This window comes from Mycobacterium sp. IEC1808 (assembly GCF_002101935.1).
Classification (GTDB): Bacteria; Actinomycetota; Actinomycetes; order Mycobacteriales; family Mycobacteriaceae; genus Mycobacterium.
Window position 1 is genome coordinate 114,361 of record NZ_LQPV01000016.1, and the last position, 46,488, is coordinate 160,848.

Here is a 46,488-nt window from a genome sequence, read left to right on the forward strand (position 1 = left end):
GCCGTATAATCAAGCTAGTTTGATCAATCTGATCTGTCAATATCGCGCATGAGTCGCGCTAGACCGTAGTAGAACGGGTTTGAATCGCGGCTTAGTTCTGCGGATCGGTCGCGGCGGCGGTGGTCACCCGATCCAATACGGCCATCGCGTCGATGATGGTTTGTCGCTCGCGTTGGGTGCAGTGGCGAGAAAGCGCGTTGGTCAACCATTCATCCGCGATCCGGTTTCGCCCGGAGACCACGTTCTCTCCGGCGGCGCTGAGCGACACCACTATTCTCCTGCGGTCGGTCGGGTCCGGCCGTCGTTTGATGAGTCGCTTGGCGGAAAGCGCACCCAGGGTGGGTGTGATGGCTTGCGGTCGTACCTTTTCGGCGTGCGCCAGGTCGGCGGCCGACATTGGCCCCTCTTTGCCGAGCCGGCTGAGTATGGCCAGCTGTGGGGGAGTCAGTCCCGAATTGTCTGCGCTCGCCAAGAGTTGGCGGCGCAGCCTGCTGAACACCACGCGCAAATCGTGCGCGGCGCGCGCGGCTGATCGGTGGGTATCGTCCGCAGTCACATGTCGCAGGATATCCGCGGCTGACGCGTTTCCCAAGCTGTCTTGATCAAAACCGCTTGAGCTAGTTCCCTCGCTGCTACCGGGTAGTCAGTAGCCCCGAGTCCCGGATCGCATGGGCCAGCGCCTCGAGTTCGGCCGGTTCATACGGGGTCGGCAGATAGATGATCGCCAAGTCCAGGCCGCGCTCGCCTAGGGCTGCGCATTCGTCGATCACCTGCGCGACATCGGTTTCTGCGTTCAGTGCGAGTTGTGCTGAGATCCTGATTTCCCGGGGGTCACGGCCGATGTCGGCGCAATGGGAGAACAGCACATCGCGTTTGTGGGCGAAGACATCCGGTGTGCCGTTTGAAAAGTTCCAATGCTGCGCATACTTGGCGGTGATCCGCAGCGTGCGCTTTTCGCCGCCGCCGCCGATGCAGATCGGCGGGTGCGGACGCTGGGGACCCTTGGGCTCGTTGCGGGCCGCTTTGAGTCGATAGAAGCTGCCGTTGAAGTCGGTGGTCTCTTGGGTCAGTAAGGCGATGAGCACCTGACATGCTTCCTCAAATCGATCCAGTCGTTCGGTGACCGACCCCAGTTCGATGCCGTAGGCGTCGGATTCCTGCTGATTCCAGCCGGCGCCGATGCCCAGTTCTAGTCGGCCGCCGGAGATGATGTCCAGTGCGGCGGCCATATTGGCAAGGACCGCCGGGTGGCGGTAGTGGATGCCGGTGACGAGCGCCCCCAACCGCAGTCGCGTGGTCGCCTGTGCCAACGCCGTCAGAGTGGTCCACCCTTCGAGGCACGGTCCGTTGGGGTCGGGGAACAGTGGGTAGAAATGGTCGAAAACCCAACCCGACTCGAAAATCTCCATTTCGTCCGCGGCCCGCCACAACCGGAGCAGGTCGGGCCACGTCGTGTTCTGCGGGGGAGTCTTGAACGCGAATTGCATGCCTGCCAACACCTTTGCGACTTTTAGGCCTGCGATGACCGCTGCAACTGACTGACCGCGGGGATGTTGCGGGTCGCCAGCAGTCCTCCGTTGACCGGCAACTCGATGCCTGTGATGAAACCAGCGGCGTCGGAGGCCAAAAACAAAGCCGCCTCGGCGATGTCAACGGGCCGTCCGGGCCGCGTCAGCAGCATCGATGCGAAAGCCGCTGCGGCTTCGGGGTTTGCATCCAGCAGGGCCTTTGCGTTGTCGGTGAGAATCGGCCCGGTGATGATGGTGTTGGACCGCACCCCCGCCGAGGCGAAATCGACCGCCATCTGACGGCTCAGGGCGTTCATTGCTCCCTTTATGGCGGAATATCCGGCTGATTTGGGCACGCCGATCAGGGAACTCGACGCGGAGACGTTGACGATCGCGCCCGCGCCCGTCTTGGTCAGATGTGGCAGAGCGTACTTGCAGGCCCAGAATTGCCCGAAAAGTCCCGGGGTGATGATCGCGCTCAGCTTGTCGGTGCTCAACGTTGCGACGTCACTGTCACCGCCGACGACCACATCGGTCGGGGCGGCGTTGTTGACCAAAATGTCAAGTCGTCCGTAGGTGCTGACCGCGCCCTCGACCGCGCGGGCAACGTCCTCTTCGATCCCGACATCCATAGCGACAAAGGTCGCGTCACCGCCGGACGCGCGGATCCGTTCTTGGGTTGCCACGCCTGCCGATTCGGTGCGACCTGTGATCACCACTTGCGCGCCGGCATCGGCGAAGCGCTGCGCGATCGTCTCCCCGATGCCGCGGGTTGACCCGGTAATTAGTGCACTTTTGCCCTGCAGGCCAGCGATGGGATGTGTCATGAAAGTTGCCTCTTTCATCTTCAACAATCAGCATAGATTGATCAAGGGTGATTGAGTAACTACGACCATAACGCCGGCGTGGCGGGCGCGCAACGGTACGTCGGCGTTGCCCACCCTTGTCGTGCTCGGTCAGAAGTAGTGCCTGAGGGGCGAGGTCGCTAGGGCGCGTTATTCGACGGCGTCGGCATCTGCGGTTTCAAGGTTCTCGGCGCACCGCATCAAGAGTTCGGCGAGTCGGTTGCGGGTCGCGACCGACATTCCCTGCACCATCACCGACTCGACCTGGCTTACCGCCGAGTCCCCGCCTGCGAGGAGTCGTGCGCCCCGTGCGGTCAGATGAAGTGAGCGTGCCCGACCGCGCACCGGTGCGTTGGATGGCTCGACGTGTCCGTCGGCCCGCAGTGTGTTCAGCACGTCCTGTAGGGACTGCCGCGTGACGAAGCAGAGACGCGCCAGTTCCGCTGCCGACGCCTCGGGATGGGCGGCGAGTGCGCGCAGTACCGAGTACTGAGCCATCGACAGTCCCGTCGGCTTCAGCGCCGAATCGCAATGGCGCCGCAGGGACTGTTGTACTCGTTTGATCAGGTATCCCGGACCCTGCTCTGCTTCCGTCATGTTAGGAACCTTACATGTGTGCTATCGTCGTGTATGTAAGGAACCTGACATCTGGAAGGAGTCTCGTGCGGATGAGCCCTGGACCTCCGGAGCAGTCGCGGGTCTTCGTCGACGCGGCCCACGGCGAACTCCGATGATCATCGAGGCCGCCACGCCGATGGCCCAGGGCGTGCTGACAACGTTCGACGTGGCGCCCAAGGCGCACGCTTCGGTGTTGGCGTCGTTGTGTGCTGCTGTGGAGGAATTTGCCGCGGGCAGAGCCGATTTCGCCGGTGGGGCCTGGTTGACCAGGGTGGCCGCGCCGGGGTCGTCGGCCACACCCGGCACCGAGCGTCTCGTGCAATACCTGCAATGGGACAACGGAGTCGACGCCGGGGGCCTGCTCGCCGAGCCGGTTGCCGGGCAATGTGCGGAACTCGCCCTCGTCAGCAGCGAGCTGTACCGAGTCGGTGCCGTGGTGAGCGGCGACGGCCTAGGCCGCGCGGTCATCGAGACGCCGCGACCGGACACACAGATGGTCACCGGCATCATCACCATCGAACCCGAACCGGGCAAGCAGGACTGGATCAACGAATACAACCAGAGCGAAACGCGAGATCACATCCAGCACCTACCCGGCTTCGTCTCGGCTACCTTCCTGCTCGCCGAACACAGTCAGCTCCTCGCCGAATTGGTGCAGTGGGCATCGATCGATCACTTCACCGCGGCGTTCGACGACGACCGGTTCCGCGAGCACATTGATGTGGCCAATCACTATTCGACGTCGGATCTCGCTGTGTATCAGGTCGATCGAACCCTCGAGCGAATCAGGGTGCGACGGTGAGCACCGTGGCCGTATTCGGCGCCACCGGTCGAACCGGGGCGCGCATCGTCGATCAAGCACTGACGCGTGGACACCACATCATCGCCGTCGCTCGGAATGCAGAGGCGCTCGGCGCCATCGCGGCGAAGTGGTCGGCTACGGGGCGATTCGGCACCGCCATCGCTGACGTGCGCGACCCGGCCGCGGTGGACGCCGCCGTCCACGAGTCAGAGGCCGTCATCTCGGCCATCGCCAGCGCAGGGCGCCATGCCAATCAGTTGTTTTCGGCCGGCACGCGCAACATCGTCAATTCCCTGGGGCGGCAGCAGATTAGCCGATTCATCTGCGTCTCCTCGCGCGGCGTCAATTTTCACGACCCAGCGCTGCCTGTCATCTACCGGGCAGTGATTCGTCCGATGTTCCTGCGCGAGGTGTACGCCGACATGCAAGCCATGGAGGCCATCGTGCGAGAGAGCGACCTGCATTGGACCCTGGTCCGCGCGGCCCGCTTGACCGACGGCCCTGCGCGCGGGGATTACCGCGTCGAAGACGGACGCAATCCGCGGGGAGGCTGGACGCTGTCCCGCGCCGACCTCGCCGCTTTCGTGCTCGACCAATTGGAGACACCGGAGTGGATCCGCCGCACTCCGACACTGGCGTACTGACGCCTCACGTCTGGTCTAGCAACCGGATGGGGTGTAGGCCGTCGACCGCGCCGACGAACGGCGGGTGGATGCTGTAGCCGATCATGCGTTGCAGGTCTGGCGAGAGCGTTCGCGCCATGTCGCGCGGGATCGACAGCGTGAAGGCCTCCATCGGTCGCAGCCACGGTTGGCAGTATTGGGCGGTGACGGCGAGCCGCGCGTGGTCGGTCGTGTTGGCGCCACCGCCGTGCCACAGGGTTCCCACGAAAAAGACGCAGGAGCCGGCGGGCATGACGACGGGTACCGCGGGATCGTCCGGCCCGGGCGGGCGCCTGCCCCAGCGATGGCTGCCGGGCAGCAGCACCGTGGCGCCGTTGTCGGTGGTGAAGTCGTCGATCGCCCAGATCGTCGCGGCGGCCAAGGGATCCCGCGGACGAGGGATCGGGTAGAACCCGTCGTCGTGATGAGGCAGCTGGGGCGACTCACCCGGCTGAATGTTGATGGCCTGCAACGCCGAAAGCAGGTAGTTGGGCATCAGCAGCCGATCGAGGACCGCCAGCACGCGCGGATGGTCGACGAGCCGGTCGCAGACACGGGTCCTGCTCAGCACGCTGTAGATGCGCTGGGTGCGCCGTCCTTCGAAGGAGTTGCGCCCGGTGTGGCCGAGCCAGGGCGTGACGGTGTCGCGGATCTGCTGCAACTCGTCGGCGCCGAGCAGGTTCTCCCAGATGACGTAGCCGTCGCGGTCGAGGGCGGCCATGTCGGCGTCGACGATCGCGGGGTCGACGGACGCGCCGCCGCTCGCTGTCCACTTGTGCCGGCCCGCTAAATCGCTTTTGAGGTCGTCCAGCGTCCTGACGGGTTCGTCATCGATGCTCATACCCCGACCATGAACCCAACTCGACCACTGGTCAAGTAATCGACGGCGGGCGTTCGCGTCGAAGTAACGGGTGGTTACTCCTTCGTGCGGGATGCTGGCCGTGTACCGAAAAGGGGAGGACGGCCGTGAGCATCGCGACCGGGCAGCGCGAGGGCCAGGCGATCCATCTATCTTTTTCGGGTCGCTTCGGGTTTGGGATCGACCAGTGGGCCTACTTGCCGTTCGAGGTGCCGTTGGGGGTCCAGCGGATTCGGGTCAGCACGTCGCACGACCGTTTCGCGGTGGGCGGTCCGATCCGAAACGTGTTGGATCTGGGCATGTTTGGGCCGGCTGGCCACGAGCTGGGCAATGCGGCCGGATTCCGGGGATGGTCTGGAGGGGCCCGCGACGGCTTCGTGATCTCCGCCAGCCATGCGACGCCGGGCTACCTGGCGGGCCGCATCGAGCCGGGCCTGTGGGCGGTCGCCCTCGGTCCGGTGGTCCTGAGCCCGTGGGGAATGGCCTGGGAGGCGCGCGTCACGCTGGAACGCGGGCAGTCCGGCCCGGAAAGCGGCCCGTTGATCGCGTATCCGGCGCCGGCCGTCGGCCGGGCGGGCTGGTTCCGCGGGGACCTGCATCTGCACACCGTCCATTCCGACGGCGAGCGCAATCCGGGGGAGCTGGTGGCGGCCGCGCACGAAAGCGGGCTGGACTTCATCGTGTCCACCGATCACAACACGAACTCGGCCAACCGGGTGTGGCCGGCATGCCGGACGAGCGGGTTGTTGGTGATTCCGGGCGAGGAGGTCACCACGAGGCACGGGCACTGGCTCGCCGTCGGCCTGCCGCCGAGTGGCTGGGTCGACTGGCGATACGCGCCGCGCGACGGGGTATTCCCGCGCTTCGCTTCCGAAGTCCGCTCGACCGACGGGCTCGTGATCGCGGCCCATCCCGCCGCGCCGGTGCCGGGGTCGCTTTGGGAGTTCGGCTTTGACCACGTCGACGGACTCGAGGTGTGGAACGGCCGGTGGAACCTGGACGACGAAGTGTCGCTTCGCATTTGGCAGCGGCTGCTGTGCGAGGGCCGGCGCGTCGTGGCGGTCGGCGGCAGCGACTCCCACGCCCATCAGCAACCGGTGGGTTCGCCGCAGACCGTCGTGCACGCGCGGGAGCTGTCGACGCCGGCGCTTTTGGATGGGTTGCGCCGCGGACGGTCGTATATCGCCCGATCACGCGCTGTCACAGTGGAACTCACGGCGTCGTGCTCGAGCCGGGGCGCCGGTCTTGGCGAGACGCTGCCGGTGCCGCCTGGGGCGCCGGTCACCGTCACCGCCATGATCACCGGGGCCGCCGGGACGACCGCTTCGCTGATCACCGCGGAGGGTTGCGTCGGCAGGGCCGCGGTGCCCGGGCCGGCGCGGACGATGCTGCGTTGGGAACTCGATGCCGCGTCGGCGCGGTTCGCGCGGCTGGAGGTCCGGGAGGCGCAGCGGCGCCCGCTCGGGGCGATGGTCGCGCTGACGAATCCGCTGTGGCTGGCTAGTTCGTCGCGCTGAGATAGTTCATGGCGCCTCGCAGGGTGGCGTCGACGCGATGCCCGTGGCGGTGCGCGACGCAGGCGTCGACGAGCATCCAGAGCGCCTGGTACAGCGGAAGTCGCCATTCTTCGGCGGTGGCGCCGTAGCTTTCGAGCAGGAGGTCGAGCGACCGCTCGGGGGAGCGGTGCGCGAACCGGGCGATGTCGAACCATCGGTCGGCGACCAGTGCGTCGCCCCAATCGATCACGCCGGCGAGCCGCCCGTCGTCGACCAAGATGTGCGCGGCTTTCAGGTCGCCGTGACACAGCACGCCGTTCTCGATGGCTCCGAGCGTGTCGGTGTGCTCGTCGATCGCGGTTTCGGCGGCGTCGGCCACGTCGGGGGCCAGTTTCCTTGTGTCGTCGCAGATGGCGCTTAGGAAGCCGAGCCATGACGGGTGCTTCGATCCTTCTGCCAGCCAGCCGAACCCGGGCATGGTCACGCTGTGCAAGCGGCGCAGGTCGGCGGCGACCTCGTCGAACGCGGGATGTTCGCCGGTGATGGGCCGGCCTGGGACGCGACTCATGATCACCGCGCTCATTCCGGTGTCGAGTCGGCCAAACCCGATGATCGCCGGCGCGGCGCAGCCCGCCGTCGCGGCCCGCGCGCACGCCCACGCCTCTGCGCGCAGCGCCGCGTGGTTTGTCGACGTCTTCACAATGAGGGCCTCTTCGACTTCGTACACTGCGTTGCCCGGGAAGGCGTCGATTTTGACCACGCGGCTGGGCGGGCAGCCCAGTTCGTTGGTTACGAAATCGACGATGTCTTGCATTTGGCCTCGAGGTCATCATGACGACAACGCGCAAGTCATGTCTCAGGGGTCTTCGCGCTGCCTTCTGCGCATACGATCCGTGGCTGATCGAGGCGGCTGAATCGCAGCGGCTGCCCATCGTCTCTCCGCGAGACGACGCGGGCGCCGGCTAGCACGGGTATCGCGAGGCGTCCGTCAATATCGTTGTGGTGGGCGAGATTTCGTCCAAGTTTGCATTGTCGGGCACCCGTGCGGGACACAGTCATCCCGGGCGTTACATCGCCCGGCCTTCCCCACGTCATGCTTCAGGCGTCGATGCCCAGCAGCACCGCGAGTGCATGTTCGATCTTGTGCATCGTGTCAGGCGCCACGGCGCCCAGTCGTTCGAGCAAGCGGGTCCGGGCGACCGCGCGGACGCCGCGGCAGACGGCCACGCTTTCGGTATCTACGCCCTCGCCGGGCGAGACCTCAGGCCGCAACGGCGAGCTGGCGCGCGAACTCGATACCGGCACTACGACAACGAGTTCGTCCTCGATGCCGGTGAGTATCTCATCAACAGAGACGATGACTGCGGGGCGATGTTTACCTGGCTCGCCGGTGCGCGCGGCGCCGAGAGCGACTAGCCAAAGTTCGCCGCGCCGCGGCTCATGCAAGGCCGTCGCCGCTGGCGTCGTCCCAGTCGCGGTCCTCGTCGCGCGTGGCGTCTCTGTTGGCATCGATCCGAGTCGCCTCACGTTCGGCACGGAAGATCGCCTCGCGCTCGGTACGGGTGGCAAGCTCCGAAAGCAGCGCGGCGAGAGAGATCCCTCGTTGGCGCGCCTGAGCGGCTAGACGGTCGCGGGTCTGGACGGGAACCCTGATGGTCGTCGTGGAAGTAGCCATGTCGGTAGTCTACTACGTAGACATATTTAGGCTACCATTCGCGTGATACACCTCTTGAAGTAGCGGCTTGGCGAGGTGACTCGGCGATTACCATGGACGCGGCGTTCTCCTGCTGCCTCCCGGGGTAAACGTGATCGGCAGCTTGCCCAGGCCGGTCATGCTCGGGTTGCCGAGGTATTGGTGGACGTTTTGCACGTCGACTTCGTAGTCGGGGATGCGGTCGAGGACCGCCCTGACCATCACCTCGGACATCAGGCGCGCCAGGTGCGAGCCGATGCAGCGGTGCGGTCCGAGCCCAAAGGCGAGGTGGCGGTTGGGTGTTCGGTCGAGGATGATCTCGTCGGGCCTTTGGAATTCTTTTTCGTCGTGGTTGGCGGAGAGCCAGCTGATGACGACGCGGTCGTTCTTGCGGAGGTGTTGGCCGTTGAGCTCGACGTCTTTCGTGACCGTGCGGCTCAGGGTTTGGTTGACCGAGAAGTAGCGCAGGAATTCGTCGGTGGCGGTGCGGTAGAGCTCCGGGTGGTCGAGGAGTTGTCGGCGCAGCTGCGGGTGGGTGCCGAGGTGCAGCAGGGTCAGCGCGGTCTGCGAGGTGGTGGTGTCGACGCCGCCGGCGATGAGGTTCCAGAGGATGTTGAGCAGCTGTTCGTCGGTGAGGCGCTGCCCGTCGAATTCGAACTGGATGAGGAAGCTGGTCAGGTCGTCTTCGGGTTTGGATCTTCTGGTGGCGGCGTAGTCGAGGACTTCTTGCATCATGGCGGGGACTTGGGAGATGGCGTCGAGGTATTCGGGGCGGTCCTGGGGGATGGCCATGACGGAGTGGAAGAGGTTGGCGTAGAGGTGCCAGTTGTCGTAGGGCAGGCCCATCAGCTTCATGGTGAGGATGGCCGGGACGGGGCTGGCGTAGTCGAGGACGAGGTCCATGTGTCCGTCGCCGATTTTTTGGTCGAGGAACCAGTGCGCCGATTGCTCCATGAACGGCTTGAGTTTCTGGACGGCGCCCGGCGAGAGGAACGGGGCGAGGGCGTGGCGTAGGGCGAGATGGTAGGGGCCGTCGATCTCGCCGATGCCCAGGGCCGGTTGGCCTTCGGGCCGCGGGACGCCCATCTCGCCCTGGTAGTCGACGCCGTCTTCCGCGTTTGGTTCGTATTTGTGGGAGAAGGTGTCGCCGTCTCTTGCCGCTTGGCTGACCGCGGCGTAGCTGCTGAGGAACCAGAATCCGTCGTAGTGCTGGTTCCAGGCGACCGGGCACTTGCGCCGCAGGTCGGCGTTGATGGCGAGTTCGTTGAGGTTGTATTCGTCGGAGTGGTGGTCGAAGTCGACGACGGCGTCGGTGCTGACGTCGGGACGGGTTGTCATCTGGAAGTCCTCCACCGCGACGTGAGCTCGGCTATCTGCACTATCTTTGCATTATTACCCTCGTCGGTTCCGTGAGAAAGGCCGCGATGAGTAGTCACCGGACGACCTTCAACCATGTCGGATTGTGTGTCTCCGATCGCGAGCGGTCGCGGCGGTTCTACGAGAATGTGCTCGGCTTTCAGTTCTGGTGGGAGCTTGACCCGCCCGACGGCCCCACCGCACAGCTCGTGCAGCTTCCCGAGCCGCTCGGGGTGCATGCGACCTACCTGGTGCGCGACGGCTTTGTGCTCGAACTCATGGACTACTCGAAGCGTCAGGTCCACGCCGGGTCTGAACGCGTCATGGATCAGATTGGGCTGACACACATCTCGTTCTCGGTGTCCGATCTTCCCGGCGCGTTGGAGAAGGTCGAGGAGTTCGGGGGAGCGGTGGTCGACGGGACAGTGACGGAGGCGATGGCGATGATTCGCGATCCTGATGGTCAGTTTCTGGAACTGCTTTCGGATGGCTGGCTGTCGGCGTTGCCGTCGAAGCCGAAACGGGGTTAATGGTGCTCGGTCGCCATTGGACAGAGGGCCACGTTGGCACGACCACGTGACGCATTGACGCTCGCGGTCGCCGGTTGTGGGTGCGATAAGCGGTGCGGCCCGTCTATGTTCCCGAGATATCTGACAGCGCCCTCGTGGCCGCTGTGCTGAGATCTTCAACAAACCGCCGCCAGGAGACGAGTTGGTTGACGGGACCGTCCACGTCGAGGCGTTCGAGGAGTGTGGCCCGATGCCTGGGAAATTGATGGGCCACTTTCTGCAGCCGAGCGCCACTCTTCTCGGAGGCGATCTTGCAAGCTTCCTTTAGGATCTCTTTCGGGTTCGCGGTCGCCTCAATTTGTCGAATGGGCGGAAGGCCGAGAGCGGCTCGTCCGCCCGGTCGCCCAACGACGGTCCTTATCGCGGATTCGTCGGTGAGAAGCCATCCTTCAGTCTCTTGAACGGGCACGACGGCGACTATCTTGTCCGTGCAATCCAATTCGTCTGCGGCCCCTTGGATTTCGGTGTAACGCACGGCAGGGTTCCGTGCGTCAGAATCGCGGTGCACGAAGATTAGATCGGGGACGACGTCCTCGGCGAGGACTTGCTCCAGTTTTTCCTTTGTTGTGCCCTTGTAGGTGCGTCGTCCTCCGATAACTCCCGGCACACTCGTTCGAGCGAGCAGCACCCGGATCAGGGCAACAAGCCCATCGTCCGAGTTGCCCTCGCGGACGAGGGCGAACTGGAGATCGCGCATCTACGCGATGCCCTCCATCTTGCGGCCGGGGAAGTCGAGCTGGAGCGGTGCATCGGGTGGTTCGGTCAGATAGTCGCCGATGAAGCCCTTGGACACGGCGTCACCGCCACTTGCGCCCCGCCAGGTGTTCCAAAGTGGCACAAATGCAACTGTCTCCCGCATCTGGCCGTTCAACTTGGCCACCCGGGGAACAGCGAGCAACATATCCCCATCTTGCTGGAACTTCACGAAGCGCGGCGAATGAGTGTTGGTGATTACTTGCCGCAGCGGATTGTCCGGGCCGGGAACCTGATGCGGGTCGACAGCGAGGTCGTGCGTAAGGCTCACCATCGCTTCGATCTTCGCGGGGTGGATACCGTTCTCTGGTTCCTCCATGCAGATGACGCCGCCGAATGACTCGTCGGCTTCGATTATTGAGAGCGCTACGAAACGCAGGGTGCCCTCCGACAGCGCCCGGGCAGGAAGGAGAGGCGCATCGCCGACACGAGCTTCGAGGGTCAGCAGGTCTCGTTTCGCGTCAAAGTCAACGTTGATTTCCCGCACATCGACCAATGCGGACGCGGTCGACGCGACTGAGGCGTATATGTCGGCGTCCTCACCCTGCCGTGCCATGCGAAAGAGCGCGGCGGCTAAATGTGATCCATTCGAGCCAATTGTCGACGGCCCGGTCACGGTGTCGGGCGCCCGCATTGCGGAGGGTTCGAGGGAGAGTTTTCGCCACTGCTGCATCTCGCGGCGGGCCGCGAGCGCGGTCGGGTCGCTAGTGGTGTTGATGGTTGAAAGAACGGTTCGCGGCGCGGCGGCGGAACGCCGGGGCTGGCCGCGACTCCCGCCGTCCTGGTGTACCTGGAATGTGCCAGCGGGGCCCGTCGAGATGTAGCCAGTGCCTTTTCGTTCGTTCCTCACTACCTTCTGGCGGAACCTGTCCGCACGCATTGGCCAACGAAGACGGCTTAACGCTTTCGACTGAGTGATGTAGTTTAAGTCTTCACGAACGAGGCGAATGCTGCCGATCTGCACAGGTCCGTTGGTATTAGGTGGCACATATTCGAGAACCAGTTCGTAGCGAAGGAAGGTGCTGGTCGCCTCAGCTTCCTCGCCGAAGTCGTCATGTACGGTCTTTGGGACGATCATTTCTGCTGCGAGAGTTATCGGAGGCGGCGTCCTTGCGTCATCGACCAGGAATAGCGTTCGGGGGTCGCCGACACGATCCCCTGCTGACCTAATTTGCTGCGCCGCTTCCATAAATGGGCGGTCGGCAATTAGAGAGAGGAACTCGATCACATCGAACAGATTTGACTTGCCGACCGCATTCGGCCCCGCGATGCAGGTGTAGGGGCCGAATTCGACGGTCACATCGAATAGGTTCTTGAATCCGTTCACCTCAAGCCGCGTCAGCATGATTTAACGCTACCCCGCATCCTGATGCGGGCAGAGCTTTTCCTGGAGGCACGTCGTGGCGAGCGCTTGCAGGCCATGAACCTGACAAGCACGGCGGAGCCTTATGAAGCTCACGTTTCCTCAAACCCCGACTGATCAAACTTCAGCGTTTGAGCGTTCTCGGACACGGTGCGGATTTTGCTTTCGTCGAAGCCAGCCGCATCAGTCGCCTCGATTTCGATCTTCACGACAAGGTTGGTTCCTGTGTCGCGAAGATGGGCGATGATCTCCTCGGCGACGTTCTTGAAGTCCAGAGCGACTTTGTCCGCGCTGAGAGTCTTGACGCCGTAGAAGCGAGTCATCCGCGGCGGGAACGCGACGTCGATGGGCGGTTTCGGAGTGTCCGCGCCAGCCGATTTTCCGGTATCACCGGGGGTGGGCACCGGTTGGGGAGGGACCTCGGTTTCGCGTTGCTTGACGGCGATGTCTGGCCGCACCAGGAGGAGGGAGTCGGTTGCGGCCGGCGCGGCCCCGTTGTCGTCTGGCGTCCACAACCCGATGTACCGACCAGCCGCATCATCGAAACTCGTTGCCAGCGCGAAGGCGTCCGTCTGCCAGATCAACGGCATGTCGACGATGCCGTCGTCGAGCACCCGCCGATCACGCAGCCGCGGCATATACGGGTACTGGCTGTACAGACGCCACAGCGCCCCGAGAGAGACGTGGCCGTCCTTCCAGATCTGGGGCACCTTGCCGATCGCGAGCTTGATGGTTGCCGCAGCCTGACGGATCGACAGATCGCCGTCGTTGCCCAGCCGACGGGACACCCGCTCAGCCAGCGCAGGAGACTGGCCCTCTACCTTCGTCTCGCGCAGCACGAAGGGGGCGCCCGGGTCGGGTTGCGTGGGTACCAGTGCCCACGTAAACGTCTGCAGCAGACGGGAATTTACAGTGCCATCGGCCTGGGTTTGACGCTGGGTTGCCTGGTTCTTCTGGTTCTGGGTCAGGTCGAGGTCAGTCGCGTTGGCCAGGACATGTGCCCAGCCCAGATAGTCGCGCACCGCGGAGTCGAGCTCATCGAGGCGCGCCTCGTCGGCCGCCAGGTAGACCAGCGTGTTGCGGTTGGTCCGGTTGGCGATTCCGCGCTGCTCGGTGGCTTGTTGGGCGAATTCCTTTGCTGGTGAGTCGGATCCCCGCTTGTGAGCGACCTTCGGATGCAGGATTATCAGGCGTGCTTCGTCCGTGTCGGGTATGTCGGCGTTGGATTCCGGGCATACGTGCACGCCGGCGAAGTCGCCGCGGCTCTTGGCCTGACCCTGCAACCGCCGCACGATTTCGGCCCATACGTCTTCCTTGTGTAGCCGCTCGGCCTGGTCCTTAGCGGTGCGAGTGATATTGGCGTGCAGGTCGTACCAATATTTGCCCGAGCCGGAGTAGAAGTAGGTTGCGCGGTCGCCGAGCTGCGTGAGGGCCGAGTGGAAATTCCCTGGAACATCACCAGGGACGGCGGTGCCCAGGAAGACCCGCTGCCGCTCCAGGCCCTTGTGGGCCGAGCCGATGGTCGGCGCCGCACCAAAAAACACTGTGCGGGCAAGGCGTTTGGTCAGGGACCGCTGACCAAACAGCGGTTTGGCCGTGTCGATGCGGGCGGGCTCGGAGTTCGGACCATCGACGTCAGCGTCGATGATCGCCTTCCAGGAGTCCTGAAGATACTGCGTCAGTTCCGAATTCACATTCGCGGTGGCCAACGGAATGGAACCGGGCATGATCAGCGGGCTGGCGTCCTCGCCCGTCCACAACGCATGGATGACCGTGCTCATCAGGCGCAGCACGCCACGCGTGCGCTGGAAGCGCTCTAGCGACGACCACTCCTCGTAGAGCCGGTCGAACAGCTCTGGGTGGATCGGATAGGTGCGCTTAATCCGGTCCTCGTAGGCTGCTTCACGGGACTCACGGGGGAAATCGTCGCTGTACTTGCGGTACATCTCTACGTACGCTCGGGCGGTCGCCCCGATCGCAGCTAACGCCGCCGCGTCGGGCTGTGTGAAAAGTCGTTGTCTCACAATCTGATACGCCTCGGCCGACGATGCTGGACGCCATTGATCCGCGACCCTCCGCACAACATTTTGCAGTCGCTTCAGCGCTTCCAAGCCGTGGGCGCCACCGACCTCTTCGGCATTGCCGGACACGATCTTATCGCCGTCATCACCGGTCGATGACGCGGGAATGGAGATGACCAGCAGGACGCCAGACGTGCCCTTCGCAGCCTCAGTCAGCGACTGCGCGAACGTGAACTGATCATCAAAGGTGCCGCCGGCCAAGTCGTCGCGGCCGACTAGGGAGCGCGCGTACGCCACCCACTCGTCGATCAAAATGACTGCCGGCGCGTATTTGGCCAGCAGTTCGTGCAGCGTCGTTCCGGGGTGGGTGCGGTCGCCATCGGCCTGCGCGACCAACGCGAACGCCTCTGGTCCGCCCAGCTGCCAGGCCAGCTCGCCCCAGATCGTGTTCACTCGGGTCCCGTCGTCCTTGACGACCCCTGAGGGGCTGAAGTGGTTGCCGACGATTGCCACCCGGTTCACCTTGGTTCCGATATAGCCGTTGGCGGTCAGCAGATCCTGGGTGTCCTGAGGAAAGTTGCCGACCGGCAGCCCACACGCGATGTGCCACAGCGCCAACATCGAGTGGGTCTTGCCGCCTCCAAAGTTGGTCTGCAGGTTGATGACTGGCGGTGCGTTATCGTCACCGCAAAGCCGCCGCACAGCGCGACCGATTAGGTCGACCAGACCTTCGGTCAAATAGGTGCGCCTGAAGAACTCGACCGGATCGGCGTAGTCGGCGTCCTGCTCACCGCCGAAGGCCACCTTGTACAGGTCGGCGGCAAACTCCGAGGCGGCGAAGTTACCGGTGGCCACGTCGTCATGCGGTGGCAGGATCTCACGCCATGGCTTGAGGCCAGCGGATTCCGGGTTATCGACGACGGCCTTCAGGACCTTCTTGTCATCCTTGTCGGCCGTGACCCGCCGCAGGTTCAACCGAATGCCGCGGATTTCGTCTGCGACGGCAGCGGCGCCGATGAGCTTAACCAGACGCTCCCCCGTGTCCAGAGCCCGGTAGGCGTCATCGTCGGAGAACGTGCTGCCGTGATGGGCCCAAGCGTTGCGGACCTCGCGCAGCTCGATCGCATACGACTTGCCCGCTTTGCCCAACGCCTCGTCGAACGGATACCAGCCTTTGCGGTAGCCGCCGGTGATGTTGGCCTCGGTGAGCATTCGGAATTGAACCTGCGGGTCCAGCGGCTCGTAGGTCTTGGTCGCGGGCACACCGTTCTTGATGTCCTTACCCTGGACGAGTTTCGTCCATTCCGCACCCAGCGATGGATTCCCTTGGCCAACAATCGATGCGATGAAGTCATCAAGGGCTGGTGCCATCGCGACGAACATTCTGTCGATGCGTTCACGGTTGCTGAGTGCCATGTCAGTCAGCGTCTTCCTCGAAATCGAATGAGCTCTGGGCTGTGGTTGTCGGCTTTTCAGAACGTGCGGCGTCGAATATCTCGGGCCAACTCGTCACCAGATTGTTGAAACTCAGCGCGTCCGCGGTCCATCCATTGCCCTCCGCAATCCTGAACAAGAGGTGCGCCAACTCCTTCACAAGATCGGCATCCACCGCCCGATCGGGCCGGCTTAGTGCGGTATTCAGGAAGTCGCCTGCCGCTGAGATCCCGTCCTGTTCGAGAACTTTGATGAGATGGTGTAGGGCTTCCCAGTTGCTGGTGTGGAGATCCGCGACCACGTCATAATCAGAACTCAGATCCGCTGACTTGATCAACCGCACCTTTCCCGCACGCGATGTTAGGATTCCATCGCGATCCATGACATCGACACTGGTGTTCCGGGCACGGGCAAGATTGTCGGCGTCACCGAACTTGCCAATGCCATAGCCATATTGGCGATACCACGCAATCGCAAATCGTGACGTCGCGTCGAAGTCACCCTCTTGTTCATTCACCACCTGATCGAGTATTTCGTTTATTCGCGCAAGAGCCGATCGCACCGTCATCTTGCTGCCGTCCGGTTCGAGGATGGCTCCGTAGCGACTGAACACCGCCATGCCGGGACCGATGGCCGCCTGCGGAAGATCGACCGGCGCGATTTGCCCCTGCTCCAGTTTGCGAAGCGCCCCCGGAAGTTCCGTCCCGAGTGCCGCTATGAAACCTCGTCGATCAATGATCGTGGCTTCAGGCGAGCGGGGACGAAGGGAAAGCACGATGGACGAAGCAAGCGCGTTGGTTGCCCTGGCAATTAGGCGGGTGCCTCCCTCGGTCCGCATTGGCCATGTGGACGTAATCTCCCATCCTCCTCGGATCATTCCCTCGAGAAGCGTCTCCCAACCGCTTGACGCTTCGCCAAAATCGTCCGCCTCGGCCTGCTTAAATGCGTAGAACACCGTGATCGGGTAGTCGTCAGAGGCAGTCGTCCTGGCCCGGGAGAAGACGTCCCGAAATCCGGCCTCAAAGAATCTCTTGGCGTTCTCTCCGCCGCCGTGGCGGTACGGATTAGCCACAAGCTCATCGGCCTTCGGGACAAGCATGGTCGCCAACTGTGTTGGGTAGATTGGACGCAGAATGCGACGAAGCCATACGTAGAAATAATCCGAGAGGTCGGAGTAGCCGATGTTGTCGTAGTACGGCGGGTCTGTCGAGATGACCGTTCCACGTGGGAACTCAATCGATTGGGCAGGCACCTGGAGCGCTTCGCCGACCGCTGTTGGGCGTAGTCCTTCGAGCGCTTTGGCGGCACCGTCGACGACGCCACTCCAGTCTCCTCCCGCGCCAGCGAAAGGCATTGGTTCCGCGAAATCCCATACCATCGCGATCGCTTGGCGTCCAAAAGCCGGAGCCGTCTTATCGGCGTCGGCTCGCCATCTGGACAGGGCGGAATGAAATACGCTCATTTTGCTCGCACACAAGCCCAAGTAGGTCGCGACTGCATCAGCGTATTCGCTCGACCCGCCGTCACCGGCCACACGCCCATGCGCCTCGGCGACCAGGTCGCCAAAAGTGGTGAGGGCGACCAGTTGACGGTTGGTGAAGAGGTCTGAGAACTTCGTCAGACCATATTGGGGCGTCCATAGATTGCGGGGATCGTAGCCGAGTTCCTGACCTGGAACGTCCTCGGGGCGCTCGATGTTTGCGGCGGCCTCTTGCTGGGCGTCGGGGCTGAGGTATAGCCGCTGCCTATTGCCTTCCGCGACTATCGCCATCAGAGCAGCGCCCATCCGGCCGGTTTGACCCTCGCTCTTGATGTGGTTCTTGCTGACCACGGCGTCGCACGCGAGACAGACTCCGCCCTGTCGCCCGGACATAGTGCCGTCGGTGGCGGGGCCAGTCTTCTCGTGGCCAATCTCGAACCGGACGCGTTGACCAGATGGGTGTGATGCGTCGGCTACGACCCGTGGGACCACGTATGCCTCTTTGCCTTTCCTCTTGCCCAGCCACCAACTGCGCACAAGCGGCATTTCGATCCCACACGCGGGGTTGGGACACGTCACCGTCCGTGCCCAGATCCATGCGATTACAGTCGCTTTCGATCCATCCGGCAGTGCGGCCTTCGGGTACAGGTGGCCGATACGTTTCCGAGCTTCGTCGCGCATCCACGCCCCGTAGGCACGCACGTCTGAGGCAAGCCCTTCAGCGCCCTTCCATGCGCGAATCTCCGATTCCGCGAGCCCGGGGAAGATTGGCGGTTGGTCCCGAAACTTCGGCGGGATCTCAATGAGCGCCTTGTTGATCAGCACCGCGACCGGATTCAGGTCCGAGGCGTGGGCTTCAAGCCCGAGCCGCTGCGCTTCCAGCGGGATGGTGCCGCCGCCGGCGAACGGGTCGAGGATCGGCGGGGGATTCCCATCTGTCGATCTGAGGATTTCGGCATGCGCCTCGGCCAGGAGTTTCTCGTCGCGGATGTTCTCCCAGACCACGAGTCGCTCGATCAGTGCGTGCAGGCGTTCGCGTTCCTTGCGCTGTAGCTCCTCAGTCGGGAATTCGTCCTGACGCGACGATGGGTCGTCGACCAGCTGGGCGAAGAGGACGGCCCGCGCGGCGGCGAGCGGCCGTCGCGCCCACCACAGATGCAGGGTCGATGGGTGGCCGTGCCGAATCGACTTCTCTCGCGCGGATTCTCGATTGATCGCCTCCAACGGAAGCGCGACCTCGATCAGTTTGCGTTTCCGGACCGGTGCCGCCGCCACATCGCCATCAGTCATCAGAACGGACTCACTCCCTTTGCCCACATCTTCGTCCAGTCACCTCGGATACCGGTCGAGTCGAAATCACCCAAATCAGTCGTCGAGAAAGGATTGTCCAGATACCTAACCTCGTCGTGCTGCGGCCCGCGCGAGTGGACCTTGACCAGGGCGAGTCGGTAGCGCGGCACCGCGTTCTTGCCGACCATCACCTCGTTGTGGGTGACGAAGAAGTCGGTCGCGCCGTCGATGCGTGCCTTGACCTCGATGCGGTAGGTATCGCCGTTCGGAGCGTAGGACAGGATGTCAAACCCCTTGTTGTTGAAGGGCTGTTCCACCGGCGTGCGGCCAAGTGCGCGCTCGCGGGCGAGCACTAAGTCCACGCCGCGGCGCTCTACGTCCTTAGTTTCTTTCGCGTGGATCGGCGCCGTCGGCGGCAGATCAACTTCGAGCATCCCAACGGGCAGGACGAGTGCCGCTGTGAGGATGCGTGGCGGCTTGGTCGACATCAACGCCTGCTGCTCAATCGTCTCCAAGCGCCTGCGCAGCCGCGCGTCGAGGTCCACGGCCTTACGGTTGAGGCTCTCGGCGGACTCTTTGGGCTTTTCGCCGGCCTGCTCCTTCTCAGCGGCAACCGCCGCATCAAGAAGCAGCCGATCCCTTTCGTGCTCAAGGCGTTTGGTGACCAGCTCGCGAGTCTTGGCCAGTTCGGCGGCACGCCGGGGCTGGACCTCGGCAAGATACTCGGGCAGTTGGTTGGTGATGATCCAGCTGATCGCCCGGTCCTCCGCGTCGTTGAGCCACGGTAGCTGGCGGGCCGACGCAACGGCAGGCACGTCGGGGGCGGCCACGCAATCAAGGTAGGGCGCCGGGCCAGCGGGACTTACAGTGCCGAAGCTGTCGACGTAGGCGTATCCGAATCGGCGCGATACCGTGGCGCCCGTCGCGTCGGCGACCTCCTCGATGACACCGACCAGCAGGTGTGGTTCTTCGAGCGTGGAGGACACCAACACGGTCCCGCTGTTGAGTGCACCCCCATGGCGACGGATGGCTTCGTCCATCACGGCGTCGTGCAACGGGTGTCCCGGTGCCAGCAGGTCCGCGCGGGCCAACCCGTCGGGCTGGACCTGGCTAAGGTCGAAGGTGATGCGGTCGTACTTGGTCGCGATCGGCCCGAACTTGCCGGCCCGAATCGGCGCCGGGACGTTGGCGATTTCGTACCGGCCTTGCTCCCGTTTGGCGATGCGCCCGCCCACCCGAGTGAATGCCGCCTTGAAGGCCAACTCGATGTAGTGCGGCTGCAAGCGTCGGGCTCGGGCCTCGTCCATCGCCGCGCGCAGCTTGGCCAGGTCCGCCTCGGCGAGATGCTCTGCAGCCAGCGAGCGTTCTTCGAGTAGCTCCTTCAAGCCTTCGGAAACCTGGCCGTCAATGATCTCGTGCATCTTGGCTTTCACTTCGGGCTGATCACCGTAGCGGATCGCTTCCAGCAGCAGATCCCGCAGTGACGTTTCGCTGAACGCCTCGCCGAGAACGTCGAATACCTTGCCGCCGTAGGCTTTTCGCTGCTCTTCGACCTTGATAAGGAGCCGGACGAACACGGCGCCTTCGCGGGTATTGCTGGCCACCAGGTTCCACAGCCGGCAGACCTCTTCCTGGCCGATGCGGTGGATGCGGCCGAATCGTTGCTCGATGCGGTTCGGGTTCCACGGAAGGTCGTAGTTGACCATCAGGTGCGCGGCCTGCAGGTTGAGACCCTCGCCGGCTGCGTCTGTAGCCAGCAGGATTTGGCAGCTGCGGTTCTTGGTGAATTCCTCGGTGATCACGCGTCGTTCCAGTCGTCGCACGCCGCCGTGAATGGCCTGCACGGCATCGGGTTTGCCGAGCAGTGACCGGATCCGGCCGGCGAGATAATCGAGGGTGTCGCGGTGCTCGGTGAAGATGATGAACTTGCGCGGCACCCCGTCCTTGTCAGTGGTGAGCGCGTTGTCCTGGAGGATCGTGCTCAGCTCGGTCCATTTGCGGTCGGTGCCTGAGTCGCGGACCTGCTTGGCAACCTTTGTCAGCTCGGCGAGTTCGAGCAGCTCGGCATTGAGTTCGTCAACCGTCTGGGCTGCTGTGGCGGCGTCGAGCAGTTCCTCTTCGATGTCCTCTATTTCCTCGGCGTTGTACTCGTCTGCATCCAGCGCACCAACGTCGATGCTGGGCTCCTTGTCGACATAGGTGCCGTTGAGGATTTCCTGCTTCTTGCGCTCCAGCCGTTCGGTGCGGCGGAGCAGGCTGCGGTAGATGGCCTCCGGGCTGGACGCCAGCCGGCGTTGCAGCACGGTCAGGGCGAATCCGACGGTGTTCTTGCGCTTGCCGCCGATATTGTCGGCGCGGTTCATGCCCTCACGCACATAGGAGGTGACCTGCTCGTAAAGGTCGTATTCCAGCGCGGTCAGCTCGTAGGGCACGGTCTCGGCAATACGTTCCGGGAAGAGCTTCTTGCCCTCGAAGGTGAGCAACTCTTCTTTGACCATGCGCCGCATAATGCCGCTGGTGTCGGCGGTCTTCTTGTGCTTGCCCTCGAAACGGTCACGGTCCAGCAGCGTCAGGAAAAGCTGGAAGTCTTCTTCTTTCCCCGAGTGCGGTGTGGCCGTCATCAACAGCAGGTGGCGGGTGATCGAACCGAGCAGCTCACCGAGCAGGAAGCGCTTGGTTTTCTCCAGCTTGGCGCCGAAGTAGTGGGCTCCCATCCGGTGAGCCTCATCGACGATGACCAGATCCCACTCTGTGTCCTTGAGCTGCTTTTGCAGCTCCTCGTTGCGGGACAGCTGATCCATGCGGGCGATCAGCAGCGGATTGGTCTCGAAGACGTTGAGGTTGACGTTGGCGTCGATGAGCTGATTGGTCAGCAGGTCGAATCGCAGTCCGAACTTGAAGAACAGTTCGTCCTGCCACTGCTCGACAAGCCCGCCGGGCGCGACGATGAGGCACCTTTTCACGTCGTCGCGGAGGATCAGCTCTTTGATGTACAGACCGGCCATAATCGTCTTTCCGGCACCGGGGTCGTCGGCGAGCAGAAAGCGCAGCGGGGTGCGGGGGAGAAGCTCTCCGTACACGGCGCGGATTTGGTGCGGGAGCGGTCGGACATCGCTCGTCGCGACCGCGAGCATTGGGTCGAACAAGCCGGCGAGCGTGATTCGTTGAGCCTCGGCAACGAGCTTGAAGTCTGTGGCATTGGCGTCGAATGCGCGACTTCCCGCCTGAGCCACGACGAGCTTGTCTTGGTCTGTTCGGAAGATCACCTGCTGGCCTAGGACACCATCATTGGTTTTGTAAGTCAGCTCCAGGGCGTCGGTCCCATGCCATTGGGCAAAGATCACCGTGATGACCTGAGCGGGAATCAATCCATCGATCCGCAGCCCGGGTTTGAGTTCTTCCAGCAGCATTTGTATCGTCCTACCCTCGACAGCCGACTCACGTTAGTCGATCGCTCCGACAAAATGCTGGTTTTCCGGCTGTCCTCCGCACGGTCAACTAATCTTCGCAGCGATCCCACAGACACAGAAGGCCAATGAATCGCGAAGAACGCCAACAGCTGCGGCTGATTACCGACGAGGTGGCCGCCTGGACGGCATCAGGCACGCAGGTGCGCGCGCAGCGCCGCGCGGTCGCCGAGGCGTCGCTGGCTGCCCGTGACGCGTTGCGCGGGCGGATCGTCGAGGTCGGGGAGCGCGAGGGCGAGTGGGCCTGGCGGGTCCTGCCGCTGTACGGGGGCGATACCGCCCTGCTGCGGGACCTGGCTGGCTACGACGCGCTGCCGACGATCAGCAACGACTTCCTGACAGCGTTGAAGCGGCTGACGACCGAGGTGCCCGCAGCCCTGCGCGACGTGCGTGCGCTCACCGGAGCGACCCGCTTTCTCCGTGGTGTAGCCGCGCGCGACAGGGGAACTCAAGCCGCACAATTCCTGACGGCATTCCGCGACTACTTCGTGGGCCAGGGGATGGCTGAGAACCTGGCCGAGTTGGTGGCGACGAGGCCGGCTGAGCCGCGGCCGATCACGGTGACCGATGCGCTGGCTGATCGGGTGGGCCTGGGCATGCGACTGGCCGACCTGGGCAGCTCGCCGCAACTGCTGGCGGCGAAGGCCTTGACCGGGCTGCCCGAAGCGATCGCAAAGGTCCAGGGCGCCCTGGCTGAGGACGCTCGCTGTCGGGACGCCGCGATGGAGGCCGGGACCGCGGTTCGGCGGGCTGAGACGCAGCGGTTGATCGCGGGCATGCCGGTGGATCGGCTCAAGGAAGCCACCCGGGAGAGGATTCGCACCGCGCCGCTGACCGATGCTGGTCTCAGAACGGTGGCGGATGTCCTGCGCTCCCCGGCGTTGCACCATCTTCCGGGCATCGGTGAAGTCTCGGCCACCCGGATCAAGGGTGCGGCACAAACCTTGTGGCAGACCACCTATGAGGAGATGCCGGTGCGGATCGACATCAGGAACCGGAGCGCCTCGGCGGCCGCGTTGTTGCGGCAGCTGCGTGTGTGGGACGCGGTGCGGAAGTCGATCGGCACGGCGACCGATCTGGATCGAGCCAAAGGTTTCGCCCCGTTGGGTACGGCCTTATATGGGCCCGTTGTGTGCGCTGTCGTGTTGTGCGCTGCGGGACGCACGGTAGCTCAGTTCGAGGAGTTGGCTCACGCTGTCGTCGAGCAGGCGCGGTTGATGTCCGATGCACGCGCGGCAGCGCGGGGCGGGGATGTGTGGGAGGACTTCCTGGGCCGGCCTGCCGACTATTTTGCGCTGCTGGCCGAGCTCGGCTTCATCACCGAGGACGCGGCGAAGGCGCACGGCGACCTCCCAGACGAGATCGTCGCGGCGGTGCGAGCACAAGACCTGCGCACTGACTATCTGTTGGCGTCGCTCCGTGGCTATCAGAGCTTCGGCGCTCGCTTTGCGTTGGTGCAGCGCAAGGTGATTCTTGGCGACGAGATGGGTCTCGGGAAGACGGTGGAGGCTATCGCGGTGCTGGCGCATCTGCGAGCCAAGGGTTCTCAGCATTTCTTGGTGATCTGTCCGGCAGCGGTGGTCACCAACTGGATGCGCGAAGTTGCCTCCAAGTCTAAGTTGCGCCCCCACCGCCTGCACGGCTACGAGCGGGGCGGGGCGGTTCGGGCGTGGGCCCGGAACGGCGGAGTCGCGATCACCACTTTCGAGACGTTGCCCTGGCTGCACGACCAACGCAGTGTGCCTTCTGACATCGGCTGCGTGGTGGTCGATGAAGCGCACTACATTAAGAACCCTGAGGCGGCTCGCACCCGCAATTCGCGGGTTTGCCTGGATGGGGCGGAGTGGGCGGTGCTGCTCACCGGGACCCCGCTGGAGAACCGGATTGAGGAGTTTCGCAATCTGGTTCTGTACTTGCAGCCGAAGTTGGTGATCGACGCAGATGAGTTGGCGCCACGCAAGTTCCGGCGCCAGGTCGCTCCGGCATATCTGCGCCGCAACCAGGAAGACGTGCTGACCGAATTGCCGGGTCTAGTCGAGGTCGATGAGTGGCTCGTTATGTCGAACGAGGATGCAGCCGCCTATCGCGACGCTGTTCAGGCGGGGAACTTTATGGCGATGCGGCAAGCTGCGATGATCCAGGGCGGCATGTCGAGCAAAATGCAGCGTCTCATCGAACTTGTCAAAGAAGCTGAGGACAACGGTCGGCGGGTCGTCGTCTTTTCCTACTTCCGCAACGTCCTGGATCGAGTAGCTCGCGAGATGCCAGGCCGGGTATTCGGTCCGCTGACCGGATCGGTGCCGGCGCACACACGCCAGGCCATGGTCGATGAGTTCTCCGGCGCCGGGCACGGGGCAGTGCTAGTGGCCCAGATCGTGGCCGGCGGGGTGGGGCTGAACATCCAGGCCGCCTCGGTGGTGGTGATCTGCGAACCCCAAGTCAAGCCGACCATGGAGTGGCAGGCGGTGGCCCGGGCCCGCCGCATGGGCCAGCTGGAGTCGGTGCAGGTTCATCGCCTGTTGTCGGAGGAAGGCGTCGATCAGCGGATCCGGGAAATCTTAGCCCGCAAACGCGAGCTATTCGAAGACTTCGCCCGTCGGAGTGCGACCGCCGACAGCGCTCCTGAGGCCTATGACATATCCGAAGCAGAATTGGCTCGCGAGGTCGTCGCCGCCGAGCGGGAACGGCTGTTCGGACAAACCACATGACGGCAGCTCATGTAACGGCTGCATTCTAACCTGCCGCTAGAAACTCCTCGAAACGTTCCGCGAGCCGTGCTTTGGATGGTCGATCAGCGCGTCGCTTGGGCAGTGCGATCTTGCGCTCGTTCATTTCCTGGAGACCATGCTGAAGCATCGGGCCGTCAACTTCACTCATAAGCTCTTTATTGATTCGGACGGTGTAGTCAGGCGATATGCCTAGCAGGTTTGCGTCGTAAGCCGCATGGTGGATCTTGCATAGGCTGAGTCCGTTTTCCACCGACGGGATGCCGTGCGGTTTGTCATCACCGACGATATGCGCGGCGTCGAGCAGTCTGCCGTGTCTGAGCTTGCATATCGTGCACTGTTGCTGATACGCAAGCATGATTCGCCCTCGAAATTCGGGCTGGTGCAGCCGCTGCTTGATTGCACGCAGCGCATACTCACGCTCGATCGGCTCGAGATGAAGCGGATCGGCTACCGACCTGAAGCTCTCGTCGAAGGCGATTAAGAATCGGCGGTCGGCGATGTCGTCCTTGATGACATATGCCGGGAAAACTGGAACGTACACGTTGGCTCTGATCTTGCGCAGCAGGATGATTGGGAGTCCCAGCTCGACTGCTCGCCGCAGCTTCCGGTTGTCCCCGTCGTTGCTGCCTTTCCTGTAGTCATATGCAAGAAGCCCATCAGCAATTTGAATGTCAGGGTATGGGCCGTCCGGGCTCGATACAACGGACAGAGTGGCAAGCATGTCCTTCGGATTCCTAATGCCGCGGCTGTGATCGATTAGTCGAAGCGTGCGGTCACCGATCCGCAGAGATTCGAGTTGGGATCGCATGACAACGCCGTTTTCAGCGACGAGTTCAGCCAATCTGTCGAATATGAGGCGTCGGAGGTGCAGTTCGACTTGACTATCCACGGTCGAAGTTTGTCACATCCGCGCGTGTAAGAGGCCAGTTTGTAATGTCGTTCTCGCGTCGCCGGTTCAGGTCGGTAGAGTCCGCTGCACAAGCTGCAGTATGACGAAGCGGATGGTGAGGAAGTGCGCGTTCTCAACTGGAACATCAGCCATGGCGGCGGTTCGCGGGTCCAAGCGATCTGCCGCCATATCGAATGTGTTCGTCCGGACCTATTGACTCTCACGGAGTTTCAGACTCGAAACGAATCGAAGTTGCGCGCCCATCTGCAGGGGCTTGGTTATCCGTTCATCGAGACATCGGCTCCTGCGGGCCATCAGAATGGTCTGCTGGTTGCCTCGAAGTGGCGGCTTGATCATGGCCCCGAGCAGTACGCGCCCAATATTGATCGCGAACGGTGGCTCGCTGTTCGTCTGGCTCAGCTGGAGTTGGACGTGCTCGTTCTGCACATCCCAGGCACTCCAGACAACAAGTTCGAAGGTGGTTACGGCATCTCCGGTGTGAAGCGCAAGGAGTTGCTTTGGGAACGCACTATCGACTATGCCGTCGACCACAGGGACCGTCGAGCAATCATCATGGGCGACTTCAACACCGGCTTCAGAGTCGACGCCGAGGGCACGATGTTCAAAATGTCGGACTACATGACAAAGCTCGTCGAGATCGGGTTCGTCGACACGTGGCGCCACGTTCACACCCACGTCCGGGACTACACCTGGTACTCGAAACGCAAAGACAAAGCAACGGGGAAGTCTGAAGATCTCAACGGATTTCGGTTGGACTATATCTTCGTCTCACCAGCATTGCGGCACGGGATAGCAGACGTCGCAATCCTGCACGAACCTCGAAGGACCGGGGCTTCCGACCACGCCAGTGTGGTCGCGAACATCGACATGTCAGAACAAACCGCTTCGGGGATGGAACCCAAGCGTGAATCAACAACGGATAGCACGGAATGTATTGGCGTCCAACTCAATGACACCATTGACCCGAGAAGCTGGCCGTCGGACGCAGACGTCGCCGTGAGCGGGAAGCACCGCGTACGCTTCGACCTCGCGCCCGGCAGCCTCTGCGATATGAAATGCGGCCTCAACGGTCAGGGGTTCGTGCAGGACTTCCGACCCACGTATGTCACTGCGGAGTGGGCTGGTCCAGTTCTCAAGGAAGTTCAGATCTGGGGGCCCCGCGTCCTCCGAGACGGATCACTAGGCAAGCGCATCCTCGATCACCAATGGAAGAAGCCTGTCGCAGAAGGCGGAGTCGAGTACAGCGAATTACCACCCTCCGTTGCCGTACAACTAAGGTCTTACATCGCCGGTAACGGATTCGAGGCGCCGGCGCAATAATTCTCGCGACACTCCGGTTGATGGGCGTGCCGCATTAGACGGCGTCGATGGCTTTCGATCAGCCATCGTTGCCCTCAGCTAGCCTCACATTGGGCTGCCACACGCGTACAAGGGGCATCGATGAACGAACCGGGCGAGACCACCATTCGAGTGACCGGTTTCCAAGCCATCGGACGCGGTGTTGATCGCCCCGAACACGTTGTGGTGGCTGATGATGGTCGAGTTTTCGCCTCCGACAAAGCCTCAGCGGTCGCGGAACTCATCGATGAGAACACCATTCGACGTATAGGTAAGGCGGGCGGCGAGCCGAACGGGATCGCGCTCGACCGCGACGGCGACTTTCTGATTGCCAATTGGGGCTTGGGTGTGCTGCAGGATCTCGCCCCGGCGACCGGCGCGATCACGACGGTGTTGGGTGGAGAATTAGACGGGCGCCCGCTGCGATGGCTGAACTTCGTTCTGGTGGATTCCGTTGGGGCGCTGTGGTGTTCGGTCAGCACGTTGGCGGACGACCTCGTCAACACCATCGCGCGCGGCACCGCCGACGGGTTCATCTTTCGGGTCGCACCGGACCGCCAATCGGCGCAGGTGGTCGCCGACGCGGTGAACTTCCCTAACTGTATGGCGCTGGATCGCAGCGAGGACTACCTGTATGTGGTCCGCACGGTAGCCACCGACGTGGTGCGGTTTCCGGTCCGGGGCGAAACACTCGGGTCGCCAGAGCGATTCGGCCCGCCGCTGGGGGGCCGGCGCCCCGACGAGTTCGGTCCCGATCACGGCCGGTTCCTGGCCGACCCACAGGTGAGTCGCCGGTGGGGGATGGCCGACGGATGCGCGTTCGACGCCGAGGGAAACCTCTGGGTGACACTCGTTCTGGCGAACAGGATCGTGGCGATCAGCCCGGACGGGCGGCCGCAAACGGTACTCGAGGACCCAGACGGCACATTACTAAGCGCCCCGACCAGCATCGCCTGGGGCCGCCAAGACATGCGCGACATCTACATCGGCTCGATCACGACCCCGTACGTCCTCAAAGGCAGAAGCTCGGTGCCGGGCCTGCCGATGGTGCACCAGCGCTAGCCGCCCGACGGCCCGGGCCTCATGAAGTCCGGCAGCGCCTGGTCCGGGTCTGAAGGGATCCTCGATTCCGGCAGCCCCCACAGCTGCCGAATCGTCGCACCGCCGTCGACCACGAGCGTCTGGCCAGTGATGCGGGCGGCCAGCTCGGAGGAGAGAAACAGCGCGGCGTTGGCGATGTCATGCGCGCGGGGCGCCGCCAGCGGGTTAATTCCGTTGACGGCGTATTCGTTTGGCGGCTGGTCCTCGTTGCCGGTGCCCACATTGCCCGGCGCGACGGCGTTGGCGCGAATGCCGTAGCGCCCCAGTTCGTCGGCGAAGGTCTTGACGAGCGAGATGACGCCGGCCTTGGCGGCGCCGTACGCGGCGTGGTAGGTCGCCGCCGCGATGCCGTCGACCGAGGCGATCGCCACCAGCGACCCGCCGCTGCGCTGCGCGATCATGTACCTCCCGACGGCTTGGAAGAGGTAGAACACCTGGGTCAGGTTGTAATGGATCGCCGCGTCCCACAACTGGTTGCTGGTCTCCTCGACCTTCGACCAGGTGGCACCGCCGATGATGTCGACGCAGATGTCGACCCCGCCCAGCGCCGCGACGGCGTCGTCGATCGCCCGACCGACCTGTACGGGGTCGGTCATGTCGGCGACGATCGGGACGGCCTTGCCTCCCCGGCTGGCGATCTCGTCGGCGATGCGATGCGCGCGCTGCTCGTCGATGTCGATACAGGCCACCGATGCGCCCGCATCGGCGAGGGCCAACGACGTGAACCAGCCATGGCCCGCGCGCTCCGGGATGTACCCCGCCCCCGACACCACGGCGCGCTTGCCGGACAGCCCCAAATCGGTCACGGCCGACCTCCATTGCGCCCCAACGAGTCAGCCAGTGCTGGCCGACGGTCGTACTGGGGCAGTATCGAGACGGCGTCGACCGCTGTCAATCACGGCCCAACGAGCCCGACCGAAGACAAGCCGCTTATGCCGGCTCCTCATCCGCGGATCGTCCCATCGGCTCCCAGCGTCCTTCAGGTTGCGCGAGGCGGTCGGCGATCACGTAGAGGGTTTCGAGGTTGTGTCCGTATCCGAAATGGCTGCTATGGACTTCGACGTTTTCGGTCCGCGGCGCGGGCAGGCTGGTGCAGCACCGCCATGACACGATCCCGTCGGTCTTGCTGTAGATGCAGGTGGTTGGCACCGTCAACGGCTGCTCGCGCCTGATGCGGGCGGCTTCCGAGACGGCCGATGTGGCGCTCGCACCCCGGTTGAGCAGCTGCCACATGCGCCAGGCATGGGTAGCCCGGTGATCGCCGCGGAACGGGGAACCCAAAGTGATCACCGATCGCACATCATCGGGGAACGCGCGCGCCAACTCGCGGGCATAGATGCCGCCTGCGCTCCAGCCGATGACGCTGACCCGCCGTCCGTGGCGCGACCGCAGCTGGTGAAGACGCGCCGGCAGCTGCTCTTTCATGCTGGGCCGGTACCCCAGGTTGACACCGAGGCGCCAGTCGTGAGCGTGATATCCCAGCTCGCGCAGCGCGCCGCGCAGGAACTGAGTTGATCGCGCACCGGCCAGAAACCCCGGAAGCACCAGCACCGGGTGTCCGTCGCCGCGGGGCCAACGCGCGATCACGTCACGGGAAAGCTGCGCCACCAGGTATTCGGGGATGGCCCGCAGTTCAAGCGCGCGCAGCCAGTTGCCCGGCGCAGTCGCGCCAACGGCATCGGGCACGCCTTCGGCTTCGGGGCTGCCCACTCGATCAGAAACAGAAGGCATAGCTGGTGTCTCCTTACTGCACACACTTGCCGGCGCGTCACGACCAGCATTGCACTCACAAAGCCGGATCGTCAGGAGGTCTCGACCGCTGCCAGCGATGGCTCAATGCGCCGCCGGCGTCGACGCCGCGCCGTCTGGCTCGTCATCGGTGGCATTGCCCCGGAACGGACTCGCGACGTGTGCGCCCAAACCAACCAGCCCTCGGCCGACGGCAGCCAGCGCGCGGCCCGTGGTGGTGCCAACCGCCCCGATGGTGGCGAAGGCGGCGTCGAACACGCTCGGAATGTGGAAGTCCTCCCACGTCTCGACCTGGTGGTGGCGCGCCTCGGCGAAACGATCGAGCTCGTCGCGCACCGCGCGGCGCTGCCTGGCCAACTCTCGCACCGCCCAGAACCGGAAGCCGTCGAGCACCGCCGGCTTGGCGAACCGGTCGAGGATTTCCTTGGCGCTGGCGTAGATGTCGACGTCTTGGCGCAGATGATGGTCGACGAGCTCGCGGGCCTCGTCGATCGCCCGCAGCAGCTGCTCGGGCTGCGTGGCCTCGATGCGCGCGAGGTTCAGCCGCTGCCATTTGTGCAGCGCCCCCTCGGCGATCACCAGCAGGCTCAGGGTTTCGCCAAGGCGGTTGTCGCTGACCGCGTTTCGCAGCTTCTCGGCGCGGTGCTGCACGCCCAGGGTGGGATCGAGCGACGCCAGGATGCGCCGGACGTGGTTGCGCAGTTGCTCGACGGTGACGTTGAGCGCCGGCCCCAGGACGGCCACCGACTCCCAGTAGGCATCGGGGAGCGAGCCGTACTTGTCCAGCGAGTCAACCATCCGCGAGATCGTCAGGCTGTTGCCCAGCACGTCGCCGGCGCGCTGTGCCCGGGCGACCTCGAGCACCGAGTCGACCTTGTCCTCCACGCGCCGGACGGCGTCCTCCACCTGGGCGACCGCAGACGTCAACGCCATCTGGACCGCGATCATCTGCGCCGACGCGATCGCTTCCGGACCGAGCACCGCCGGTCGCCACTGCAGGGGCGCGAGGAATTCAGCGTTCGTCAGCACCCGAAAGACGCCGTCGCCCACGGGAATTAGATTGCCGTCCTTCAACGCGTTCAGGCTGTCGCGGTGCAGCTGCACGTACTTGCCGGAGTCGGCCAGCAGCGAGGTCAGCCCGGCGAGCCCGCTCGCCGCGTTCGCGAACGAGCCGCCGTCGATCCCGGCGACCCGCATCGCCTGCCCGGCGGCAGCCCGCAGCCGCGCCAGATACGACTCGACGGCGGCGGGGTCACCGCCGACCAGCAGGGCCTCGTCGTGCAACGACACCACGACCTCGTCGGTGTCGGTCGTCTCGGATGTGCTCACGGGGCACCCCCAAAGATCCGTCGGCGCGCATGCGAGCGGGCCGAGAGTGAGCGGGTGTTGCTGGACCAGCGAGTGCGGACGTTACACCGAGGTTTCCGGGCGAACCCCCGCTTCGCCGCCTATTCAGGAGGAATTCATCGGGTCCGCGGAGGGGGCTTGGCCCATGGCGCGTCGCGGCAAATTGAGGGCTGTCCGCCCAGCTGCGGATGTGGAACCATTTGGCAAATGAAGGACGACGATCCCGAAAAGCGGATCCGCGAGTTAGAACGAGAGCTTGCCGACGTCACGCGGCCCCCGCAGAGCCCGCCCCCGTACACGGGAGGCGAGTCCTACACCGAGAACCCGCCGCCGTACACGGGCGGCCCGACGTACACCAGCGCCCCGACCTACAGCAGTGGCCCGACCTACACGGGTGGCGGGCCATTCCCCTGGGGTGCCCCGCAACCGCGGCGCAAGTCGTACCCCTGGTACCTCGTCCTTGTCCTGGTCGCGGTCGTGGTGCCGATCATCATCAGCCTGGTGATGACGTTCGCCAGGTCGTCCTTCAGTAGTTCGATCTCGAGAGGCGGCGCCGGCAAGACAACGTCCAGCGGTCCCACCGCGGTGCCGTGGGGCGGCGAGCTGCGCGTGAGCGACAACTCGCAGGCCAGGACGATCTCCTGCAACAACGGCAAGCTCACGCTGGCCGCGTACGACAGCAAGTACGTGGTCACCGGCCACTGCGCCAGCCTCACCATCGGCGGCTACGACAACAACGTCACCGTCGACAACGCCGACGCCATCGAATCGACCGGGTACAGCAACGTGGTCCGCGTCGACACCTGCAACGACGGCAACCTGAAGATCTCGAGCTACGGCAACGAATTCAACGTCACCGGGCACTGCGCCGGTCTCGCGATCTCGAGCTACAACAACAAGGTCAACGTCGACAGCGTCGACGCCATCACCGTCTCCGGGTACAGCAACAACATCACCTACCACACCGGCACGCCCAAGATCACAAACTCGGGCTACGACAACAACATTCAGCAGGGCTGAATCGGCGACGGTAGGTGAGCCGCGGAATTGATAGCGCATGCGCTATCAATTCCTGGAACCACCCCACCCCTCAAACCCGGCCCCACGATGTACGGCGGCGCCGCACTGGCGTAACGTCTGAGAACGAGCCGTTTCGTTGTCAGCGCTGCTCATCCACGGATGGCATCCACAGGCAATGCGATTCCTCCGTCGCCCCAGCGCCCCGGGGCGGTCGATGCCGACCGTGAAGGAACTGCCCGTGGATATCGCAGTATCGATGCCTCACCTACGGGGCCGACACGGAACCAATCCGATACGAGTGTGCGTGGCACGCGAATTGGGCCACGACATCGACGGCGCGTGGTGGCCGCGCGTGGACCGCATCGCGAACGAATTGCCCTCCCTGGTTTCCGTTCTGACCCCGCTGCTCGGGGACATCAAATCCATCAACGTCAACTGGTCACCGCTGCAACGACCGCCCGACCTGAATTGGCCGGGCTGGGAGCACAAGCGACAGCACGTGATGACCATCAACGGGTGGGATGCGTGCGCGAACCTCCTGGTGGTGCCGTATGCGACCAACGCCGCGCTCGCCCAGATGGTGCTACGCCTGGCCGCCGACCTGCCGATCGACTGCGCCGACCGCAACAAGCGCGCGTACATGACCGCCGGTTCGATTCTGTGCGCGGCACAGCGGCAGTGCGACCTGTCGGCGCCGACACAGGCCTGACCGAGACAGCCCCGTAGATAACAGAGCGGACGCTCTGTTATCCTGCCCATGTGCCTCGCCCTCGCGTCCACGACCAGGATCAGATCCTTGATGCCGTGGAGTTGTTGGCGGCGCAATCCGGTCCCGTCGCCGTCACGATCCGCGCGATAAGCGACGCGACCGGCGTGTCCAACGGCGCGCTCTACCACTCGTTCGGTTCGCGCGCGGGCCTGGTGGGCCGCGCCTGGCTGCGGGCCGGGCACCGATTCCTCAGCGCGCAAGGCGAATTGATCGACGCCGCGCTCGACGGCGACGCCGCCGACGCGGTGGTGGCCGCGGCCGAGGCGGTGGCGGTGTTCGCCGAGCAGTATCCGTACTCCTCGCAGCTGATCCTCACCGTGCGCCGCGACGAGCTGCTGGGCCCCGACACCCCGACCGAGCTCGCCGCCCAGCTGCGCGACCTGGACCGCCTGCTGGTGCAGGCGATGATTCGCCTCGCCCGCGCCCTGTGGGACCGCAAGGACGCGACGGCCGTCGACGTCATCACCATGTGCATCGTCGACCTTCCGAACGCAATCCTCTTGGAACGCAAGCGAATTCACGATCCAGACGCCCGAGCACGACTGCGGGCCGCGGTCCGCGCCGCGCTGGCCGTCGGCCCGCCGCCGTTGCGACGCAGAAGCACAGAAAGGAACACAAAATGACACCAACACTGGCCTGGGACGACAAGATCGCCGTCGTCGACCTCGGCGAGGACGAAAACCGGTTCTCGCCGGAGTTTCTCGACGCCATCAACGCCCACCTCGACGAGATCGAAAAGGCCGGTGCCCAGGGCCTGGTCACCACCGCGCGCGGCAAGTTCTACACCAACGGGCTTGACCTGGACTGGCTTGGCGCCCACGGCGACCAGACGCAGTCCTACGTCGGGCGGGTGCAGGCGTTGCTGGCCCGCGTCCTGACCTTCCCGACGCCGACCGCCGCCGCCGTCACCGGGCACGCCTTCGGCGCCGGCGCCATGCTCGCGATGGCCCACGACGTGCGCGTGATGCGCGCCGACCGCGGCTACTTCTGCTTCCCCGAGGTCGACATCAGGATCCCGTTCACCGACGGCATGGCCGCGCTGATCCAGGCCAAGCTCACCCCCCAGGCGGCGATCGCGTCGATGACCACCGGGCGACGCTTCGGCGGCCCCGAGGCCGTCGAGTTCGGCATCGTCGACGCCACCGCGGGCGAGGGCGAGGTGACCGCCGCCGCCGTCGACCTGTTGCGCCCGTTGTCCGGCAAGGACCCCGGCACACTCGGCGCGATCAAGCAAACCATGTTCCGCACCGCGGCGCAGGCCTTGACCAACGCCTGAATCTATTCGCCGGAGAACCGCTCCCACGCGGACTGGCGCGTAATGCCCAGCGTCTGACCGACTTTGGCCCAGGTGATGCCGCGCCGGCGCAGCTCGCGCACCCAGGCGCGCAGGTCAGCCTCGACCTGCTGGGCCACCACTGCCATGCGGGGGATGTGGTCGAGCATCTGCTGGTCGCTCCACGACTCCCAGATCGGCATCCGTAGCTCGTTGGGCTTGTCGCGGTACTCGTCGATGATGGCCTGGGACAGGTCGATGCATTCGTTGCAGATCTGCACGCCCGGCCCGGCGACCAGCTTGTCGACCTCGGCGTTGGACTTGCCGCAGAACGAACACCAGATCTGTGCTGTCTGCTTGGTGGGGCTCATGGGGACTCCCAGTTGTCAGGATCTTCCTGACACGGTACGACGTCAGGGCCGCCCTGACAAGAGCTTGTGTCTGTCCGGCAGTCGGCCGAGGATGCTTCAAGTCAGCCATCGGCATCGAGTGGAAGGCGGTCGTCATGCTCGCGGTCATCGCAACCATTCCGGTGGGTCAGCTTCCGGTCAGGGTCGTCGTCAGCTCCGACGGCGCCCACGCCTATGTCGTCAATCTTGACGGCGCCACCGTGTCGGTGATCCAAACCGCGACGAACACGGTGACCGCGACCATCCCAGTCGGCAACTTTCCTGACTCACCCGTCCTCAGCCACGACGGCGCTGCGCTGTATGTCCTGACCCTGCTCGCCAGTGGCGACGGCACGCTGTCGGTTGTCGACACCGCCTCCAACGCGGTGACCAAGACCATGACCGTCGGCGACAAACCGCGAGACCTGACGATTCATCCCGACGGCACCCGGCTGTATGTGGCGTGCGTCGGCAACAACACGATAAAAGTCGTCGACATCGCTACGAAAACGATCACCGGGACGATCCCTCTCGGCAGCACGCCCGGCACCCCCGACGGGTGGAAGTTCAGCCACGACGGCGCGCGCCTCTACCTCATCAACACCGACGGCGACGCGATATCGGTCCTCGACACGGCCAGCCACGCCGTCACCACGGTCGGGGTGATGGGACGCCCATACGGCATCGCCCTCAGCCCCGATGACACCCACGTGTATACGGCCAATCAGCCGGACATCACTTCCCCCCCATCCACCGCCGGATCCGTGTCGGTGATCGACACCGCCTCCAACACCGTGATCGCCAATATCCCGGTCGGTCTGGCTCCTGCCGGGATTGCGGTCCGGCCCGACGGCGGCGTCGTCTACGTCACCGACATCGACAACGGCACGGTGACGGTGATCGACACCGCGACCAATACGGTGGTTGTCACCATCCCCGTCGGCAACTACCCGGCAGACCCAGTGATCAGCCCCGACGGCAGCATGTATTTTCCCGATGTCAAGGACAACACGGTGGCGGTGATCGACACGACCACCAGCGCCTTGAGTGAGATCATCCCCGTCGGCAAAGCTCCGACGTACCTCGCGGTGAGCCCGGACGGGTCGCGCGTGTACGTGCCCAACGCGTACGACAACACCGTGACGGTGATCGCCCGCGAATCCCATTGGAAGACACCCGGTCTCGTCGGACATCTGATCGGCGGCTTCGCCGTCAACGGCGGCGGCTGGCTGGTCATCGGCAACCACTTCTACAAGGTCCCACCGCGTCCCATCGCCGCGGCCGCGATCGCGCGCGCGGCGGCTCCCTTCCTCGGCGCTCCGATCGAAAACCGCGAGTTGGGAGAGCAACTCCGAAACCTGCGCTAATCCCTGGTGATTTCGCACACCGCGCTGAACCAAGTCTCCCCACGATCCGTGTGCAGTGTGTCGCACTGCCCAACGATGTTTGGAGACTTGGTGATCAGAAGCGTTCGTCCTCTCGGCGCCCTAGAACGGCTTTTCTACCGCTACGGCGAACACAACCCCGACCATTTCCTGTTGGTCGCCGAGTTCGGCGAGGTGCTGACCGCGGACCGGCTGAAACGTGCGTTGGCGGCCGTCCAGCACCGACATCCCTTGTTGTCAGCGCATGTCGAGGACCGGCCAGGCATTCGCCTGGGTTTTTATCGCGCGGCGACCGTCGCACCGATCGAGTTGAGCGTCCGCCGCGGCGTGGGCTGGTCGTGGCATGCCACCGCGGCCGAGGAGCTCAGCCGGACGTTCGACCGTTCGCGCGCGCCGCTGATGCGGGCGTCGTTGGTGCAGGGATCCGCGAGCAGCGCATTGTTGCTGACGTTTGACCACACCATCGCCGACGGGATTTCCTCCGTGCTGGTTCTCGAGGACGTGATCGCCGCGCTCAACGGCGAGGTGTTGCCGAATTTGCCTGTGCCGCAATCCCAGGAGCACATCATCGCCGGCACCCTGGGCGACATCGATCCGCTCGATCCCGCCGAGCTGCCCGACGACCCGAGGATGCGAACGCCCAGTGCCATCCGGCCCTTCGACGGCGCCCTGACCAATGTGCACACGATGGCCATCGGGCCGCTGGAAACCGCGCGGTTGGTCGAGCGCTGCCGGGCGGAGCGCACCACGGTGCACGCGGCGATGGTGGTGGCGATGTGCCGGGTACGCGCCGCGCTGTGCGGCGAAGACTTCGTGCGCGTGCTGAACCCCATCAACTTCCGCGCGCTGATCGGAGTCGAGCGGGATTGCGGGCTCTACATCCAGTCGACGTGGACGGGGCTGTCCCCACTCGACGGCGCTGCGTTTTGGGAGCAGGCGCGCGCGACGACCGCCCACCTGGAGGTGGCCAGGTCGGCGCGCGGGATTCGCACGGCGTCGTTGGCTATTCAGGAGGCGGTGCCCGTCGACGCCGAAGCCCGCCACGCCGAGGAACTGTTCAGTCAGCTGTTCCCGTGGGAAATGCTCATCAGCAATCTGGGCGTGCAGAACCTCGATGGCGACGGCCCGCTGCGGCCCACGGCCGTGTGGGGACCGGTGGTCCAGAGCCAGACCGACGGTGAGTACGTCACCGGGATCACCACCTACGACGGCACGCTGCGGATGGTGACCTGTGGCTACAGCGTGCCGACCACCTTCCTGAAGAGCGTCTGCGCCGCCTTGCTGGCCGCCGTCGACGAGACATAGCAGTTGTTACCATCGCGCGGGTGAGCGAGCGGCCCGTTTCACGGCGCGACGTGCTGAGGTACGCCGGCGCCGCGCCGGCATTACTGGGGACGGCCTTGGCCGCCGCGCCGCGCGCGGGCGCCGGCATCGCCGGCATGGGCGTCTTCCTCGACCCGGGCCACAACGCCGTGAACGACGCCTCGATCAACCAACAGGTGCCGAACGGCCGCGGGGGCACCAAGGAATGCCAGACGTCGGGCGCCGCCACCGACGGGGGCTACCCCGAGCACGCGTTCACCTGGGCGGTGGTGGGGCTGATCAATGGATCGCTCAACCAAATGGGCGTGCGCACGCAGCTGTCCCGAGACAACGACAGCTCCGTCGGCCCCTGCGTCGACGCTCGCGCGGCGGCGGCCAACGCGATGCACCCCGACGCCATCGTGAGCATCCACGCCGACGGCGGGCCGGCGTCCGGCTCGGGCTTCCACGTGAACTACTCCAGCCCGCCGCTGAACGACGTGCAGGCCGGCCCGGCCGTCCAGCTCGCGCGCACCATGCGGGATGCCCTGGTGCAGGCGGGCTTTCACCCGTCCACGTATATCGGCTCGGACGGCCTTTACGGGCGCGCGGACCTCGCCGGGCTCAACCTGGCCCAGTACCCGGCCGTCCTGATCGAGCTGGGCAACATGAAGAACCCGGACGAGGCCGCGCGGATGCAGACCCCCGACGGCCAGGCGAAGTACGCCGCCGCCGTCACGGCGGGGATCGTCGCCTTCCTGAACGCCAAAGGCCCGGCCTAGCGGCTCAGGTGCCGAAGCCCCCGCTGGGCGCCCCGGGCGTCGCCGCGTTGCCGCCGAGGTGGCTGGCCGCGAACGCCGCGCCCTTGTCGATCATCTCCCCGTCGGAGGCGTAGGTGTTGTGCGCCGCGAAGTTCATCCCGTCCGAGCACACCGGGTCCTCCGGCACACACACCTTGATGGTCTTCGCCTGATACAGCGGGCCGATGGCGACCGGGGGCTGGTTGAGGAAGTTCATCGCGCGGACGTTGGGCATGCCGAAGAGCACGACCGAGGAGACGTGATCGGCCACGGAAGGGTCCATGGGTTTCGGCACGGTCGCGGGGTCGACCCCGTCCGGGACGGCGGCCGAGGTGACGAACCCCATGACGGCCGCGCCCTGCGAGTAGCCGCCGAGCACCATCTTGGTGTTCGGGCAGCTCTTCGCCATGTCCTCGACGTGGAAGCCGGCGTCCTTGATGCCGTCGAGGCCGGTGGCCCACTCATTGCTGGCGGGGTAGTTGACGGGATAGACGTCGAGCGACCGTCCGCCGATGCGCGAGCGCAGGTTGTCGACGAATGCCTGTCCGGTCGGCCCGACGCCGGGGTCCTCACCGGTGCCGCGGGCAAAGACCACCTGGACGTCCGGACATTGGGCGAAGGCTAGGGGGATGGCGGGCGCGACAACGGTGGCGCCGATGCCCGACACCGCCGCTGCCGTAGAAACAGCGATGCGAGTTATTTGACGTGCGATCATGCCAAAATCTTGCCCAGATGAGCAGGGCCCCAAACCTGGGAATTTCCTTGAACTTTCATGAAGCTTCTCTGGTAACGCGAGTCGTCAGGCGGCGTCGAGGAATTGATTCAGCGCCTGGACACATTCGGTGGGGCGATCGCGTACGAGCCAGTGCCCACAGGGCTCGAGGACTCGCACCTGTCCGTCCTGGACGAGTCGCGAGGCTCGGATCGAATCGGCCACCGGCACGAGCCTGTCGTCGCGGCCGGCCAGGATCAGCGTCCTGGCCGTGATTCGCGGCAGCCTGGACACCAGCGACAGGCCGTCCGGTCCTGCGCCGAAGGCCCATCGTTGCGTGGCGGCGAACGCTTCGCCCGCATGCGGGAGCTTGCCACTGACGATGACCGCGTCGATCAAGTCGTCGGACAGCGCCGAGGCGTTCGTCATGCCGAGGCTGGCGCGCAACTGCGCGCGAACAGGCCCGCGACCCAGGCTCACCGCGAGCTTGTTCATTCGCTTTCCCAGTCCTGGATGGTGGGCGACCCACTCGGCGGTGCGCATGAACTTGAACTTCTCGGTGATGCCGCCGGGATTGATCGCGACGACGCGACGCACCACCTCGGGACGGGTGATGGCCATCTCGAGCGTGATCCAACCGCCGAGCGACAGCCCCCCGAGATCGACCCGGTCGAAGCCGTAGGCGCGAATCAGGTGGGCGACCCAGTCGGCGTACCACGGGATGGAAAACGACGACTCCGGGAACTCGGTTTCGCCGTATCCCGGGAGGTCGGGGGCGATGACGCGCCGGCGCTCGCCGAGCGCAACCAGCGCCGAACCAAACGACACCAGCGCCGAGTCGAGGCCACCGCCGTGCAGCAGTATCAGCGGGGTGACGCCGTTGCGGGGGTCCACCTCGAACACCCGGGTGCGGATGCCTTGAACGATGACGTCGCGGCTCTCAACCCCGGAGGGGACATGCAGGGCGTTCATCGCTAGACCAGTTGAGCGACCATCGTCACGACGATGAGCACCAGCACGGCGGCCCCGATGCCGTACACCTGCCGGCGTGGGGTGACCCGCGCCGGCAGCGGCTGCCGCTGCAGCGTGCGCTGGCGTTGCACCGCGATCAGGTAGGTGGCCAGCGCGACGACGGCGGCGAGAAGGGCGGGGACCAACTGCCACGGCCCGACGGGGCCGTGCAGGTTCCTGATCATCAGCAGCGCGCCGTTGGCCAGGAACGCGAAGGCCGTTCGCGTCCACGCCAGGGTCGTCCGGTCGGCCGGCTCGTTAGCCCGCGGATGGACTGTCGGCGTCGCGTCGCTCAACCCATGACCGCCTTGGCGATCACGAGCCCTATCGCGACCAGCCCCACCACGCTGAGGCCCACCGCGAGGTAGGCCGGGGTGGGATGGCGCGGCAGCGGATCGCCGTGCCGCATGGCGACATCCGCCTGCCGCCAGCGCACCAGACCCATTCCGCTGGTGAGGGTAGCCAGCACGGCGAGCCCGATGCCGAGCGCGCGCCGCGCCCCGGGCACGGTCAGCTCCGGAACCAGCTGAACCAGGGCGACCGCCGCGGCGAGCAGCCCGAGCGCGGTGCGCTGCCAGGCCAGGAAGGTTCGCTCGTTGGCGAAGGTGAAGCGGTAGTCGGGCTCGCGCTCGTCAGGTTCGGCCACGAACTACCCGCCTCGGCATGGATGGTCAAGCGTTTCGACGTGGCAGATTTTAGCCTGCATGATGAGGCGTGTGGTCAAGGCGCTGTTGTTCGACGTGCAGGGCACGGCGACGGATTTTCATTCGACCGTGTGCGATGAGGCGGCGCGGATCAGCGCGGGCCGGCACCCTCAGGCCGACTGGGGCGACTTTGTGCGGCGTTGGCGCGCAGGCTACTTCGCGGCTTTGGACGGCGCGCAGGGGAGCGGCTGGGTCTCCGTGCACTCGGTGTATCGGCGCGCTTTGGATGCCGTCCTGTCCGACGGCGGCATCGCGGGGTTCTCGGACGCCGAGCGCGACGAGCTCACCTTGGCCTGGCAGCGGCTGCGGCCGTGGCCGGACGTGGTGCCCGGGCTGACGCGGTTGAAGCGCTTGTACACGCTGGCCACCCTGTCGAACGCCGATGTGTCAGCGGTGGTCAACATCTCCAAGCGCGCGGGCCTGCCCTGGGACGCGATCTTCGCCGCGGAGATGGCCGGGGTGTTCAAGCCGGACCCGGCGATCTATGGCATGGCCGCGACCTACCTCGGCCTGCAGCCCGCGGAGATCATGATGGTGGCCAGCCACAAGTACGACATCCGCGCGGCGGGCGGGCTGGGTTTTGCGACGGCCTTCGTCGCGCGGCCGCTGGAGTTCGGGGCCGACGGCGACGCCGACGTGGCCTACTCCGACGAGTTCGACGTCAACGCGTCCGACTTCCTGGACCTGGCAGCACAACTGGGCTGCTAGCGGCCGGTCTATGCGGAAGTCAGTGCGGGGTCCGGCTTTTCCGACGACATCGACAGGAAGCCGCGCACGCAGCGTGCGGCGAGCAACCAGTTGGCCGGCTTCTTCATGTCCAGGCCGCCCAGCAGCTGCTTGATCATGGTCAGCGTGTCGAAGTAAATGCGTTCGCAGACAAGCGTTTCGGCGTCGTCGAACACGAAGTAGGCGTTCATCCGGACCCGGAAGCGGCTGCCGGTGGGCGGCACCTTGCCGAGGTATCCGCGGTGGGTGCCCATCAGCCAGAACTCGACGATCACCGCGTCGGCGCTGTGCCGCAGCGCGATGATCTCGTGGTCCTGGTCGGGGAACGCGGTCCTCGTATAGACGTAGTAGCCGCGCACCGCCTCGTCGCCGTCGTGGACGATCATCTGCGGGATCAGTTCGTAATGCGGGTGTGGGAACGTCGCCAGCACGTCGTCCCAGGCCTGGCGGACCTCGTCGTGAAAGTGGTCGAGCACGAGCTTCTCGCGGGCGGCCAGCACGTCGGGGGAGGGAAACGCGGGAATGGTCACGTCGGTCACGCTGGTCAGCGTAAACCCGGGTTCGGTGCTTCTGGGATGCCCGGCTCTGCGAAGGGGTGTGGCTGTCTCAAAACTTGATAGCGCATGCGCTATCAAATTTTGAAGGGTGATACCCGTTCTCAGAGAGATCCGAGGCGATGCTCAGCTCCTTGGCGTCCACGCGACCGGCAGCCGCTTGATGCCGTGGATGAATTGCGACAGCAGCATCGAGGGTTCCTCGACCGCGACGATGTCGGGGATCTCGCGGCGCAATTCGTCGAACACGACCCGGATCTCGCGGCGGGCGAGGTTGGCGCCCAGGCAGAAATGGGCGCCGCCGCCGCCGAAGCCGAGATGCGGGTTGGGATCGCGGGCCACGTCGAACATCCACGGGTTGGCGAACTTTGACTCGTCGCGGTTGGCCGAGTTGTACCACAGCGCGGCCTTGTCGCCGGCCGCCAGCTTGACGCCGCTCAGCTCGGTGTCGCGGGTCACGGTGCGCCGCATGTAGACCACCGGGGAGGCCCACCGCACGATCTCCTCGACGGCGGTGGGGGCCAGGCCTTCGTAGTTGGCCCACCACTTCTCGCGCTCGTCGGGGTAGCGCGACAGCGCCAGCACGCCGTGGCTGATCGCGTTGCGCGTCGTCTCGTTGCCTGCGACGACCAGCAGGATGAAGAACGACGCGATCTCCTGCGACGTCAGCCGCTCGCCGTCCACCTCGGCCTCCACCAGGCTCGTCGTCAGGTCGTCGTGGTGGTTGACGCGGCGATCCTCGGCCAGCGCGGCGGCATAGGCGCCGATGTCCATCGAAACCTGCGTGAACTCCCCGAAATCGGTCGACAGGTCCGGGTCCCCGAACCCGAGAATGACGTTGGTCCAATGGAATACGCGCTGATGGTCCTCCTCGGGGATGCCCATCATGTCGCAGATGATCTGCAGCGGCAGCGGCCCGGCGAGCTCGCTGACCAGATCGGCCTCGCCGTCGGGATGATTGGCGATCAGCGACGACACCAGCCGGTGCGCCCGCTCGCGCACCGAGGCCTCGATGCGGGCCACCACCTTCGGGGTGAACGCGCGGCTGACGATCGAGCGCAGCCGCTGGTGCCGGGGGTCGTCCGTCACGATCATCGAGCCGAAATACTCGGCCAACTCCGGCATCTGGTCGCCGATCGTGATGCCGCCGGCGGAGCTGAAGATGTCCGGATGGCGGCTGGCGTAGTGCACGTCGTCGTGCTTGGTCAGCGCCCAATACCCGTTGCCGGCCTCGAACCCCTCGTACTCGACCGCCGGCCAGAACGACAGCGGCGCCTCGCGGCGCAGCGTGGCGAAGGCGCCGTCGCGGTAGTCGTCGTCGTACCCCCAGAACTCGAGCGACTCGAGATGAATGTCGGCCAGCGGGATCTCGGGCGGCGGCGCCCCGTTCGCGCGAGTCGCGATGCCTGTCTTGAGTGACACGGTTGGGCCGCTGTCAGTGCGTACACACGGTTCTGGCCGGCGTTCCCGTCGTCGCCGTCGCGTCGCTGACGACATTGCCGTCGAGCTTGATCTTGCACGAGATGGGACCCGGCCCCTGGGCGCTGATCACGAACACCTCGCCGCCGTAACCGGTGAACTGCGTCGACCAGGGCAGCTTGGCGTTCACGGCGTGCAGCTGACCGTTGTCGGTTTGATACGAGATGTATTCGGCGACGGCCGGGCCGCTCACCTCGTAGGTGACCCTGGGATTTTCGGGCCCGGCGTTCGCGACGCCGCACCCGGTTGCGAGCCCGACGCCGATCGCGAACAGGATCGACGGCCCGCGCAGATGACTGGTCATGGTTTCACATCGTGTCACCACGAACATCGCCTGGTCTATAGGGTGAACCGGGGGCTAATGGTCAGGAAGGTGTGTATGTCGGGACACGACCCAAAGCGCGTGGTGGTCTGGGGCACTGGATTCGTCGGCAGCATGGTGATCGCCGAGATCGTCAAGCATCCACTGTTCGAGTTGGTGGGCGTCGGCGTCAGCAACCCCAACAAGATCGGCCGCGACGTGGGCGACATCTGCGGGCTGCCGGAACCGATCGGCATCGTCGCGACCGACGACGTCGACGCGCTGATCGCGCTGCGCCCCGACGCGCTGGTGCACTACGGCCCGACGGCCATGCACGCCGACGCCAACATCTCACTGATCACGCGGTTCCTGCGGGCCGGCATCGACGTCTGCTCGACCGCGATGACGCCGTGGGTCTGGCCGACCATGCACCTCAACCCGCCCAACTGGATCGAGCCCATCACCGAGGCCTGTGAGCTGGGCGGATCCTCGTGCTTCACCACCGGCATCGACCCGGGTTTCGCCAACGACCTGTTTCCCATGACCCTGATGGGCGTCTGCTCGGAGGTGCGCCGTGTGCGGGCCTCCGAGCTGCTGGACTACACGAACTACGAGGGCGACTACGAGGTCGAGATGGGCATCGGCCGCGAGCCCGAATTCAGCCCGATGCTGGAAAACCCCAGCGTGCTGATCTTCGCGTGGGGTGCGACCGTGCCGATGATCGCGCACGCCGCGGGCATCATGCTCGACGAGATCACCACCACCTGGGACAAGTGGGTGACGCCCACCGAGCGCACGACGGCCAAGGGCGTCATCAAGCCCGGGCACGTCGCCGCCGTCCGGTTCACCATCAACGGCATCTACAAGGGCGAGACGCGCATCCAGCTCGAACACGTCAACCGGATCGGGAACGACGCCGCCCCCGACTGGCCGTCGGGCCACGACAACGACGTCTACCGGGTGGACATCGAGGGCACCCCGAGCATCTTCCAGGAGACCGCGTTCCGGTTCACCGACGGCTCGGGCCGGGACCCGGCCACCGCCGGCTGCCTGGCCACCGGGATGCGGGCGCTCAACGCCGTGCCGGCGGTCAACGACCTGCGGCCGGGCTGGGTCACCCCGCTCGACCTTCCGCTGATCGCCGGGGCGGGCTCCATTCGCTGACGGGCTTATACAGCTGACGCATAGCATGCGCAGAGACTGGCTATAGGTTCCCCCGGCACGATTAGCCGTGCTGCTGAAGTGGGGATTGATACATGGTCGATAGAGTGAGGCCCGCGCTGGGCCTGTCAATTGGTTCCACCAACCTCGCGGCCGCGACCGCCAATCTCGTAATCACGCGTAAGCCGGTCCTCACGCTCTATCGCGAACGCCCGCCCGAGGTGGGCGTCCCCGCGGAAAACCCTCGACTCGACGAGCCGGGCGTGGTCATCACGGGTTTCGTGGACCGGGTCGCGGATCCGGTGGGAATCCGGGCCGCCGACGGCTCGGTGCACCGCGGCGACGCGTTGATCGCCGACGCGATGCGCGCGCTGGCGTACGCGGTGACCGGCGGGCGCCCGCTGCCCGAAAACATCGCGGTGACCTATCCCGCCCATTGGTCCGACAACTCCGTGCACGCCCTGGGCGCCGCGCTGGGCGGCGTCTCCGAATGGAAGGATCCCGCGCGGCCGCTGGTGCTGATCCCCGATGCCGCGGCGACCTTGTTCGCGGTGCGGGCCAACCCGGGCATCCCCGCGCGCGGCACCGTGGCCGTGTGCGATTTCGGTGGCAGCGGCACCAGCGTCACGCTGATGGACGCCGCCGGCAACTACCAGGCCCTCGCCCCGACCGTGCGCTATCCCGACTTCTCGGGCGACATTATCGACCAGGCGCTGCTGACCGCTGTCCTGGCCGACGCGCCGAGCGTCGGCTCGCTGAGCCCGCTGCGCAGCGGGTGCCGCGGCGCCAAGGAGCAGCTCTCGTCGACCACGGTGACTTCCCTGGCCGTCAGCGACATCCGGCTCACCAGAAACGAACTCGAGGACGCCATCCGCCAGCCGCTGACCAACTTTGTGGCGGTGCTGGACGAGGCGTTGCGGCGCAACGGGATTCGCGATCTGGCCGCGGTGGTTTCGGTGGGCGGCGGGGCGAACATCCCGGCGGTCACCACGACCCTGTCGGGACATTTCCGGGTGCCGGTCATCACGACGCCGCAGCCTCAGCTGACCGCGGCGATCGGGGCCGCGCTGCGGGTCGCGCCGGGGCCGGTGGATGACACCGCGACCGCGCTGATTCCGGCCGCGCCGGCAACGGCGCCCGCTTCTGCGATGGTGACGGCCACGGCGACCGCGCGAGCCTGGCCGGGTCGTCGTGGCGCTGGGACCGCGACGGCGGAGGCGCCCTCACCCGGGACGGCGCCCGCGATGGCCTGGTCGGAGGCCACCGGCGCCGGCCCCACGTCCGCGAGCCCGGCGCCGAGGTCCGAGCAAGCCTCCGAGCAAGCCGCGGTCGCGCTCCCGGAATTCGAGAAGTCCGTCTGGCGGCGGTTGGCTCCGTTGATGGTCATCGGCGCCTTGTTGGCGCTCCTGCTGGTGGGCGCCGCGCTGGCTATCGGCCTGGGGTCAAGCACCAAGCCAGCGCCGGCGCCGGCCGGCAACACCACTCCGGCATCCCCGGCGCCCTCGTCGGCGC

The 46,488-nt window shown here is 65.0% G+C and carries 42 protein-coding genes and 1 pseudogene; 17 read left to right on the forward strand and 26 right to left on the reverse strand.

The window, feature by feature from the left end; all coding sequences use genetic code 11:
- Positions 1–91: 91 nt before the first annotated feature.
- The 4 genes from AWB92_RS10365 to AWB92_RS10380 all read right to left on the reverse strand — a co-directional run bounded on the left by AWB92_RS10365 (position 92) and on the right by AWB92_RS10380 (position 2,950).
- A complete protein-coding gene (locus AWB92_RS10365) occupies positions 92–556 on the reverse strand; it encodes a MarR family transcriptional regulator (RefSeq protein WP_085185265.1) in 465 nt (154 codons plus the stop codon).
- A 76-nt stretch (positions 557–632) separates the two neighbouring features.
- On the reverse strand, positions 633–1,487 hold the full coding sequence (locus AWB92_RS10370; RefSeq protein ID WP_085185267.1) for an LLM class F420-dependent oxidoreductase: 855 nt from the start codon (positions 1,485–1,487) through the stop codon (positions 633–635).
- 23 nt (positions 1,488–1,510) lie between these two features.
- Positions 1,511–2,335: an SDR family oxidoreductase gene (locus AWB92_RS10375; RefSeq protein ID WP_158090375.1), complete on the reverse strand. Its 825-nt coding sequence runs from the start codon at positions 2,333–2,335 to the stop codon at positions 1,511–1,513.
- A gap of 168 nt (positions 2,336–2,503) precedes the next feature.
- On the reverse strand, positions 2,504–2,950 hold the full coding sequence (locus AWB92_RS10380; RefSeq protein WP_085185271.1) for a MarR family winged helix-turn-helix transcriptional regulator: 447 nt from the start codon (positions 2,948–2,950) through the stop codon (positions 2,504–2,506).
- Positions 2,951–3,083: 133 nt separating this feature from the next.
- Here AWB92_RS10380 and AWB92_RS10385 point away from each other — a divergent pair, with 133 nt between their 5' ends.
- Together AWB92_RS10385 and AWB92_RS10390 are read left to right on the forward strand one after the other, a co-directional pair.
- Positions 3,084–3,773, forward strand: a complete 690-nt coding sequence (locus tag AWB92_RS10385) for an antibiotic biosynthesis monooxygenase (RefSeq protein WP_085185273.1) — start codon at positions 3,084–3,086, stop codon at positions 3,771–3,773.
- Positions 3,770–4,417 (forward strand): NAD(P)H-binding protein, encoded by a 648-nt coding sequence (locus AWB92_RS10390; RefSeq protein WP_085185275.1) that lies wholly within the window; start codon positions 3,770–3,772, stop codon positions 4,415–4,417. Before AWB92_RS10385 ends, AWB92_RS10390 begins: the two co-directional genes overlap by 4 nt.
- Positions 4,418–4,421: 4 nt before the next feature.
- Here the strand turns inward: AWB92_RS10390 and AWB92_RS10395 are convergent, their stop codons facing one another.
- Positions 4,422–5,276, reverse strand: a complete 855-nt coding sequence (locus AWB92_RS10395; RefSeq protein ID WP_085185277.1) for a phytanoyl-CoA dioxygenase family protein — start codon at positions 5,274–5,276, stop codon at positions 4,422–4,424.
- Between the two features lie 125 nt (positions 5,277–5,401).
- Here AWB92_RS10395 and AWB92_RS10400 point away from each other — a divergent pair, with 125 nt between their 5' ends.
- Positions 5,402–6,811: a CehA/McbA family metallohydrolase gene (locus AWB92_RS10400; protein WP_085185279.1), complete on the forward strand. Its 1,410-nt coding sequence runs from the start codon at positions 5,402–5,404 to the stop codon at positions 6,809–6,811.
- On the opposite strand, the gene AWB92_RS10405 is transcribed toward AWB92_RS10400, so the two are convergent.
- The 4 genes from AWB92_RS10405 to AWB92_RS10420 all read right to left on the reverse strand — a co-directional run bounded on the left by AWB92_RS10405 (position 6,795) and on the right by AWB92_RS10420 (position 9,821).
- A complete protein-coding gene (locus AWB92_RS10405; RefSeq protein ID WP_085185282.1) occupies positions 6,795–7,604 on the reverse strand; it encodes a phosphotransferase in 810 nt (269 codons plus the stop codon). The two genes, AWB92_RS10400 and AWB92_RS10405, sit on opposite strands and share 17 nt — an antisense overlap.
- Before the next feature lie 284 nt (positions 7,605–7,888).
- Positions 7,889–8,236: a type II toxin-antitoxin system PemK/MazF family toxin gene (locus AWB92_RS10410; RefSeq protein ID WP_085185284.1), complete on the reverse strand. Its 348-nt coding sequence runs from the start codon at positions 8,234–8,236 to the stop codon at positions 7,889–7,891.
- Positions 8,229–8,465 (reverse strand): antitoxin, encoded by a 237-nt coding sequence (locus AWB92_RS10415; RefSeq protein WP_085185286.1) that lies wholly within the window; start codon positions 8,463–8,465, stop codon positions 8,229–8,231. Before AWB92_RS10415 ends, AWB92_RS10410 begins: the two co-directional genes overlap by 8 nt.
- 87 nt (positions 8,466–8,552) lie before the next feature.
- Entirely contained in the window at positions 8,553–9,821 is a 1,269-nt protein-coding gene (locus tag AWB92_RS10420; RefSeq protein WP_085185364.1) for a cytochrome P450, read from the reverse strand.
- A gap of 86 nt (positions 9,822–9,907) precedes the next feature.
- Between AWB92_RS10420 and AWB92_RS10425 the strand changes: the two genes are divergently transcribed.
- Positions 9,908–10,369, forward strand: coding sequence for a VOC family protein (locus AWB92_RS10425; protein ID WP_085185288.1), 462 nt, complete (start codon positions 9,908–9,910; stop codon positions 10,367–10,369).
- 103 nt (positions 10,370–10,472) lie between these two features.
- On the opposite strand, the gene AWB92_RS10430 is transcribed toward AWB92_RS10425, so the two are convergent.
- The 5 genes from AWB92_RS10430 to AWB92_RS10450 form a co-directional block, all read right to left on the reverse strand.
- On the reverse strand, positions 10,473–11,105 hold the full coding sequence (locus tag AWB92_RS10430) for a DUF4276 family protein (RefSeq protein ID WP_085185290.1): 633 nt from the start codon (positions 11,103–11,105) through the stop codon (positions 10,473–10,475).
- The gene (locus AWB92_RS10435; protein ID WP_085185292.1) at positions 11,106–12,506 is read right to left on the reverse strand and encodes an AAA family ATPase; all 1,401 of its coding nucleotides are present in this window, start codon (positions 12,504–12,506) and stop codon (positions 11,106–11,108) included.
- Positions 12,507–12,616: 110 nt separating this feature from the next.
- The gene (locus tag AWB92_RS10440) at positions 12,617–15,961 is read right to left on the reverse strand and encodes a Swt1 family HEPN domain-containing protein (RefSeq protein ID WP_085185294.1); all 3,345 of its coding nucleotides are present in this window, start codon (positions 15,959–15,961) and stop codon (positions 12,617–12,619) included.
- A gap of 1 nt (position 15,962) precedes the next feature.
- Positions 15,963–18,749, reverse strand: a complete 2,787-nt coding sequence (locus AWB92_RS10445) for a DUF1156 domain-containing protein (protein ID WP_085185366.1) — start codon at positions 18,747–18,749, stop codon at positions 15,963–15,965.
- The gene (locus AWB92_RS10450) at positions 18,749–22,159 is read right to left on the reverse strand and encodes a helicase-related protein (RefSeq protein WP_085185296.1); all 3,411 of its coding nucleotides are present in this window, start codon (positions 22,157–22,159) and stop codon (positions 18,749–18,751) included. The genes AWB92_RS10445 and AWB92_RS10450 overlap by 1 nt, the downstream gene beginning before the upstream one ends.
- A 125-nt stretch (positions 22,160–22,284) precedes the next feature.
- Between AWB92_RS10450 and AWB92_RS10455 the strand changes: the two genes are divergently transcribed.
- On the forward strand, positions 22,285–24,924 hold the full coding sequence (locus AWB92_RS10455) for a DEAD/DEAH box helicase (RefSeq protein ID WP_085185298.1): 2,640 nt from the start codon (positions 22,285–22,287) through the stop codon (positions 24,922–24,924).
- A gap of 25 nt (positions 24,925–24,949) precedes the next feature.
- Here the strand turns inward: AWB92_RS10455 and AWB92_RS10460 are convergent, their stop codons facing one another.
- Positions 24,950–25,834, reverse strand: a complete 885-nt coding sequence (locus AWB92_RS10460) for an HNH endonuclease (RefSeq protein ID WP_085185300.1) — start codon at positions 25,832–25,834, stop codon at positions 24,950–24,952.
- 123 nt (positions 25,835–25,957) lie between these two features.
- On the opposite strand from AWB92_RS10460, the gene AWB92_RS10465 reads away from it, so the two are divergent.
- A complete protein-coding gene (locus AWB92_RS10465; protein ID WP_241523424.1) occupies positions 25,958–27,175 on the forward strand; it encodes an endonuclease/exonuclease/phosphatase family protein in 1,218 nt (405 codons plus the stop codon).
- A 120-nt stretch (positions 27,176–27,295) separates the two neighbouring features.
- Positions 27,296–28,255, forward strand: a complete 960-nt coding sequence (locus AWB92_RS10470; protein ID WP_085185302.1) for an SMP-30/gluconolactonase/LRE family protein — start codon at positions 27,296–27,298, stop codon at positions 28,253–28,255.
- On the opposite strand, the gene AWB92_RS10475 is transcribed toward AWB92_RS10470, so the two are convergent.
- The 3 genes from AWB92_RS10475 to AWB92_RS10485 form a co-directional block, all read right to left on the reverse strand.
- Entirely contained in the window at positions 28,252–29,100 is an 849-nt protein-coding gene (locus tag AWB92_RS10475; protein WP_085185304.1) for an SDR family NAD(P)-dependent oxidoreductase, read from the reverse strand. The two genes, AWB92_RS10470 and AWB92_RS10475, sit on opposite strands and share 4 nt — an antisense overlap.
- Before the next feature lie 124 nt (positions 29,101–29,224).
- On the reverse strand, positions 29,225–30,004 hold the full coding sequence (locus AWB92_RS10480; RefSeq protein WP_085185306.1) for an alpha/beta hydrolase: 780 nt from the start codon (positions 30,002–30,004) through the stop codon (positions 29,225–29,227).
- A 123-nt stretch (positions 30,005–30,127) separates the two neighbouring features.
- A complete protein-coding gene (locus AWB92_RS10485) occupies positions 30,128–31,372 on the reverse strand; it encodes a hypothetical protein (protein ID WP_085185308.1) in 1,245 nt (414 codons plus the stop codon).
- A gap of 225 nt (positions 31,373–31,597) precedes the next feature.
- Between AWB92_RS10485 and AWB92_RS10490 the strand changes: the two genes are divergently transcribed.
- From AWB92_RS10490 to AWB92_RS10505, 4 genes are all read left to right on the forward strand, one after another.
- The gene (locus AWB92_RS10490) at positions 31,598–32,410 is read left to right on the forward strand and encodes a DUF3060 domain-containing protein (protein ID WP_085185310.1); all 813 of its coding nucleotides are present in this window, start codon (positions 31,598–31,600) and stop codon (positions 32,408–32,410) included.
- A gap of 256 nt (positions 32,411–32,666) precedes the next feature.
- Positions 32,667–33,119 carry a DUF5994 family protein gene (locus tag AWB92_RS10495; protein WP_085185370.1) on the forward strand — a complete coding sequence of 151 codons (453 nt, stop codon included), beginning with the start codon at positions 32,667–32,669 and terminating at the stop codon, positions 33,117–33,119.
- A 50-nt stretch (positions 33,120–33,169) separates the two neighbouring features.
- A complete protein-coding gene (locus AWB92_RS10500) occupies positions 33,170–33,802 on the forward strand; it encodes a TetR/AcrR family transcriptional regulator (protein ID WP_085185312.1) in 633 nt (210 codons plus the stop codon).
- Complete coding sequence (locus tag AWB92_RS10505) at positions 33,799–34,455, forward strand: enoyl-CoA hydratase-related protein (RefSeq protein WP_085185314.1); 657 nt, start codon at positions 33,799–33,801, stop codon at positions 34,453–34,455. The genes AWB92_RS10500 and AWB92_RS10505 overlap by 4 nt, the downstream gene beginning before the upstream one ends.
- Before the next feature lie 227 nt (positions 34,456–34,682).
- Here AWB92_RS10505 and AWB92_RS30465 read toward each other — a convergent pair.
- A pseudogene (locus AWB92_RS30465) lies at positions 34,683–34,823 on the reverse strand (ClpX C4-type zinc finger protein); the annotation flags it as partial.
- Positions 34,824–34,957: 134 nt separating this feature from the next.
- Here AWB92_RS30465 and AWB92_RS10515 point away from each other — a divergent pair.
- The 3 genes from AWB92_RS10515 (at position 34,958) to AWB92_RS10525 (ending at position 38,310) form a co-directional block, all read left to right on the forward strand.
- Entirely contained in the window at positions 34,958–36,208 is a 1,251-nt protein-coding gene (locus tag AWB92_RS10515) for a beta-propeller fold lactonase family protein (RefSeq protein WP_085185318.1), read from the forward strand.
- A 90-nt stretch (positions 36,209–36,298) separates the two neighbouring features.
- Positions 36,299–37,531, forward strand: coding sequence for a condensation domain-containing protein (locus tag AWB92_RS10520; RefSeq protein ID WP_241523425.1), 1,233 nt, complete (start codon positions 36,299–36,301; stop codon positions 37,529–37,531).
- Between the two features lie 20 nt (positions 37,532–37,551).
- Positions 37,552–38,310 carry an Rv3717 family N-acetylmuramoyl-L-alanine amidase gene (locus tag AWB92_RS10525; protein WP_085185322.1) on the forward strand — a complete coding sequence of 253 codons (759 nt, stop codon included), beginning with the start codon at positions 37,552–37,554 and terminating at the stop codon, positions 38,308–38,310.
- Between the two features lie 4 nt (positions 38,311–38,314).
- Here the strand turns inward: AWB92_RS10525 and AWB92_RS10530 are convergent, their stop codons facing one another.
- From AWB92_RS10530 to AWB92_RS10545, 4 genes are all read right to left on the reverse strand, one after another.
- Positions 38,315–39,043 carry a cutinase family protein gene (locus tag AWB92_RS10530; RefSeq protein WP_085185324.1) on the reverse strand — a complete coding sequence of 243 codons (729 nt, stop codon included), beginning with the start codon at positions 39,041–39,043 and terminating at the stop codon, positions 38,315–38,317.
- Positions 39,044–39,127: 84 nt separating this feature from the next.
- A complete protein-coding gene (locus tag AWB92_RS10535) occupies positions 39,128–40,012 on the reverse strand; it encodes an alpha/beta hydrolase (RefSeq protein WP_085185326.1) in 885 nt (294 codons plus the stop codon).
- A 2-nt stretch (positions 40,013–40,014) separates the two neighbouring features.
- The gene (locus tag AWB92_RS10540) at positions 40,015–40,347 is read right to left on the reverse strand and encodes a DUF202 domain-containing protein (RefSeq protein WP_085185328.1); all 333 of its coding nucleotides are present in this window, start codon (positions 40,345–40,347) and stop codon (positions 40,015–40,017) included.
- Positions 40,344–40,697 carry a DUF202 domain-containing protein gene (locus AWB92_RS10545; protein ID WP_068110802.1) on the reverse strand — a complete coding sequence of 118 codons (354 nt, stop codon included), beginning with the start codon at positions 40,695–40,697 and terminating at the stop codon, positions 40,344–40,346. Before AWB92_RS10545 ends, AWB92_RS10540 begins: the two co-directional genes overlap by 4 nt.
- Positions 40,698–40,755: 58 nt before the next feature.
- Between AWB92_RS10545 and AWB92_RS10550 the strand changes: the two genes are divergently transcribed.
- Positions 40,756–41,463 (forward strand): haloacid dehalogenase type II, encoded by a 708-nt coding sequence (locus AWB92_RS10550; protein WP_085185330.1) that lies wholly within the window; start codon positions 40,756–40,758, stop codon positions 41,461–41,463.
- 8 nt (positions 41,464–41,471) lie between these two features.
- Here AWB92_RS10550 and AWB92_RS10555 read toward each other — a convergent pair whose 3' ends face one another.
- From AWB92_RS10555 to AWB92_RS10565, 3 genes are all read right to left on the reverse strand, one after another.
- Complete coding sequence (locus tag AWB92_RS10555; RefSeq protein ID WP_085185372.1) at positions 41,472–42,011, reverse strand: ester cyclase; 540 nt, start codon at positions 42,009–42,011, stop codon at positions 41,472–41,474.
- Between the two features lie 150 nt (positions 42,012–42,161).
- Complete coding sequence (locus AWB92_RS10560; protein ID WP_085185332.1) at positions 42,162–43,457, reverse strand: cytochrome P450; 1,296 nt, start codon at positions 43,455–43,457, stop codon at positions 42,162–42,164.
- Between the two features lie 13 nt (positions 43,458–43,470).
- On the reverse strand, positions 43,471–43,818 hold the full coding sequence (locus AWB92_RS10565) for an MmpS family transport accessory protein (protein ID WP_085185334.1): 348 nt from the start codon (positions 43,816–43,818) through the stop codon (positions 43,471–43,473).
- 75 nt (positions 43,819–43,893) lie between these two features.
- Between AWB92_RS10565 and AWB92_RS10570 the strand changes: the two genes are divergently transcribed.
- Together AWB92_RS10570 and AWB92_RS10575 are read left to right on the forward strand one after the other, a co-directional pair.
- Complete coding sequence (locus AWB92_RS10570) at positions 43,894–44,979, forward strand: dihydrodipicolinate reductase (RefSeq protein ID WP_085185374.1); 1,086 nt, start codon at positions 43,894–43,896, stop codon at positions 44,977–44,979.
- 92 nt (positions 44,980–45,071) lie between these two features.
- The coding region (locus AWB92_RS10575; protein ID WP_142282036.1) for an Hsp70 family protein at positions 45,072–46,488 on the forward strand (1,417 nt) is incomplete at its 3' end.

What these genes read in the sequence shown, in the direction of transcription:
- AWB92_RS10370 (WP_085185267.1), bottom strand. Translation starts at nt 1,487, where the DNA reads ATGCAATTCGCGTTCAAGACTCCCCCGCAGAACACGACGTGGCCCGAC.
- AWB92_RS10375 (WP_158090375.1), bottom strand. Translation starts at nt 2,335, where the DNA reads ATGACACATCCCATCGCTGGCCTGCAGGGCAAAAGTGCACTAATTACC.
- AWB92_RS10380 (WP_085185271.1), bottom strand. Translation starts at nt 2,950, where the DNA reads ATGACGGAAGCAGAGCAGGGTCCGGGATACCTGATCAAACGAGTACAA.
- AWB92_RS10385 (WP_085185273.1), top strand. Translation starts at nt 3,084, where the DNA reads ATGATCATCGAGGCCGCCACGCCGATGGCCCAGGGCGTGCTGACAACG.
- AWB92_RS10395 (WP_085185277.1), bottom strand. Translation starts at nt 5,276, where the DNA reads ATGAGCATCGATGACGAACCCGTCAGGACGCTGGACGACCTCAAAAGC.
- AWB92_RS10405 (WP_085185282.1), bottom strand. Translation starts at nt 7,604, where the DNA reads ATGCAAGACATCGTCGATTTCGTAACCAACGAACTGGGCTGCCCGCCC.
- AWB92_RS10415 (WP_085185286.1), bottom strand. Translation starts at nt 8,465, where the DNA reads ATGGCTACTTCCACGACGACCATCAGGGTTCCCGTCCAGACCCGCGAC.
- AWB92_RS10420 (WP_085185364.1), bottom strand. Translation starts at nt 9,821, where the DNA reads ATGACAACCCGTCCCGACGTCAGCACCGACGCCGTCGTCGACTTCGAC.
- AWB92_RS10425 (WP_085185288.1), top strand. Translation starts at nt 9,908, where the DNA reads ATGAGTAGTCACCGGACGACCTTCAACCATGTCGGATTGTGTGTCTCC.
- AWB92_RS10430 (WP_085185290.1), bottom strand. Translation starts at nt 11,105, where the DNA reads ATGCGCGATCTCCAGTTCGCCCTCGTCCGCGAGGGCAACTCGGACGAT.
- AWB92_RS10435 (WP_085185292.1), bottom strand. Translation starts at nt 12,506, where the DNA reads ATGCTGACGCGGCTTGAGGTGAACGGATTCAAGAACCTATTCGATGTG.
- AWB92_RS10440 (WP_085185294.1), bottom strand. Translation starts at nt 15,961, where the DNA reads ATGGCACTCAGCAACCGTGAACGCATCGACAGAATGTTCGTCGCGATG.
- AWB92_RS10445 (WP_085185366.1), bottom strand. Translation starts at nt 18,749, where the DNA reads ATGACTGATGGCGATGTGGCGGCGGCACCGGTCCGGAAACGCAAACTG.
- AWB92_RS10450 (WP_085185296.1), bottom strand. Translation starts at nt 22,159, where the DNA reads ATGCTGCTGGAAGAACTCAAACCCGGGCTGCGGATCGATGGATTGATT.
- AWB92_RS10455 (WP_085185298.1), top strand. Translation starts at nt 22,285, where the DNA reads ATGAATCGCGAAGAACGCCAACAGCTGCGGCTGATTACCGACGAGGTG.
- AWB92_RS10470 (WP_085185302.1), top strand. Translation starts at nt 27,296, where the DNA reads ATGAACGAACCGGGCGAGACCACCATTCGAGTGACCGGTTTCCAAGCC.
- AWB92_RS10490 (WP_085185310.1), top strand. Translation starts at nt 31,598, where the DNA reads ATGAAGGACGACGATCCCGAAAAGCGGATCCGCGAGTTAGAACGAGAG.
- AWB92_RS10495 (WP_085185370.1), top strand. Translation starts at nt 32,667, where the DNA reads ATGCCTCACCTACGGGGCCGACACGGAACCAATCCGATACGAGTGTGC.
- AWB92_RS10505 (WP_085185314.1), top strand. Translation starts at nt 33,799, where the DNA reads ATGACACCAACACTGGCCTGGGACGACAAGATCGCCGTCGTCGACCTC.
- AWB92_RS10515 (WP_085185318.1), top strand. Translation starts at nt 34,958, where the DNA reads ATGCTCGCGGTCATCGCAACCATTCCGGTGGGTCAGCTTCCGGTCAGG.
- AWB92_RS10530 (WP_085185324.1), bottom strand. Translation starts at nt 39,043, where the DNA reads ATGATCGCACGTCAAATAACTCGCATCGCTGTTTCTACGGCAGCGGCG.
- AWB92_RS10535 (WP_085185326.1), bottom strand. Translation starts at nt 40,012, where the DNA reads ATGAACGCCCTGCATGTCCCCTCCGGGGTTGAGAGCCGCGACGTCATC.
- AWB92_RS10550 (WP_085185330.1), top strand. Translation starts at nt 40,756, where the DNA reads ATGATGAGGCGTGTGGTCAAGGCGCTGTTGTTCGACGTGCAGGGCACG.
- AWB92_RS10565 (WP_085185334.1), bottom strand. Translation starts at nt 43,818, where the DNA reads ATGACCAGTCATCTGCGCGGGCCGTCGATCCTGTTCGCGATCGGCGTC.
- AWB92_RS10570 (WP_085185374.1), top strand. Translation starts at nt 43,894, where the DNA reads ATGTCGGGACACGACCCAAAGCGCGTGGTGGTCTGGGGCACTGGATTC.